This window comes from Azospirillum brasilense (assembly GCF_001315015.1).
GTDB lineage: Bacteria > Pseudomonadota > Alphaproteobacteria > Azospirillales > Azospirillaceae > Azospirillum > Azospirillum brasilense.
The window spans coordinates 57,672-115,161 of record NZ_CP012916.1 but is presented as its reverse complement, the minus strand read 5'-3'; the positions used below and the strand labels follow the sequence as shown (position 1 = coordinate 115,161).

The window sequence follows — 57,490 nt, the reverse complement described above, 5'->3', positions numbered from 1 at the left end:
ATGGATCGGTCTTCGCCATCGAGGCGCCGCGTGCCGCCCCGACCATCCCTCTTCCCGCCCCCGAAGCCGAGACCTCCCCATCCGGCGACGGGCGCTTGGCCGTTCTGGTCGAGGACGACGTCATCGTCCTGATGGGGCTGCGGACCATCTTCCAGGAATGGGGGTACGAGGTGGCCGTCGCCGGCTCCGCCGCGCAGGCTCTGGAGCGGCTGCGCGGACTGGACCGCCACCCGGACCTGATCATCGCCGACTACAGGCTGCGCAATGGCCGGATCGGAACGGAAGCCATCGTGCAAATCCGCGGGCTGGTCGGATCGCCGGTTCCGGCGATCATCCTGACCGGAGAGATCGGCACCGAATGCGACCGCGACGCGGCGGCACTCGGGCTGGCCGTGGTGCGCAAGCCGGTCACCCCGCGGCAGCTTCAAAGCGCCATCCAGAATCTTTTGAACCACAATCCGTTGAGCCGGACCGGGGACTGATCCTCCCTTCCCGACCGGAGAGCGGTGGACAAAAAGCGGACCAGCCTTGACGGGGCAGTGGCACTGCCCCATATTGTGCACTGCAACATAACGATAAACCCTTTCCCGAGGGGGAGACGCCTTCTCAGTCCTTTGAGGAGGTCCCTTATGAACACGCCTTCGCGCTTCGCTTCCGCCCTTCCCTCTGAACGCGACATGCAGCTTATCCGCCGCAAGGCCGCCCGGATGCGTGCCGACCATCTCCGGTCCCTACTGGGCCGGCTGGCCGCGTTTCTGAAAGGACGGACGGCTGACCTCAATCCCCACCGCCTGGATGGCGGCCAAGCCGCCGGTTGACACGGACGGCCCTCATTTTTCCCTGACACAGCAACAGTAACGCCCCGCAGGCGGTCCGTGACAGCGACGCCTCGCGGGATGGTTGGTCTTTGGTTGGAGTTTTTCACATGCAGAAACGAGCGGTCGCCCTGGGCGGCTTCGGTGGGTTCAACCTGCACGGCGCGGGCGTGCTGACGGCGCTCGACCGCCTGGAGCGGATGCCCGACCTGTTCACGGTGACCTCCGGGCAGATCGTCGTGCTTGCCGCCTGGCTGCGCGGCGAAGACGTGCGCCGCCTGCTTCTCGAACACCGGGGGGCGTCCGGTGGGCTGCTCCAGGCCTGGCAGACCGCCCTGTTCGGACACAAGGGCGTGTTCCGCCCGGTGTTGGGCGAGCACGCGCGGCGCTGGCTGGATGTCCCGCTGTCGCCCTCGGCGGTGCTGGAGCGGCTGATCCCGGCCCGCCAATACGCTCCGGTGCGCGACCGCGACACCGTGGCCGAGATCGCCCGCACCCTGAACGAGGCCGAGGTCGGCGTCGTCTTCAACACCTACGATTTCCGCTCCGGCAACGGGCTGTTGCACGGCAACGCCGCCGCCCGCCGCCTGATGGCCGGCGAGGTCGGGCTGGAGGACATCACCGCGGAAGCGGTCGAGAGCGCCCTCTGGCTCTATCTCTACGGCTTCGAGGAGGCCCCCGGCGGGCTGATCGACGGCGCCTATCACCGCAGCATCATCCTGTCGGAACTGCACGGCTTCGACGAGGTGACGGTGGCCGCGCCCTTCCCCGTTTCGTGGATCGGGCCGGTGCCGCGCAACCAGCTGGAGGTGGAGAACTGGAAGATCCGCCAGTGGTTCGCCAACTCCTACAAGGCGGAGGTGGCGCGGCTGCGCCGGGTGATCGAGCTGATGGAGCGCGGCACTCTGAACGACCCGGCCTACCGCATCCGCTCCCTGACCGAGCTGCCGCTGCGCCGCCATTACGGCTACTTCGACTATTTCACCGAGAAGGCGGAGGTGTTCGACGACGCGCTCGCCCAGGCGCTCGACCATTTCGGCGGCGGCCCGGCCCACGAGCAGCGGCGCGCCGGCTGACCGGCTGACCGGCTGACCGGCTGACAGAACGGCCCGGCGGCTCAGGCCGCGCGGGCCTCCACCAGCTTGACGCAATCGCCCATCACGAAGCGGCTGTCGACCGCCCCCATGCCGGCCTGCGGCAGATGGGCCTCGTAGCCGGCGGTGTAGCGGGCAGCGAAGGCGAAGCTCAGCCAGGGCGACACCACGCGCATCCACAGCCGGGCCGCCGAACGCTCCGACTGGGTATAGTCGAGAATGCGCAGCGTCCCCTCCGGCTTCAGGATGCGCCGCATCTCGCACAGCACCGGCACCTGAAGCTCCTCCGGCAGGACGCAGAAAACGAAGGTCGCCACCACATGGTCGAAATGGCCGTCGGGGAAGCCGGTGGCGGCCAGATCCAGCACCTGGAACTCAACCGCCCGCCCCTGCTTGTCCGCCCGCTTGGCGGCGCGGGCCAGCATGGCCGGGCTGGCGTCCACCGCGGTCACGCGGGCGCCGGCGGGGTAGAAGGGGATGTTGCGGCCGGTGCCCGCCCCGGCGTCGAGGATGCGCCCGGACAGGCCGCGAAAGGTGCCCCGCCGCAGGCGCCGCTTCCACATCATCTCGTAACCGAGGTCCAGCGCGTCGTAGAGCGGGGCGATACGTTCGTAGGTGCGCACATAACCGGTCTGCATGGGTTGAGACTCCCCCGAAGCGGCCCATTCACACCGTGAGCGCCAAGGGCCGGAAGCGCGTTTCGCCTGTTCTTCCTTTCATAGCAGGCGAATGTGACGGATCATCGCGCCTGGGGTTCGAAGCCCGATAAACGGCCCGACAAACGGAATGGAGATGGCATGGATGCGCTGAACCCGGCGGCGGAGGCCCGCCGTCAGGCCGGACTGGAAATCCAGGCGCTGGCCGAGGATTTCGAACAGAGCGACGAAGCCGCCTTCCTGCGGATGCGAATCATCGGCGGTGTGGTGGCGGGGGTGGTGACGCTGGTCCTGCTGGTGCTGCTGACCGCCGGGGCGGACTGGCGCTATCTGTTCGGCTTCTGGGTGGTGATTGTCGGCTTCATCGGGATCGGCTACGCGGTGTCCGTCTACCGCCAGCGGCAGCAGACCGCGCGGCTGCGCGCCCTGGCGACCCGCTGGCTGACCGGCGGGACGGTTCCGCCGGTCTGAGGAAAGGGCCGGTCCGAGCGGGGAGACGGGGTCAGGAGGCGCGCGAGCCTCGGCGCTTGCGTCGGCGCTGGAAACTCTGGATGCGCTCGATCACTTCGCCCATGTCGGCCGCCTCCTCGACCTCGCCAAGATGCAGGAGGACGCGGATGTAGGTGTCGATCAGGCCGAGGACGGCCTCTTCGTCGGTCACACCGTAGGCCGCCTGGCCCAGGGCATCGACGATCAGGGTCCCGCTGTCGGCCAGCGCCTCGGCCACCTCGTTGATGGCACGGTCGAGGGCGGTGTCATCCCCGTCCGGCGCTTCCAGCACCGGGTCGAGGATGTCGGGAAAGGAAAGCCGGTCGGCGGGATAGCCAGCCATGGGCAACTCTCCAAGATAAAAAAGGGCCGTGAGCCGGCCCCTGGTGCGCGCGAACGGAGGGTGGTGTCCCCTTCTGGTGATTCGTGGCCCGTTGAAAGATGGCGGTGAGGGAGGATGGCCGCGTCAGGCGGCCATCGATTCCATGGCTTCAGCCAGGGCGTCCGCGTCCTCCGCGACGGGCAGGCCCGTCCAGGGGATCAGTTCCCGCCCGGTGTTGGCGAGGCGCTTGGCCTCCATATGGCCGATCACCGCGGTGCCTTCCCGGGCGATCCGCAGGATGTCGCCATCCTCCGGAACCAGCGCCCGTTCCACGCCGCAGGCGCGGGCGAGGCGGGCGTGGGCCTCCAGATGCTCGATGGTGCCGTGCACCGGCACGGAGAAGCGCGGACGGATCAGGTCGTACATGCGGATCAGGTCGTCCCGCTTCGGGTGGCCCGACACATGGACCGGCGCGTCGGCGGGGGTCACCACCGTCACACCCTTGGCCTTCAGATGGTCCTGCACGTCGGCCAGCACCACCTCGTTGCCGGGGATGGCGCGGGCGGAGAAGATCACCGTGTCGCCACTCTCCAGCCACAGCTCGCGGTGGCCGTCGCGGGCCAGACGGCTGAGCGCCGCCCGCTCCTCGCCCTGGCTGCCGGTGCACAGGAAGACGAGGTTCCGGCGCGGCGTCCAGGAGGCTTCCATGATGGAGATGAACTCCGGAGCCTTCTCCAGATAGCCGCTGGCGCGGGCCGCCTTCTCCATGCGCAGCATCGACCGGCCGACCAGCACCACCTTGCGGTCGTGTGCCGCCGCGGCTTCCGCCACCGCCTGCATGCGGGCGACGTTGGACGCGAAGCCGGTCACAGCGATGGCGCCCTTGCGCCCGGCGAAGGCCTCGATCAGGCCGGCGCGGGCGTCCGCCTCCGACCCCGTTGTGCCGTCGACGTTGGCGTTGGTGCTGTCGCACATCATCGCCAGCACGCCGCGGTCGCCCAGCCGCTTCAGCGCGTCCAGGTCCATGGTCGGGCCGACCAGCGGGTGCGGGTCGAACTTCCAGTCGCCGGTGTGCAGGACCGTGCCGGCCTTGGTGTGGATCGCCACCGACACCGGCTCGGGGATCGAGTGGGTGACGGTGATGGTCTCGATGCCGAAGGGACCGATCTCGAAGGAGGCGCCCGGCTCGAACACCCGGATGCGGGCGTGGCGCAGGCCTCCAGACTCCTTCAGCCGTTCACGGATGACGTGAGCGGCGAAGGGGGTTGCGTAGATCGGGCATTCCAGCCCCGGCCACAGGTGGTGGATGGCGCCGATGTGGTCTTCGTGGGCGTGGGTGACGACCAGCCCGACCACCTCGTCCATCCGCTCCTCGATGAAGGAGGGATCGGCCATCAGGCTGTCGACGCCCGGCGCCTCGTCGCCCATGAAGGCGACGCCGGCGTCGACGATCAGCCACTTCCCGGCATGGCCGTAGAGCGCCATGTTCATGCCGATGCGCGAGCAGCCGCCGAGCGGGATGAACAGGATCTCGTCGTGGCCCGGCACCGGGCCGGGAACCGGCGCGCCGGGCGGACGGGTCGCCTTGGGGCGCTCGTAGGGCTTGGGGTTCTGGTTCTTCTGGAAACGCGGGCCGCCGGACTTGCCGCTGCGCACATCGCCAACAATCGTGTTCGGGCGGTTGCCGCCAAAATTCGAGTTCGGGCGGTTGCCGCCCTTGGGCGCCGCGCGGCGGCGCTTGTTATCAAACGTCATACGTCCTTCTTGCTTCACAACATATCAGCCGGCATTCAACGCTGCCGGACGGGCGTGCATCGCGTGTCGATGCGGATCTCGGGGTCTCCCCGGCCATCGGCGGCGCCAGGACCGTGGGGATGGGTCGAGGCAGCCGGCCGGAGCGGCCAGGGAGAGCGGTGTTCGAGCCAGTAATCCAGATGGCGACGCCGGTCAACCGCTGAATCACGACCCGGAAGGGGGTTCGCCGGTCGGTCACCCGAAGGTTACGGCCATCCGCCGGCGGTGTTGCACATATGTTTCCTTCGCCGCGGTGTTCAAGGGGGCGCCCTCGCCTGATTCCCTGCGGCTTCCCCGCGACGCGCCAACGGATGGCGCGGATGCTGGGATTGCGGGCGTTTACGGACCCCCGAGGGCGACCCGGTTGGCTGGCCTGTGCGGGGCGCATGGCAAAAGACACGGCCAAAGACATGGCAAAGCCACCGCCGGTCCGCGATCCTTCGCCGCCTTCCCTGTTGTTTGCGGACGCCCGGCGAACGGGCACTGTCCAAATGGGGAGCATCCCATGTCCGACTATGAATCCAGGTGGAGGAACGACCAGGGCGCCCGCCGCGACGACGACCGGTGGGAGCGCGACCGCCAACGCGGCGAAAGCCGCGAGTGGAGCGCCGGTTCGTATCAGAACCGTGGCCAGAACCGTGACCGTGACGAGTTCGGTCAATCGAATTGGGGCCAGTCCGGATCGGGCCAATTCGGATCCGGTCAGGCCGGCCGGTCCGGCATGATGGGCGGTGGTGGCCGCCAACCCGGCTATGGCTATGAGGGCCAGGGCCGCGAAGGTTTCGACTATGGCCGCGACTACTGGCGCCAGCAGGAAGGCAGGGGCGATTACGGCCAAGGGGCCTATGGTCAGGGCTCCGGCAGCCGTGATTACGGCCGCTCCGATTACGGCCGCGACTACGGGTCCCGCGGTTCCTTCGGCCAGGGCCAGCGCGACTGGCGCTCCCGCGATGATCGCCAGAATTATGAGGACCGTGGCGACTACGGCCAGGACTTCGGCTACCGCGGCGGCTTCGGCCGCTCCGATTACGGCAGCGGAGCTTACGGCGGCCGGGACTACGGCAGCCGCGACTATGGCGGCATGGAGTACGGGTCCGGTTCCCGCGGCTATGGAAACCGGGACTACAGCAGCCGTGACTACGGCAACCGCGACTACGGCCGGATGGGCTATGGCGGCGGCGGCTCCGGCCGCAACGAGGAGCGCGGCTTCTTCGAACGGGCGGGCGACGAGATGGCCTCCTGGTTCGGCGACGAGGACGCGGAACGCCGCCGCCGCATGGACGCCCGCAACGACGACCCCGGCGCCCAGCACCATCGGGGCCGCGGGCCGCGCGGCTACACCCGCTCCGACGACCGCATCCGCGAGGATGTGAATGACCGGCTGACCGACGATCCCTACATCGACGCGTCGGAGATCGACGTGACCGTCAGCAATTGCGAGGTCACACTGAGCGGCAGCGTGGACGACCGCCGGACCAAGCGCCGCGCCGAGGACATGGCCGAAACCATCTCCGGCGTCCGCCACGTGCAGAACAACCTGCGCGTCCGTGAGCGGACCTTCGGCGGCACCGGCACCACCGCAGGGGCGTCGGCGATGGCCGGGCTCGGCGGCACCGGGTCTTCCGGTTCCGGCATGAGCGGCTCGGGGATGGGCAGCACCGGCATGAGCGGGTCCACGACGGGCACGTCCGGAACCTCCAGCACCTCCGGGACCGGCATGAGCGGGACGTCTGGAACCACGGACAGCACCAGCCGCACCGGCACCACCACGGGCAGCACCACCCGCTGACCATGACCAACCCGCCCCTCCCGCCATCACCGGCGGGAGGGGTTTTTTCTTTGTTCCGTCAGTCCCCGTCCCGCCGTTGCTCGGCCGGCTTCTCCGCGCGGGTCAGGTTGAAGGCGGTGTTGATCAGAGCGATATGCGAGAAGGCCTGCGGGAAGTTGCCGACCAGCCGCCTCGCCGTCGTGTCGTACTCCTCCGACAGCAGGCCCAGATCGTTGCGCAGGGCGAGCAGCCTGTTGAACAGCGCCTCGGCCTCCGCCTGACGCCCTTGCAACACATAGACGTCGGCCAGCCAGAAGGAGCAGGCGAGGAACACTCCCTCCCCGTTGGGCAGCCCGTCGTCGGTCCTCTCCGTCCGGTAGCGCATGACGAGGCCATCCTGCATCAGTTCCCGCTCGATGGCGGCGACGGTGCCTTGGATGCGGGGATCGTCCACCGGAAGGAAGCCGAGCATCGGCAACATCAGCAGCGCCGCGTCGACGTGACTGGCGCCATAATGCTGGACGAAGCTGTTCCGTTCCTTCGAATAGCCCTTGGCGCAGACATCGTCGAAAATCGCTTGGCGCAACGCTTTCCAGCGGTCCAAGGGCGCGTCCAGACCGAACTTCTCCGCGCTCTTCACCATGCGGTCCACGGCAACCCAGGCCATCACTTTGGAATGGGTGAAATGCTTTGCGCCGCCGCGCACTTCCCAGATGCCTTCGTCGGGCTGGTCCCACACCGACTCCATGTGATCGAGCAAGGCGCACTGGACCTGCCAGCCTTCCGGCCTGATCTCGATGCCGCGCATCCGCGCCTGATGCGCCGCGTCCATCATCTCGCCATAGACGTCGAGCTGAAGTTGGGGGGCCGCGGCGTTGCCGACCCGGACCGGGCTTGCCCCCTCGTAGCCCGGCAGCCAGGGCACCTCCCATTCCAGCATACGGCGCTCTCCGGCGATGCCGTACATGATCTGGATCTGTTGGGGGCTGCCGGCGATGGTGCGCAGGCCCCAGTCGCGCCAGTCCCGCGCCTCCTGCAGATAGCCGGCGTTCATCAGCGCCAGCAGGGTCAGGGTGGCGTCGCGCAGCCAGCAGTAGCGGTAGTCCCAGTTCCGCACCCCGCCGAGCTGTTCGGGAAGCGAGGTGGTCGGCGCCGCGACGATGCCGCCGGTCGGACGGTAGGTCAGCGCCTTCAGCGTGACCAGCGAGCGCACCACCGCGTCCCGCCAGGGGCCGCCGTAGGCGCAGCGCCCGCTCCACTCCTCCCAGAACCGCTCGGTCTCGTCCAGCGCCTGCTCGGCGTCGACCGGCTCCGGCAGCGGCAGGTGAGAGGGGGAATAGGTCATTACGAAGCTGAGGCTCTCGCCCTCCTCCACGGTGAAATCGGCGACAGTGCTCAGGTCCTCGCCGTGGATCGGGGCGCTGGTGTGCAGGACGACCATGTCGGGTCCGGCGATGGCGCGCAGGGTGTGCGGGCCGATCCGCGTCACCCACGGCACGACGTGCCCGTAGCCGAAGCGGAGCGTCAGGTCCATCCGCATGGCGACACGGCCGCGCCGCCCGCGCAGGATGCGCACGATGTCCGACGCCTCGCCGCGCGGGGGCATGAAGTCAATCATGGTGACGGCACCCTCCGCCGTCTCGAATTCCGTCTCCAGGATCAAGCTGTCGCCGCGGTAGCGGCGGCTCGTGCGGGCGTCGGGATCGCTCGGGCGCAGCAGCCAGCGCCCGTTCTCCGGCGTGCCCAGGAGTGCCGCGAAGCAGGCGTCGGAATCGAAGCGCGGCCAGCACAGCCAGTCGATGGAACCTTCGGCGGACAACAGGGCTGCGGTCTCGCAGTCTCCCAGAAGGGCGTAATCCTCGATGCGGGAGGCCATGGCACGCTCTCGAACGATTGGGGGTGCCCTTGGGCAACGGCCTGTGCCCGATCCGGTTCCCTGTGGTCAAGTCCCGGCGCCGACGAAGGTCGATCATCCGGTTTGACGATTCTAGGGGCCGGACCCGCATGTTAGCGTTTTCGTCCATCGCCGCAGGACGACGCATCGAGGCCACCATGGACACAGGACGCGCCCCGCACCCCCGGCGGCATGCACCCCGCCCTGCCCGCCTCGCGGCGGCGGTCCTCCTTGCCGGCCTCCCGCTGACGGCGGCGGGAGCGGAACCTCCCACCGTCTCCCTGCGGCCCGGCGCCGACATCCAGGCGGCGGTGGACCGTCATCCCCCCGGCGCGCGCTTCCGGCTGGAGGCCGGTGTCCACCGCCTGCACTCCATCGTGCCGAAGGACCGCAACCTGTTCGAAGGCGCCCCCGGCGCCGTGCTGAGCGGAGCGCGGCGGCTCACCGCCTTCGTCCACCGAGGCCCCGTCTGGATCGCCCGCGGGCAGACCCAGAAGGGCCGGGTCAACGCCGTGGAGTTCTGCCGCGCCGGCTTTCCCCGTTGCGCCCATCCGGAGGATCTGTTCATCGACGACGCGCCGATGCTGCATGTGGGCAGCCGGTCCGCCGTCGGGCCGGGGCGCTGGTTCTTCGACTACGACGCCGACGAGATCGTGATCGGCGACGATCCCACCGGGCGCATCGTCGAGACCAGCGTCATCCCCCGCGCCTTCGGCGGCACGGCGTCCGGCGTCGTCATCCAGGCGCTGACCATCGAGAAATACGCCGCCCCCATCCAGGCCGCCGCCGTGGACGCGGAGTTCGGCCCCGGCTGGACCATCCGCAACAGCGTCCTGCGCCTGAACCACGGCGTCGGAGTCAACGCCGGCAACGGCAGCCGCATCCTCGACAACCGCATCCTCGACAACGGACACGCCGGCTTTTCCGGATCGGGGACCGATTTCCTGATCGCCGGCAATGAGATCGCCCGCAACGGCTATGCCGGCGTCGACTTCCATTGGGAGGGGGGCGGCGGCAAGATCACCGAATCCGGCGGCGGCGGACTGATCCGCGGGAACTGCGTCCACGACAATGTGGGCGCCGGGATCTGGGCCGACATCGACGTGCACCGGCTGGTGATCGAGAACAATCTTGTGTTCGGCAACGCCGACAATGGCATCACCTATGAGATCAGCTACGACGGGGTGATCCGCAACAACCGGGTCGCCGACAACGGGCAGCGCGGCCAGGGTTGGTTCTGGGGGGCGCAGATCCTGATCTCCAGCGCGCAGAGAGTGAAGGTCTACGGCAACGACATCGACGTGCCGGGCGGCTACGGCAACGCGGTGACGGTGGTGTCCCAGGACCGTGTGCCCTACACCCCTGCCGTCGGCAACGAGATCTTCGACAACCGCATCGTCATCCGCAACGTCAACGCGCGCATCGGCGCAGTCACCGACGTCGACGCCGACAACGCGGTGGTCGCCGCCGGCAACCGGCTCTACGGCAACCGCTACCATCTGGCGGATCCGGGGGAGCGCATCTGGTTCTGGAATGACGCGGAGGCCGACTGGGACGCCATTCGCGCCCAAGGGCAGGAAATGGGCAGTGTCGTCCATGCCGGCATTCCACAAAAGACGCCGCTGAGCTGCCCTTCCATGGCCCCTACGGACAATGTGCGATGATCTTTCCTTTCTTTGACTCTTCCAGAAAGAGAAAGAGTCGATAAGGCCATCACGCACAGGTTTTTTACCACTGTTACAGTTTTGAAAAAGTTACTAATTTGGAGGTACTTTGCGGATATCCGCGCACAGTATTATGATCTTGTTTGCGATTGACGGTCAAAATTGGTTGCTATGTTATAGGCCCCAAGCGGTCGCACAGACCTCTTGCAGCATCGCCTCCGCGCCTGATCCGTTTCAATTGATCGAATAAGGCCAAAGTCTTCGCGCCGGTGACGTAGGCGGCGACGTTGGCGACGATCCTGGGCGGTTCCATGCGGCGGCGTGTCCATGGCGTGTGGCTGAGGGAGATTTTGTATGTTGCCGTGCAAAGACGGAACGTGCCTGCCCAACGCCTTCCGCCGCGCCCCATCGGTCACATCCTACACCTCCAATCACCTTCTGGCCGCCAATCACTTGACCGCTGCCCCCATGAACGACCCAGGCTCGTTCGGGTCCTATTACCGAATGTCCGGCGGCGCGCGGCCCCTGGGGGAGGATCAGATCGTCACCGCCATCCTGCACGACGAAACGCCGCTGACGCGGGAAAGCCTGTCCACCAGCCTGAACCTGTGTGGACGCGGGGTGCGGGTGCTGACGGCGGCGTCCGTGGCCGACCTGGAAAGCGTGGTACGGCGGGATGGGGCACCGGACGTGGCGTTGGCCAATTTCAATGGGCGGTTCGCCTCCGATCCGGAATTCCAGCCGAGGCTGGCCGAACTTCTGGAGGTGCTGGACGGCGTCCCGCTGATCATGCTGTCAGACTCTGACGAGACGGCGACCGCGCTGGAGGCCATCCGCCAGGGCGCGCACGGCTACATCTCCACCACCGTCAGCCTGACCATGGCGCTGGAGGCGATCCGTCTGGTCGCGGCGGGCGGCATCTTCGTTCCGGCCCCCATCCTGCATCGGTTGATCATTGAACAGGCTGGAGCGCCGGCCTCGGTGCTTCAAGCCGCCTTATCCGTTCCGGCGCCCGCGGTCAACGGCAAGGCCCATCTGACGCAACTGACCCCGCGCCAGATCGCCGTCCTGGAATGCCTTCAGGAAGGCAAGCCGAACAAGGTCATCGCCCACGAACTGGGAATGCGGGAAAGCACCGTCAAAGTGCATGTCCGGAACATCCTGCGGCGGCTCGGCGCCACCAACCGGACGGAAGCGGTCTGCCGTGTCATGCGCGAAGAAAATTGAACGCAACACGAAGAAACGGCACGGGAGAGTCCCGCACCGCTCCATCAATAGCCGATCAGGGTTGATTCGATTCCAAGGCTGCGCCACGGGACAGATAGGCGTGCGCCATGAAGGCGGCCTCCGTCCGGTTGGTGGCGCCCAGTTTTTTCAGCACGTTGCGCACATGGGCCTTGGCGGTGTTCTCGCACATGCCCAGCATGTAGGCGATGAGCTTGTTCGATTTGCCCTCGCGCATGCAGGTCAGCACGGCCATTTCCCGCGGCGTCAGCCCGCCGATGCGGTCCGTCGCCGGCCCGGAGACGCTTGGCGGCGGAGTCTGCGGAACGGCGATCCCGCCCGGCACCGGCGCGAACAGCGATTGCAGGGATGTGGCGGGCACGAAGGTGCCCCCGGCGGCGACCAGACGGATCGCCTCCAGCATGACCCCCAACCCAAGGCTGGGCACGATGTAGCCGCGCACGCCGAGGCGCAGGCTCTCCACGATCATCCCGCCGTCGTCGCGGTCCGAAATGATCACCAGCGGCACCGGCAGGCAGCTCGACACGGCGTCGCGGACGGCCGCGCACAGGGCGTCGTTCAGTCCCATCTGTGCACCGATGTTGCACAACACGACCTCGGTCCGCCCGTCCCGCGCCAAGGCACCGGCGGCGTCCTTCAGCGATGCCACCGATCGCACGGTCATGTCCTGGCACAGCGTGCCGAGGCCAAGCGAAAAGCAATCCCGAGTGAGGCTGTTCGGGTCTACCAGGACCACCGCAATCCCTGGGGCGATCGCTGCGGCCATTCCTGGTTGCTGCTTGATTTCCGTCATCATCCGCTTCCCCTTCCTGTGAAACATCAAGTCTTCTGACCTCATCAAACCAGGGTTGCGAACCCTCGTTCACCACCACCAGCAAAAGAGGATTCAATTTTTGGGTGAGCGCGTCCGCTTGCGGATACTCGGAAAGATTTCACTTTTTTCATTTTCTGCGCCTTTCCCTGCCGACCACATGGATTGTTTCTGTTGGAAGATCATCAGGAATGCTTGCGCGGTTTGCATTTGATGTTTTCAACGTTACCAGAACAGCGCGCCCGGTAAATACGCACTTCGATGCAAGGTTGTGACGACCCACCGTTTTATTCCCTACTCATTCCGGCGCTCATCGGACCGTGTTTCACCGGCTCCGTACGCCTTTGTGAGGATGAGAGCGGCGTAGCAAGCCTGCCCCACCTCACCCCCCCGGCTGGGTTTAAGAGAAGCCATCGGCCACCGCCGTCTGTTCTGCGACCGAAAGAACAGACCCGAACGGCACAAGTCAGAGAACAACACGCTCTGACCAATGGAAAGTTCAAAAGGACAAAACACTGCGCTTCCGTATGGCGAACATCAAAACCTCTCCCAAATACATGATATTCCAACGAAAACACTTCAAATAGGTGGTAAAGGAAAAGACCGACATAGTTATTTCTGCGCGGGATTGACGTTGACGAGCGCTTGGGTGCAGCGCAGCATAAGGCCGGGAGAACGGGCCGGGAGACATTCTTACATGGCATCGAGCGGAAAGGCGGCTCCATCGCCCTGCGCCGCCGCACGCGGTTTGGGAGCGGCGAACGGGCGCCGGGACATCGCAGCCCTTCTTGTGGATGAAGCACCGCTGACCCGCGAAAGCCTGTCCATCGGCCTCAGCCTGCGCGACACGTCCTTGCACATGCGGACCGCGGCATCGCTGGGCGAGGCGAAGGCGATGCTCGCTGCTGGAGCGCCCCCCGCCGTCGTGCTGTGCAACGTTGTCAGTCTGACACCACCGAACAGCAACGTCCTGGCGACGCTGCGCGACGCTGCCGGCACCTTCGGCAGCACGCCCATGGTCGTTCTGGTCGACGGGGAGGAGGCGGATCTGCCCCTTGAGGCCAGCCGGCTGGGCGTGCGGGGGTGTCTGCCGACCAGCGTCGGCCTTGCCGTCGCCCAGGAAGCGCTGCGTCTGGTGGCGGGCGGAGGCACCTTCTTCCCCTCCCCCTTCCTCCACCGCCTGGCGCAGCATCGAGAGGCCGCGGAAGATGATCCGCCCGCACCGTCCGGCGGAGCGGCGCTGACCGCGCGTCAGCGCGGCGTGCTGCAACGGCTGCGCGAGGGAAAATCAAACCGCGTCATCGCGCAGGAGCTGGGAATCAGCGAGAACACCGCGAAGGTCCATGTCCGCGGTATCCTGCGGGCGCTGGGCGCTTCCAACCGCGCCGAGGCTGTGCGCAAGGCATGGCAATCGGCCGGGCCGGCCGATCCGCAAACGCTCAGCCGCGGTTGGGGCCGGGATCGGGACTGACCGTACCGCCTCCATGGATCAGCCGCAGGGCGGCGATCACCTCGGCCAGCGGCATCCGTCCGCTCAGCACCCCGCGCAATCCGAGGCGCACAGCGGCGGCGGTCACCGCCGCGCCGGGCCGGTCGGCCAGAACGGCGATGGGAGGATGGGGGCCGCTGCCCGCCAGTGCGTCCAGAAGCTGGCCAATGCCGCCCTTGGCCGGGTCGGCGCGCCCGATGCTCACCAGAACCACGTCGGTGCCGCGCAGGGCGGCTGGAAGATCGGCCAAAGCCGCTGTGCTGCGCTGGTGGCTGACCGCCACATCCGGCGCAAAGGCGTTGATGGCGGCGGTGAGGCTTTCGCCGAACAGCGAGCGGTCGTCGATCAGCAGCACGGCGATCGGCGCCCGCCCACCGGTGCGACCGCCCTGGCGCGGAGGAACGGCGCCGCCCCGCGCGCCGGGGGGCACACGGGGCATGAAGTCTCGTCGGTTGCCGGCCAGCGCGTCCAAGCCAATCATGGCTGTGTCTTTCGGAATCGGGAGATCCCAGCCGGCGCCCCGCGCCGGGCCATCGCCGCCGGGGCGGGGACGGTCCGTTCGGGGCACCGGTGCGTGGCCGGAGTCGGCGGGCGTCGGGCCCGCGTCAATCCGCCAGATCTGAGGCGGCCGCCGCAAGCTGACCGGAGAAGGGAAGGACGCAGGAGTCCGCCGCGAAGCCGTTGCTGAGGAGCATGGCCTCCGCCGCCTTGCGCCGCTTCGCCGCATCGGGCCGCGCGTCGCGCCGCCCGACGGAGCAATAATGGAATCCCGCCGCCGCCATGACCGCCGGAGCGTAGACGTTGCGCAGATCGACCATCACCGGGCGGCGCATCAGGCTGCGGACGCGGCCCAAATCCAGCGCGCGGAACTCGTTCCATTCCGTCAGGATGGCGACACAGTCGGCCTCCGCCAGCGGGGCATAGGCGTCGTCATGCCAGACCACGCCGGGCAAAAGGTGGCGCCCTTCTTCCATGCCGGCAGGGTCGTAGACGTGAACCGTCGCCCCGGCCTCCTGAAGCAGCGGGATGATCTCCAAGCTCGCCGCCTCGCGCATGTCGTTGGTGTCGGGCTTGAAGGTGATGCCCAACACGGCGATGCGCTTGCCCGCCGCGTCGGATCCGCAAGCCTGGAGGATCCGCCCGGCCATCAGCCGCTTGCGCGCACGGTTCACGTCCACCACCGTTTCGATCAGCCGGACCGGCGCGCCATGCTGCCGCCCGGTGCGCACCAGCGCCTCGGTGTCCTTGGGGAAGCAGGAGCCGCCGAAGCCCGGCCCGGCGTTCAGGAACGGACGCCCGATGCGCCCGTCCAATCCCATGCCTGCAGCCACGTCCTGCACGTCGGCCCCCACCCGCTCGCACAGGTCGGCCACCTCGTTGATGAAGGTGATCTTGAAGGCCAGGAAGGCGTTGGCCGAGTATTTCGTCAGCTCCGCCGTCTCGATGCCGGTGCGCACGAAGGGCGTCCCGGCGCGGATCAGCGGCTGGTAGAGCGCGTCCATCACCGCCCGCGCCCGCTCGGAGTCGGCGCCGATCACCACGCGGTCGGGCTGCATGAAGTCGCCGATGGCCGAACCTTCGCGCAGGAATTCCGGGTTGGACACCACGTCGAACTCGGCGCGCGGGTTGATGTCGCGGACCAGCGCGGCAATCTGGCGCCCGGTGCCGACCGGCACCGTCGACTTGGTCACGATGACGGTGTAGCGGGACATGGTCCGCGCGATCTCCGCCGCCGCCGCGTGGACGTAGGTCAGATCCGCCCCGCCGTCGCCGGGACGGGAGGGCGTGCCGACCGCGATCAGCACCACGTCCGCCCCCTCCATGGCGACCGCAAGGTCCGACGTGAAGGACAGACGGTCCGCCGCCATGTTGCGCGCCACAAGGACGTCGAGGCCGGGCTCGTAGATGGGAATTTCGCCGCCCCTCAGGCGCCGGATTTTCGTTTCGTCCTTGTCCACACAGCACACGTCGATGCCGAATTCGGCAAAGCAGGCGCCGGACACGAGACCGACATAGCCGGTCCCCACAACAGCGATCCGCATCATTCCACTCCTGTTGCTTGATGGCGTTGCCGAAGCCATCCCTGGCCGGCTCGAAAATTGGCCGTCAGGCCACGGCGCGCTCCGCCATGCCATTTCCCGGACCGCTTTCCAGCCCGTTCTCACGGCCGTTCTCGCGCAAAGCCCAGCGCACGGTTTCCGCCAGCCCCTGCTCCAGCCGCGTGCGCGGCGTCCAGCCGAGCACCGATCCGGCGTAGGCCACATCTGCCTGAACGCTGCGCTGCTCGCCCGGACGTTCGGGGTGGTAGAGCACGGGATGGTCGGCCCGCGTCCGGCCGAGCGCTCCCAGCGCGAGGTCGGCCAGTTCGCTGATGCTGGTCTGCCGCCCGCTGCCGAGGTTGAAGATCTTCCCGTGGCTGGCCGGGTTGTCGAGCGCGCCGACCCAGGCGTCCACCACGTCGTCGATGAAGACGAAGTCGCGGGTCTGCTTGCCGTCGCCGTAGATGCGGATCGGCTCGCCGCGGATGATGTTGCCCAGGAAGATGCCCAGCACCCCTTGGTAGGGGTTGTCCACCGCCTGCCGCGGTCCGTAGACGTTGTACATGCGGAAAGAGGTGACGGCCAAAGCGCCCGGCAGGTCGGGCCGCGCCGCCGTCAGATGCACGTAGCGCTCGCCCGCGTATTTCGTCACCCCGTAGTAGGACACCGGGGAGCAGGGCGTGTCCTCCGGAGTCGGCACCACCTCGGCGTTGCCGTAGGCGCTCATCGAGCTGGCGTAGAGCAGGCGCTTCACCCCGCGCTCCACGCACTGCTGAAGGACGTTCACCGTCCCCTCCACGTTGGTGCGCAGGTCGCCGACCGGGTTGCTGAAGGCGCGGATGATCGACACCTGCCCGGCGATGTGAATCACCGCGTCGGGCACCTCCTCGAACGCCCGGTCAAGGTCGGCGGGGTTGGTGACGTCGCCGCGGATGTAGCGCACCTCCGCCGGCACGTTGGAGCGCAGCCCGGTGGACTCGTTGTCGATCACCGTCACCCGGTGGCCGAGCGACACGAGGCGGTGCGTGATGTGGGAGCCGATAAAGCCGGCCCCGCCCGTTACAAGCACGTCCATAGATTCCTCCACCGCACGGGAAAGGGATTACGCGCTGAGGGCGATGCGGCCCGGTTCCAACTGGGTCTGGTCCGTGGGCAGGCCGTTCTGCGCGAGGTAGCGCTCCGCCCAGTCCCACAGGCGGCGGATGCCGGTGTCGCGGTCCACCTGCGGGCGCCAACCGAGAATCTGCTCGGCCTTGCGGATGTCGCTGACGTAGCAGGGCTGGTCGCCCGGCCGCCAATCGGAGAAGTCGGCCTCCACCGGCGCGCCGCGCAGGGTGGACAGCATCTCCCCGAACTCGCGCCAGACCGAGATGGTGTTCTCCGGCCCGCCGCCGATGTTGAAGACCTGCCCGCGGCTGACCTCGATCTTTTCGGTGGCGAGGCGGAACGCGCGCACCAGATCCTCAACGAACAGCACGTCGCGCACCTGCATGCCGTCGCCGTAGATATGGATGGGCCGCCCGCTCAGCGCCGAGATGATGAAATGCGCGACCCAGCCCTGGTCCTCGTTGCCGAACTGGCGCGGGCCGTAGATGCAGCTCATCCGGAAGACGACGGTCGGCAGGTCGTAGATGCGGGCGTAGTCGCGCACATACTGGTCCGCCGCCCCCTTGGAGCAGCCGTAGGGCGAATGGAAGTCCAGCGGCTCCGCCTCCGAGACGCCGAGCGGGCGATCGACGAAGCGGTAGCGGCTGCCGGTCCGCTCCACCGCCACATGCTCCAACCCGCCATAGACCTTGTTGGTCGAGGTGAAGACCACCTTCGGGGGAGTCTTCATGCGGCGGGCCGCCTCCAGCACGTTGAAGGTGCCGAGCGCGTTGATGTCGAAGTCGGTGCGCGGATCGTCCAGCGACGAGGTCACCGCGACCTGCCCGGCGAGGTGGTAGACCTCCTCCGCCCCGGCCATGCAGGATTTGACGGCGGCGAAGTCGCGCACGTCGGCCTTCATGAAGGTCAGGCGGGAGCCGGCGTTGAGGGTCTGCAGCCACGCCGCGTTGCGCTCGCTGCCCGGCCGCAGCAGGGCGTCCAGGACGACGACGTCGCGCCCATCCTCCAGAAGGTTCTTGACCAGATTGCAGCCGACGAAGCCGGCCCCGCCGGTCACGAGCGTCTTGCCTTCCATAGGTGTCTTCTCCATTGCTGCGGCTTTTACCGGTTGGGCAGGGGGTGTGGGTCAGGCGGCCCTGAGGACGGCGGCGCCCGCCGGGCGGCGGATCACCGCCTCGTAGAGCCGGTGGGTGTCGGCGGCGGCGGCGGCCCAGTCGAAGCGCTGGGTGGCGCGCAGGCGGCCGTGGCGGCCCATCCGCGCCCGCCGCTCCGGGTCTGCGGCCAGTTGCTCGACGGCGGTGCGCAGGGCCTGCGGGTCGCCCGGCTCGACGATCACCGCGCAGCCGTCGTCGACCTGATGGGGGATGCCGCCGACCCGGCTCGCCACCACCGGAACGCCGAAGGCCATCGCTTCCAGGATCACGTTGGGGAAGGTGTCGGCCAGGGTCGGGAAGACGAACAGGTCGGAGCGGCGGAACATGGCGGCGACCTCCGCCTCGACCAGATTGCCGGTGAGGTGGATGGTCTGGCCCGGCCCGCAGCGGCGCTGGTAGGCTTCGCAATCGACGAAGTCACGCTTCTCGCCGCCGACGATCAGGCGGAACGGCATCGACAGCCCCACGAAGGCGTCGAGCAGCACGCCCAGCCCCTTGTTGGCCGTGTGGTTGGCCAGGAAGAAGGCGGTTACGGGGCCGCCGTCCTCCTCCCGCTCCGGGATGCCGAATTTGCGGTGGATGTCCTGGTCCGCCGAGGTCGGCGCGCCCCAGTCGGTCGGGCGGTCCACGCCGTAGGGAATGACGGCGATGTCGTCCCCGGTGAAGCCGAAGCCGCGGACGATGGGGAGATCGACCGGCGAGATCGCGCAGATCGCTGCGGCGTTGCGGACGACGTAGCGGACCGGGCGGTCGATCAGCAGGTCCCAGGCCAGCCGCCGCGCCGCGTCCATGCGCCGGAAGGCCGCCGGGTTGCCGATCTCCACGAAGCCGTGAGTGGACACCACGTAGGGCACGCCTTTCGCCACGCAGGCGCGGGCCACCCGCATCATCTCCAACGCCGGGATCGGGTTGTGGATGTGCACCAGATCATAGGAGCCGTGGCGGATCAGCGCCGGTATGCTCGACTGGTAGAACAGGGTCTTCGCGCGGTTGGGCAGGACGGAATCGAGTCCGGCGAAGGGGCTCGAGGTCCGCACCTCAATCCGTTCGCCCGGCTTGCTCAGGTCCATCGGGACCCGGCTCGCCATGCCCATGTTCGCGATGTCGATGCGGTCGTGCGCCTGCAGCGCGACGCTCAGCTTCTCCGCCGCCTTGCTGGCGCCGCTGACCGCCAGATGCGGCGGCACGACGATCGCCGACAGGATCTTCAGGCTCATCGCAGGAATCCTCGACTGTCATGGAAGCGCTGGCCGCAGCGGTCGCGGCTCGGGACGCTGTTCCGAGGTCGTTCAGGAAAATCCGCCGATGCAAGGCCGTTTCATTTTAAAAACGGCGCATGGAAGCGCAGCATCGGAGGCGTTTTCATTTTAAATAACGGCACTACTCTTTGACAACCACCAAACAACCGTCACCGCCTAGCCAAATCGAAGCTCTCCTTTCGGACGGCGCGCCTGGCCGCTGCGGACCAGCGGCACCCGCACCGCCTGGCAGGCGAGCAGGAACAGGAAGGCCGGATTCAGCATGACGTAGCGCCGCCACAGCCGCCGCGGTTCGGTGGACAGCCGGAACAGCCATTCCAGGCCGTTGTTCTGCATCCACATCGGCGCCTGCGGCTGTTTCCCGGCGATGAAGTCGAAGGCGGCACCGACCGCGATCAGCGGCATCGACAGCGCCGCCTTGTGCTCGTAGACCCAGGTCTCCTGGCGCGGGCAGCCCAGCCCGACGAAGACGATGCGGGCACCGGAGTCGATGATCTCGCGGTCCACCGCCGCGCGCTCCTCGGCGCTCAGGGTGCGGAAGGCGGACGGGCGGGCGCCGGCGATGACCAGACCGGGGAAGCGCTCCTTAAGCGCCGTGATCAGCGTGTCGAGCAGCCCCGCCGTGGCGCCGTAGAGGTAAATCGGCAGCCCCCTCGCCGCCGCCGCCGCGCAGGTGCGCAGCATCAGGTTCGGGCCGTAGACGCGGTCCGGCAAGGCGGCGCCGTGCAGCCGGTTCAGCGCCCAGCGCACCGGCTGGCCGTCCGGCGTCACGAGGTCGATGGCGTTCAGGCGGTAGCGGTGCTCGGGGTCGAGAGCCCCGGTCATCACCCCATGAACGGCAAGCGCGCTGACCGCGAAGGGCTTCTGCTGCTCCGCCGCGTCGACGATGGCGTGCACGCCGGCCTCGTAATCGACGGCGTTGACGTAGACGCCGAGGACTTCCTTCTTCCCATGGTCGATCATGCCACGGCCTCCACGCGCCAGCGGCGCCGATTGCTGTCGTGAATGTCGGTGAGGATGTTCCGCACGTCGTGCCGGATGTCCCAGGACGGGTAATGGGAGCGGAACCGGTCGAGCGAGCTGACCCACCAGATGTGGTCGCCGATGCGGTTGGCCTCCTTGAACGCCAGATCCATCGGACGCCCGGTGATCTCCTCGCACAGCGCCACCGCCTCCAGGATGGAGCAGTTGCTCGCCCGCCCGCCGCCGATGTTGTAGACCTCGGCGCTGCGCGGCGCGTCGTAGACGGCGTGGAAGGCGGCGATCAGGTCGTTGCTGTGGATGTTGTCGCGGACCTGCTTGCCCTTGTAGCCGATCACGTCGTAGCGGGTGCCGGTGACGGCGCAGCGCATCAGGTAGGCCAGGAAGCCGTGAAGCTGCGTCGGCGAATGGTTCGGCCCGGTCAGGCAGCCGCCGCGGAAGCACACCGTCCTCATGCCGAAATAGCGGCCGTATTCCTGGACCAGCACGTCGGCGGCCACCTTGGAGGCACCGAACAGGCTGTGCAGGGTGGCGTCGATCGACATGTCCTCGGCGATGCCGCCGGCGTAGCGGTGCGCCGGGTCGATCTCGTAGCGCGTTTCCGTCTCGATCAGCGGGAGGCGGTTCGGCGTGTCGCCGTAGACCTTGTTGGTCGAGGTGAAGATGAACACCGCGTCCGGGCAATGCCGCCGCGCCGCCTCCAGCAGGTTCAGCGTGCCGTTGGCGTTCACCGAGAAATCCATCTGCGGGTCGCGCGCCGCCCAATCGTGCGACGGTTGCGCCGCCGTATGGATGATCAGGGAGATGCTGGAGCCGTGCCGCTCGAACAGCGCGTCGATGGCCGCGGCGTCGCGGATGTCGATGGCGTGGTGGCGGTAGCGCTGGCGCAGCGTCTGCTCCAGGGTCTGGCGCTGCCACGCGGTCGAGGCCTCGTCGCCGAAGAAGGTCCGCCGCATGTCGTTGTCGATGCCGACGACGTCCATTCCCAGCGCACCGAAATGCAGGCAACTCTCCGACCCGATCAATCCGCAGGAACCGGTGACAAGGGCGACGGACATGGCGTCAAACTCCTTTGCGGTCTGTTTGTTGGTTCAGCCGGGGTTTTTTGGTCAGTAGGCGTTGCGGTCCCAGAAAAGGAGGAGGGCGGTGCGCACCATGATCTCGGCGTCCAGCCCCAGGGACCAGTTGTCGACGTAATAGAGGTCGTGTTCGACGCGGCGGGCGGCGGTGTGGAGGTTGTCGATCTCGCCGCGCAGCCCGTTGACCTGCGCCCAGCCGGTGATTCCGGGGCGGACGCGGTGGCGGCAGGCGTAGTTCTCCACCGCCTCGTGGTACAGCACGTCTCCGGCCTTCATGGCGACGGGATGGGGCCGCGGCCCGACGATGGACATGTCGCCGCGCAGGACGTTGAAGAGCTGCGGAAGCTCGTCGATGCTGGTGCGGCGCAGGAAGCGTCCGACGCGCGTCACCCGCGGATCGTTGCGCACCGTCCGCTGCGCGCCCGACTGGTCGCCGCGGTCGGTGTGCATCGTGCGGAACTTCCAGATCTCGAATTCCTCGTTGTTGAAGCCGAAGCGCTTCTGGCGGAACAGCACCGGGCCGCGGCTTTCCAGCTTGATGGCAGCGGCGGCCAGCAACAGCACCGGCGCCAGAACCGCCAGTGCCGCGCCGCCGATCAGCAGGTCCTCCGACCGCTTCAGCACACCGCGCCAGCCGGCCAGCGGGTGATGGATGACGCCCAGCAGCGGAACGCCCGCCGTCGCGTCGACCGACAGGCCGGCGGTGCGGGCGATCAGCCGGTGCGGCAGCAGGCGGACGTCCACCGCGAGGACGCGCAGCCGCTCCAGGATATCGGTGATCTCGGCCTCGGCGCTCCAGGGCAGCGCCACCACAACAAGGTCGATGCGGTTCTTGCGCACCTGTTCGACCAGCCCGGTCACGCCTCCAAGCACCGGCACCCCGGCCAACCGGGCGGTGGCCAGGAGTGGAGCGTTCACGGATGACGGCCGGTCCGCCGCGGTGGACACCGCGCCGACCACTTGGTAACCCGCCCCCTCCGTCCGCTGGAGCCGGTCAAGCCATTCGAGCGCCAGATCGTTGGTGCCGACCAGCAGGGTCCGCTGCCGCAATCCGCCGGCCAAGTTCCAGTCGCGCGCCAGCCGGAGGAACAGGCTGCGCAGCGCGGTCAGCCCGAACAGGCCGAGCCCGTACCACAGCCACAGCGTCCCCGCCGCCGCCGTGTCCAGCCGCCTCAGGTCCCCCGTCACGCCGAGCATGAGGACAAGCACCAGGAAGGCCGCCGTCCAGGCCCCGAACAGCGGCCCGGCGTGCGACCCGATGGTCCGCCGCACCGCCTTGGGACGCAGGTTGCGATAGCAGCCCGCGCTGTAGAAACATATCAGCGACAGCACCGCCAGCGGACCGACCGCAGCGTTGAAGACGCCCGCGAACAGGGCTGGATCGGCGGGGGCGGCCCGCAGCACGCGGGCGGCGATGCCCTCCGCCGCCAGCCCCGTCCCGACGACCATCAGCGCGTCCGCAGCCACCAGCCCGCACAGCAGGGCGGGGGCGGAGGCCGCCGCGGCGACCGGCGAGACGGAGTCCGGGCGCGGGCCTTGGAAGGCCATCCCCACGCGCGCGCCGTAGTCCGGCTTCGCCGAGCTGTCTCGTGAAGGGAGTTCGAACATCCGCCGTTCCCTGTTGGCCCATTCCCTGCCGCCGCACCCCAGCGATGCGGCGGCGCTGCCGGCTGCGTCGCCGCGCTCAGAAATAGGTCTTGGCGAAATAGGCGATGGTGCGCTCCAGCCCCTCTTCGAGCGGCACGTGCGGCATCCATTTCAGGTAGGCGTGGGCCTTGGTGATGTCCGGCTTGCGCTGCCGCGGATCGTCCTGGGGCAGCGGATGCCGCTCGACCCGGGAGCGCGATCCGGTCATCCGGATGACGGTCTCCGCCAGCTCCAGAATCGTGAACTCGCCGGGATTGCCGAGGTTGATCGGGCCGGTCACCGTCCCGTCCGTCTCCATCAACCGGTGCAGCCCCTCGACCAGGTCGTCAACGTAGCAGAAGGACCGCGTCTGCGAGCCGTCGCCGTAGATGGTGATCGGATCGCCCTTGAGCGCCTGGACGATGAAATTCGACACCACGCGCCCGTCGTTCGGATTCATGCGCGGCCCATAGGTGTTGAAGATGCGCGCGACTTTGATCGGGACCTTGTGCTGCCGGTTGTAGTCGAAGAACAGCGTCTCGGCGCAGCGCTTGCCCTCGTCGTAGCAGGCGCGCGGACCGATGGGATTCACGTTGCCCCAATAATCCTCCCGCTGCGGGTGGACGAAGGGGTCGCCGTAGACCTCGCTGGTCGATGCCTGGAGGATGGTCGCCTTCACCCGCTTGGCCAGCCCCAACATGTTGATGGCACCGTGCACGCTGGTCTTGGTCGTCTGCACCGGGTCGAACTGGTAGTGCACCGGCGAGGCCGGGCAAGCGAGGTTGTAGATCTCGTCCACCTCGACATAGAGGGGGAAGGTGATGTCGTGGCGCACCGCCTCGAACTTCGGGTTGTCGAGAAGATGCGCAATATTCGAACGCGCTCCCGTAAAATAGTTGTCAACGCACAGGACCTCTTTTCCGGCGGCCAGAAGACGCTCGCACAGGTGCGATCCGATGAACCCGGCGCCGCCTGTCACAAGAACGCGCTCAGTCGTGGACGTCATTGAGCCTCTCCATGGAGTTGACCGGGGAAATCCGACCGGAATGCGGCAGATCGCGGAGATGTTGCGCCAAGCCGCTTCCGCGATTGTTTTAAAATCCAGCGCCGATGCGCAGCACTCCGCCACGAAACGCGGGCTATTACTCAGCCCTTTAGGCGGGAATGCATGGTCATGTCTGGAATTTTGCGGCGTTCCGAAGCCTGAACCGGCTCCGCTGCACTCGGCAAACTGTGACCGGCACGGAGTTGACCGTCAAACACGCGGATGGGGTATCGGGTATGATTATTTATGACGGTCGCCGTCGTAAGCACAGCGACGGATGGGCCTTCTTTTTTTCAATTGTTGCGCAGCGCCATTCACGATAATCGAAGTCTGTCCGGCAACGGTTTCAGCAGCGGAACACCACTGTCCATTTGGCTCGTCCATTCGGACCTGGTCTTTAAAAGACACTCGAATTCTCGGTTATCTCCAAAGAAAACAAAAGGCCGCCGCGCGTCCTTTGCACCCATCCGCCACGCCTATCCCGGGCCGGACCGCCAGCCAGCAAGACGAAAGGGGCGACGACGTGAATTCTTCGATCGGCAAAGGCGGAACGCTTCCAGGCCACGAAGCGCACGCCAGCGTCCTTCCGGACAGTCTTCTGCAATCGGGCGCCGGGGAGTCCTCCGACGTCCGCAGCCGCCAGGAGGCGACCGTCTTCGCCACGCTGGCCGTGCTGTGGCGGCGCAAGCTGCTGCTGCTCACCGTCATCCTCCTGGGAACGGCGACCATCACCTACGTCATGCAGTCGCTGAAGCCGATGTACCGCGCCACCGCGATGGTGCAGCTCGATTCCCGGCGGGTCGAGCTGGCGGAGTTCAAGTCGGTGGTGTCCAATCTGACGCCCGAGGCGCCGGCGGTGCGCAGCGAGGTGTCCATCGTCGGCTCGCGCGCGCTCGCGGAGCGGGTCGTGGAAAAGCTGGGCCTGCTCAACGACCCCGAGTTCAACCCGACGCTCAAGGCGCCGGACGGCGCGGACGATCACTGGCTGAAACGGGTCACGAAGGCTGGCGTCGGCGCGCTGCCGCCGGAAGGCAATGACGTGCTGCGCCGGATCGTGCAGCAGGCAACCGCCCTGTTCCGCGCGGACGACGGGCCGGTTGCCCGCGACCCGGATCAGGCCCGCCTGCTGACCATCGACACGCTGCTGCGGCGGATCGAGGCGCGCAACGACGACCGCTCCTTCACCATCATCATCGAGGCGTCGTCGGTCGATCCCGCAAAAGCCGCCGCCATCGCCAACGCCTTCGGCCAGGCCTATCTGGACTACCGGACGGAGATGAACCGCGACCTCACCGAGCGGGTCAACCAGTGGCTCGGCGGGCGGCTCATCGAGGCGCGCGAGGCGGTGCGCGGCGCCGAGGAGGCCATCCGCAACTTCCGCAAGGAGAACAGCCTGCTGGAGTTGCCGCCGGACGGGCGCAACATGGTCCAGCAGCAGATGAACGAAATCGCCACCCAGCTGACCGCCGCGCAGGCGCAGAAGGCGGCGGCCGAGGCCCGCGTGCGCCAGGCCCGCGACCAGACCGCCACCAACAACGCCGCGGCGATCCCGGAGGTGCTGGCCTCCCCGCTGATCCAGAAGCTGCGCGAGGCCGAGGCGATGCTGGAGCGCCGGCTGGCCGAACTCCAGCAGGTCTATGGCGACAAGCATCAGGAGATCGTAAATCTCCGCCGCGGCATCGGCGAACTGAAGGCGCGCATCCGCGATGAGGTCGGCAAGATCCAGAAGGGTCTGGACGCCGATCTGGAGGTCGCGCGCATCCGCGAGGCCACCCTGCTGAAGAGCATCGCCGACCTGCAGGAGCAGCAGAAGGGCATCGAGGCGACCGGCATCCAGCTCCGCGATCTGGAACGCGCCGCCGACGCGCACCGCACGCTCTACCGCAGCCTCGCCGAACGCTACGAGCAGACGATGGCGCTGAAGAACACCGGCGCTCTCGACGCGCATCTCAGTGCTCCGGCCCTGCCGCCGATCCGCCCGGCCTTTCCACAGCTGCGCATGTCGCTGGGCGTCGGGCTGGTCGGCTCCACGGCGCTGGCGGTGGCGCTGGTGCTGCTGCTGGAGCGGCTCAGCTCCGGCCTTCGCACGCCCAGCCAAGTGGAGCGGGCGACCGGCGTACCCTGCCTCGGCATGGTCCCGTCGCTTCCCCGCAACGAAGCGACCTGGAACCTACCGCTGCACCCCGACAGCCGCCGCGCCCGCGAGATCGGCGCCTTCCGCGAGGCGATCCAGACGGTGCGCACCATGGCCTGCATGCCACGCAAGCGGGGAACGCCGCCCAAGGTGCTGCTCGTCACCTCTTCCATTCCCAAGGAAGGCAAGTCAGTGCTGGCGGCCAATCTGGCGCGGTCGCTGGCCGGGCTGGGGCTGAACACGCTGCTGATCGACGCGGACTTCCGCCGCCCCTCCATCGCGAAACTGCTGGGCTACCAGCCGCAGGGCAGCGTCGCCGACCTGCTGGACGGCCGCGTCGGAATCGACGACCTGATCCATCAGGAGACCACCAACCTCGGCGTCCTGGGCAACGCCGTCGGCACCCCCGACGCGCACGACCGCATCAGCTCCCAAGCGATGAGCGACCTGATCCAATGGGCGCGCCACAACTACGACGTGGTGGTGATCGACTCTGCCCCGGTGATGCTGTTCTCCGACGCGCTGGCCCTCTCCTTCCTGGCCGACAGCGTGATCTATGTCGTCCGCTGGCAGCACACCCCGCTCGACACCGTGACGGCCGGTTTCAACAAGCTGAAGTCGGTCGACAGCGCGGTCGGCGGCGTCGTGCTGTCACGGGTCGTCGCGTCCAAGCACGTCAAGTACGGCCACAAGGACGACGCCTACTACTACGCCCTGCACGCGCCCGCGCGGCATTGACGGCGCCGACGGACGGCGCCCACGCGACGGCAATCCCAAAAGCGAGGATTCCATGACCAACGCCGAGTTCCCGCGGCTCGCCATCATCGGCTGCGGCAGCATCGTGAGCCATCACCTGTTGCCGGCGCTGCTCCGCCTGGGCTGGCGGCCGAGCGTGCTCGTCGATCCCTCGCCGGAGCGGCTGGAGGCGGTGCAGGCCATGCTCGGCCGCAACCGCGCCCCCGTCGCCGTGGCCGACTGGCGGGAGGCGGCTGACCGCTTCGACGCGGCGCTGGTGGCGGCCCCGCCGATGTTCCATGCGCCGGTCGGCCAGAGCCTGCTGGAGGCCGGGAAGCACGTCTTCATGGAAAAGCCGCTGGCCGTCACGCTGGCCGACGCCGAGCGCATGGTGCAAACCGCGGAGGAGCGTCAACGGGTGCTCGCGGTCGGGCTGATGCGCCGCTACGTCAACGGCGTCCGCTGGCTGAAGGCGCTGATCGACTCCGGCCAGCTCGGCCGGGTCCTGCGCTTCGAGGCGCGGGAGGGCTTCGTCTACAACTGGGGCATCAGCTCGCCGGCCATGCTGCGCCGCGACGGGGCGGGCGGCGGCGTGCTGCTGGACACCGGGTCGCACACGCTGGACCTGCTGCTGTGGTGGTTCGGGGAGGCGGCGGAGGTCGATTACAGCGACGACAGCCACGGCGGGCTGGAATCCGACTGCCGGCTGTCCCTGACCATGGCGTCCGGCGCCACCGGAACGCTGGAGCTGAGCCGCACCCGCGCCCTGCGCAACACCATCCGTGTCTACGGCACCAAGGGCAGCGTCGAGGTCCATCTCTACGAGAACCAGATCGCGTCGGACGTGCCGCAGATCCTCGATTTCGTCCATGACGGCTTCTCGGCCAACCACATCCCGCCGCAGATCTTCGGCGACCTGTTCCAGGCGGAGCTGAAGGATTTCGCCGATGCCATCCGCGACGGGCGCCCGGCCGCCGTCGGCGGGCGCGACGCCCTGCCCTCCACCGCCTTGATCGAGCGTTGCTACGCCACCCGCAAGCCGCTGGCCCTGCCCTGGGTGGACGGGACGGCACCCGCCGCCGCTTCCCGCACCGACGGCCCGATTGTGGTGGTGACGGGCGCCGCCGGCTTCATCGGCGGGCGGCTGGTCGAGCGGCTGTGCCTGGAGCATGGCGCCCGGGTCCGCTGCATCGTCCGCGACATCGCGCAGGCGGTGCGTCTGGCCCGCTTCCCGGTGGAGATCATCCGCGCCGACCTGCTGGACCGCGAGGCCATCGGCACGGCGGTGGCCGGTGCCGACTGGGTCTTCCACTGCGCCTACGACGTGCGGTCGCGCCGCCAGAACATCGACGGGATGAACGCGCTGATCGACGCCAGCCTCGCCAACGGGGTGAAGAGCTTCGTCCATCTCAGCACCTTCTCGGTCTACGAGCCGCTGCCCGACGGCCCGCTGTCGGAGGAGACGCGCGACGGCGACCGGACCTGGAGCTACGTCCAGAACAAGCTCGACCTGGAGACGATGGTGCTCGACGCGGCGCGCACGCGCGGCCTGCCAGGGGTGGTGCTTCAACCCTCCATCGTCTACGGCCCCTTCTGCAAGCCCTGGACGAACGCCCCCGCCGAGATGCTGCTGAGCGGCACGGTGGTGCTGCCGCAGGAAAGCGGGCTGTGCAACGCCGTCTACATCGACGATCTGGTGGATGCGATGATCGCGGCGACCCGCAGCCCGCAAGCCATCGGGGAGCGCTTCGTGATTTCCGGCCCCGACGCCCCGCCCTGGGCCGCCGTCTTCGGGCGCTTTCAGGAGGCGCTGGGCGTGGACAGCCTGCGCTTCCAGCCCGCCGAGGCCATCCGCAAGGAGATGAAGAGCCTGCGGCGCGACATCGCCATGGTGGTTCAGGACCCCAAGAAGATCATCCAGATCATCGTGCGCTGGCGCCCGGCCCGCCGGCTGCTCCAAGGCGGGTTCGACAGCCTGCCGCCACGGCTGCGCCACCTCGTGATGGTCCATTACTTCCTCAAGAAGAAGGCCAGCCGCAACCAGCTCTGGCTGCCCGATGCGCAGAAGCTGGCGCTCTACCAAGCCAGGGCGCTCATCGACCTGACCAAGGCGCGGCGCCTGCTCGGCTACGAGCCGCGCTTCACCTTCGAGGACGGGATGGCGCTGACCGCGGACTATCTGCGCTGGGCCTACCGCGACGTGCCGCGCACCGCCCCTGCCGCCGCACGACCTGCCAATGAGGACCGGCATCCCCTGCCCGCCTCCACCGAGACGACGCGGGTCGGCAGCGCATGAGAATGATCCCGGCGTCGCTTCCAGCCTCGTTGGTGCGCAGCTTCTGGACCCTCGCCGACCAGGGCGTGGTCAGCCTGGGCATGTTCGCCATCAACATCCAGCTCGCCCGGACCTTTTCGTCGGAGGAATACGGGACCTTCGTCTTCTTCCTGTCGGTGCTGCTCGCCCTTCAGGTCGTCAATGTCAGCCTGATCCAGTACCCGCTGTCGGTGGAAGGCGCGGTGCTGGACCGCGCCGAACGCCGGACGCTGGCCGGCCGCGCCGTCCTCATGACCGCCGGAACGATCATGCCGCTGTCCGGCATCGTGGCGCTGGTCGGCTATGGGCTCGGCATGCCGGAGCTGGTCGGCCCCGCCGTGCTCTACTTCATCGTCTGGCAGGTGCAGGAGATCGGACGGCGCGGGCTGATGTCCGGGCTGAAGCACGACAAGGCGCTGTGGGGCGACAGCGTTACCTATCTGGGCCAGATCGCCGTGCTGAACCTGATGGCTCTCGGCGGCCATCTGACGCTGGAGCGGGTGTTCATCGCCATGACCGGTCCGGCGCTGGCCGGGGCGGTGGTCCATTTCGCGATCCTGCGCCCGCGCTTCGGCGGCCTGTCGGACCTGCCGGCGGTCGTCCGCCGCTTCTGGTCGATCGGGCATTGGGCGCTCGCCAACAACCTGTTCCTGATGCTGCGGGTGCAGAGCCTCGTCTGGCTGATGGCGGCGATGGACGGCATGGCCTCCACCGCGGCGTTCCAGGCGGTGGTCAATCTGGTGAACATCGCCAACCCGATCATCATCGGCATGGGCAATCTCGTTCCCCAGATCGCTGCACGCGGCCGCAGCACCCTGTCGTCCAACACGGGCGGGCTTCATCCCGACGAGCAGGCGTGGCTGGCGATCCGCGGCTACGTCGTCATCGGGGCGGCGCCGCTGCTGGTCTATTACAGCCTCGGCCTGCTGTTCCCCGACCAGATGCTGAACGTCGTCTATGGCGCCATGTCGCCTTACGCCGACCAGGAATGGCCGCTGCGCCTGCTCTCCATCGGGGCGCTGGCCGGCTATCTGGCGGAGATGGTCTGCAGCTACTTCTACGGCGTGCAGCGCAGCCAGTTCGCGCTGGTGGTGAACGTCACCGGGACGCTGGCGGTCTTCGCGGTGGTCGGTCCGCTGGCGGCGATGTACGGCGTCGCCGGGGTGTGCATGGCCCTGCTGTTCTCCAGCCTGCTGCGCGTCGGCGCCGCCCACTATTACCTCTCCAAGACGAGGACCGCCCATGTCGCCCGCTGACGGCAGCGCCGCATTCCCCATGGAAGAGTCCCGGCTGCGCCCGCTCGACATCCGGCACGTCGTGATCCAGCCGGCCATCGCCCATCCCTCCTCGGCGAACGGGCTGCACAACGTGGTGCGCAGCTTGATCGCAGAGCAGCGGGCCATGGGCGACGACGCGCGGCTGTGCCTGTTCTCCGATGATCCGGGCGCCCTGACCGGCATCCCGGCGGACTGCCCGGCGCAGCGCTTCCCCCTCGGCGGGCCGCGGCTGTCCGGACGGTCTCTGACCATCGCGGAGGCGACGCTGGACCGCCTGCTGGAGGGCGCGGGACCGGACACAGTGGTGCACATCCATGGCGCGGTGAAGCCGCTGTTCGCGGCGCTCGCCCGCGGGCTGCACCGGCGCGGCGTCGCCTATGGCGTGACGCTGCACGGCCAATGCTCCCACATCTACGACATCGCGGGCCGGGTGCGCCGCCGCCTTCCCGCCGCGTGGCTGCGCGTATTCGACGGTCCGGCCTTCGCCCGCGCCCGCTTCGTCCACGCCATCACCGAGGAGGAAGCCGCCATTGTCCGCCGGGCGGCCCCCACCACCGCCGTCCGCCTGCTGCCCAACACCGCCTGGTCGGCGCGGCACGGCGCCCTTCCCGCCCCGATCCCAAGAGCCGCACCGTACAACGGCCGGCCGACCTTCGGCTATTGCGCGCGCTACGAGATCGAACACAAGGGCGTAGACCTGCTGATTGACGGTTTCGCCGCCTACCGCCGGGCCGGCGGGCGCGGGGTGCTGGAACTGGCCGGGTCCGGCCCCGCCCGCACCGAGCTGGAACGGCGTGCGAACGCCCACGGCCTCGGCACCCACATCCGCATCCACGGCCCGATCTTCGGGGCGGAGAAAACGGCGATGATGGCGGGCTGGCATTACTTTGCCCTGACCTCCCGCTTCGACGTGATGCCCACCGGCTGCCTGGAGGCCGCCCTGTCCGGCCTGCCGCTGATCGTGACGCGGGAGACCGGCCTCGTCCCCTATGTGGAGGGCCACGGCGCCGGTTTCGGCGTGTCCGCCCTGACGGCGGAGGCGGTGGCCGACGCGCTGATGCGGGCCGAGCGCACCGGCCCCGGCGCTTGGCAGAGCATGGCGGCCAACGCCCACCGCATGGTGGTGGCGATCGGCGATTGGGGACGGATCGCCGGGCGGCTGCGCGCCGCCGCCTACGGACGCCCGTCATGAGCGCCGTCCTCGCCACGCCGAAGCGCAGCCGGACCCGCGCCGCGGACCACTACCTGACCTTCCTGATGCTCGTCCTGCTGGGCTATTCCCTGGCCGGGCGCGGCTTCGCCTACATCGGGGCGCCGCCGCTGTTCATCGGCGAGGTGCTGCTGCTCTCCGGCCTGCTGGTCATGCTGCGCACCGGCGGGGTCTTCGCCACAGTGTCCAGCCTGCCGGGAACGCTTCTGGCGATCCTGATCGTCTGGGTGATGGCACGCACGCTGCCCTTCTTCGGCACCTACAGCTTCGATGCGCTGCGCGACAGCGTGATCGTGATGTACGGGCTGCTCGCCTTCGTCGTCATCGCCCTGCTCTACGACGAGCCGGAACGGCTGCGCCGCCTCGTCCTGGCCTATGGCGGCTTCGCGGTGTTCTTCGTCACGGTGATGCCGATCATCTACCCGCTGTTCCAGCTTCTGAACGCTCAGATCCCCACTTGGCCGCGCTACGGCGTCCCCTTCATCAGCCTGCGCCCCGGCGAGGTCGGCGTGCATTTCGCGGGCGTCGCCCTGTTCGTTCTGCTGGGTTTCCGCCGCCTCAACCCGCTGCAACTGGCGATGCTGGTGTTCGGCATGGCGCTGGTCGCCGCGCACAGCCGCGGCGGGATGCTCGCCATTGTCGTGCCGCTGGCCATCGCGCTGGCCCTGGTGCCGCGCAGCCGGCAACTCGCCCCGCTGCTCGGCATCGCCGGGGTGACCGTCATCGTGGCGCTGGTCCTGAACCTGGAGATCGAGGTGTCCTCACGGAAGCTGTCGGTCGACCAGCTCGTCACCAACGCGATGAGCATCCTGGGCACCACCGACACCGCCACGCTCGACGGCACCAAGCAGTGGCGCATCATGTGGTGGGACAAAATCATCGGCTACACCGTGCAAGGCGACCATTTCTGGGACGGCAAGGGCTTCGGCATCAATCTGGCCGACGACGACGGGTTCCAGGTGGTCGATGCCGAGGACGGGCAGGTGCTGCGCAGCCCGCACAACGCCCACATGACGATTCTCGCCCGCGCCGGGGTGCCCGGCTTCGTCCTGTGGGCGGCGCTGCTGGGAAGCTGGTCGGTCTTCATGATGCGGGCCTTCCTGCTGGCCCGCCGCAACGGCGACCGCGCCTGGGCGCGGCTGTTCGTCTTCCTCTTCTGCTACTGGCTGTCCATCGTCATCAACGCCTCCTTCGACGTGACGCTGGAGGGGCCGATGCTGGGCATCTGGTTCTGGGTCCTGTTCGGCGTCGGCATCGCCGCCGGGCTGATCTACCGCAACGAACTCGAAAACCGGTCCCCGCTGCCGCATTGATTGAGGGAGGATGAACGATGAGCGAGCCGTTCACCGGCGAATCCGCCAATTCCGGGAAGTCCGTTCTTCTGGTGGCCTTCGCCTGCGAGCCGGACAGCGGGTCGGAATCCGCCAATGGCTGGAACTGGAGCGAGGGGTTGAAGCGCTCGGGCTGCCGCGTGACGGTGGTGACCCAGGGGCGCCTGCGCCCGAAGATCCTGGGCAAGATCGAGCGCGGCGAAACCGCCTTGGAACCGGACGACTTCGTGTTCATCGACCGCCCCGACACCATGGCGCACCACGACAGCAAGACGCGGTTCCAACTGTCCTACATCGCGTGGCAATGGCGCTGCCGGGCGGTGGTGAAGGAGCTGGTGCGCCGGCGGCCCTTCGACGTCATCCACAACGTGACCATCGGCGGCATCCGCTTTCCCGCCTTCTGCGGCGGGCTGGCGCCCCTGTCGGTGATCGGTCCGGTCGGCGGCGGCGAGCGGGCACCCTGGCCGCTGATCCGCCCGCTGGGCTGGAAGGCCGTCGCAACAGAGCTGGTCCGCGACGCCGCCATCGCCATGACGCGCATCGACCCCTTCCTGCGCCTGACCTACCGGCGCTACAATCTGATTTATGTGAAGACCCATGAGAGCCGCCACGTCCTGCCCGCCGGGGACCGCCACAAGGCGCGCCAGCATTTCGGCTGCTCCCTGCCGCCCGACCGCTTCGTGCCGATGAAGGCTGAAACCGGCGGCGATGCCGGAGCGCCGCTGAAGCTGCGCTTCTCGGGCCGCTTCCTCTACTGGAAGGGTGGCCACTACGCGCTGGCGGCGCTGGCCAGGGCGCTGGAGAAGGGGGCGCGGGCACGGCTTCAGATGATCGGCAGCGGTCCGCAGTCGGAGGAGTGGAAGACTCTCGCCGACCGGCTGGGCATCGCCGACCAAGTCGACTTCGTCGAATGGCTGTCGCAGCCCGACTATATGGAGGTGCTGCGAAGCTCCGACGCGCTTCTGTTCCCCAGCCTGCACGACTCCGCCGCCAACGTCATCATGGAGGCGCTGGCCAACGCGCAGCCGGTGATCTGCCTCGATCTCGGCGGGTCGGGAATCATGATCGATTCCTCCTGCGGCTTCGCCGTTCCCTGCCGCGGGCGGGCGGCGGCGGAGGTGATCGACGGACTGGCCGATGCCATCGTGACCCTGGACCGCGACCGCCCGCGCCTGCGCGCCATGAGCCGCGCCGCCCACGCGCGCGCCCAGGATTTCGCGAGCTGCCGCATCACCCCCGACCTCTACACGCCGGCGTCGGCGTCGGCGTCGGCGTCGGCGTGAGAGCCGTTTGGAAACGCTCCTCTCCAATCAACGCGTTCGCGTTGACTGGAGAGGGTCAGGCCGGTGGCGCCCCATGTGGCGTTGCGGGCGGCGTTGCGGGCGGCGCTGGCAATACCTCGCCGGACGCGCTTCGCACCCAAGCCCGATGACGCGCCAACGCCTTTGAGGCCACATGGCCCGCCGTTGCCGCCGCCCTCGCATGGGCCGTGCGGAAAAAGTCCTGTACTGCTTCGACCACCTGCCCGGCTCCGGCACCCAGCCCGTACCACATCGGGAGACGCAGCAGCCTGGCGGAGAGATCGGTCGTGACGGACAATTCCCCGGCAGCGCGGGAATAACGCCGGCCGGCCGGCGCGCTGTGCAGCGGCACGTAATGGAACGGCGCCTGAATGCCGCTGGTTCGAAGGTGGGCGATCAACCCATTGCGCTCACCGGCCGTGCGCGCCAGGACGTAATACAGATGGGCGTTGTGCCGACACTCGGCCGGAATCTGCGGACGGCGCAACAGGCCGCGTTCCTCCAACGGTGCCAGAGCCTCGTGGTAGACGTTCCACAAGGCATGGCGCTCCTCGTCCAGCCGCTCGGCATTCTCGAACTGAGCGAGAAGAAACGCCGCCAGCATGTCGGAGGGAAGATAGGACGATCCGACGTCCACCCAGGTGTATTTGTTGACCTCTCCACGGAGGAAGCGCGCGCGGTTCGTGCCCTTCTCCCGGATGATTTCGGCGCGCGTGATCAGAGCCGGATCGTTGACGATCAGGGCCCCTCCCTCGCCGGAGATCAGGTTCTTGGTTTCGTGGAAGGAGAAGGCCGACAAGGCGCCGAAGGTGCCGAGCGGACGGCCGCGGTATGCGGACATCAGCGCCTGGGCGGCATCCTCGATCACCGCCAGACCATGCCGGGCGGCGATGGCGCCGATCGCGTCCATGTCGCAGGCGACGCCGGCGTAATGCACCACGCAGATGGCGCGGGTGCGGGGCGTGATCGCCGCCTCGATCAGGCGCTCGTCGATGTTCAGCGTGTCCGGCCGAATGTCCACGAAGACCGGCGTCGCTCCGCGCAGCACGAAGGCGTTCGCGGTGGACACGAAGGTGAAGGAGGGCATGATGACCTCATCCCCCGGACCGACGTCGGTCAGAAGGGCGGCCATTTCCAAAGCAGCCGTGCAGGAATGGGTCATCAAGGCCTGCGGTGCGCCGAGCCGCCGCTCCAGCCACGCATGACAGCGTTTGGTGAACACTCCGTCTCCGGAGAGGTGCGCCCGCTCCAGGGATTGGCGGATGTATTCCAGTTCGTTGCCGGCCAACGTGGGGCGGTTGAAGTCAATCGTCATGTCGCTCATCAGCATCACCTCGCGCTCGAAACCGCCGGTGCACGCACAGAATCGGGGAACGAGCGCGGTGAAGGGCGCGGCTGATCGCCCTCCACCGCTCGCCCGCGCAGGACCCGGCGATTCGTGTTTCCTGGATGGCCTGTTGATAGCGTCCCTAGGTGTCGGTCGGGATTGTCCGCCATTGCACGCCCTGCGCCGTCTTAACGCGGTTGCGCCAGCCGCACCGGGCAAATGACACACAATCGAACCGGGAAAATCCGTCTATCGAACCGATGATATCAAAGCGGCCTTTCCAAGACACGTAACCAGTTTGAATGATGGTGATGCACCTACCCATGAGAGACCCATCGGCGCGATGCGCAACACAAACGGCACATGAATGACCCCAATGAGGCGCGGCCACCCCCATGTTCGCAGGCATGGGGAGCAAGGTTCAATCGGTCCGCCGTCTCGATGAGGAGAAACGATATCCCGGCATGCTCGGGCGCCGGTGAGCCGCGGCTGAACCACCCGCGCCGGATCGGCGTCACCCCGCCGGGACCGTGGTAAAGCCCGCAACGGTCTTCCGGTTTCGACAGCCGCCAGGGGGCGGTCCAGCGTCGGTTGGACCGCCCCTCGCCGTTCCGGTCGCGTCAGGCCGCGTGGCTCAGCAGCGACGGGTCGATGTGGTCAAACAGCGGATCATAGCCGGCTTCGACCGGCATGGCCCCGTACAGGCTGTTCGCCGCGACCGTCGCGTCGGCCACGGCAACCGGAGCGGCCGCCGCCTGCTGGGTGGCGACGTGGCTCCACACGCTGTCCGTCCCGGCGTCGAGCGCCAGCGCCGTAGCCTCGCCGACCGGGGTGGCCGAAGGGAAGAAGCCCTTGTCGGCGTCCACCACCAGCGTGCCGTTCCACCACAGGCCGGCCTGGCCCTTGACCACGTCCTTGCCGTCCAGAGCGCCCTTGTCATAGGTGACGATGCCGTCGGTGGGCAGGACGGACTTGCCGTTGATCGTGACCTTGTTGACGAACAGGCTGCGGTCCTGGCCGTTCACCACGGCATCGTTGTCGTACTGGATCTGCACCTTGTGCGCCTGATCGGCGCTCAGGCTGGTGGTGAAGCTGTAGTCCTTGGCCGAGGTTCCGGCCACGCCCTCACCGACCTTCTGGCCGTCGACCAGCAGGTTAAAGTGGGCGTTCACCCCGCCGGCCGCGGCGCCGGAGGCGTTGACGGTGATCGTCGTCGTGCTGGGACCGCTCTGCGGCAGCGAGCCGCCCGCAGGGAACTCCTTGGCCGGGGCGTCGACCACCAGCGTGCCGCCCCACCACATCGACGACTGGCCCTTGACCACGTCCTTGCCGTCCAGCGCGCCCTTGTCGTAGGTGACGACGCTGTCGGTCGGGTTGTGGGCGGTGCCGTTGATGGTGATCTTGTTGACGAACAGGTTGCGGTCCTGCCCGTTCACAAAGCCGTCGTTGTCATACTGGATCTGCACCTTGTGCGGTTGCCCGGCGGTCAGGCTGGTGGTGAAGCTGTAGTCCTTGGCCGCCGTGCCGACCGTGGCGTCGCCGATGGCCTTGCCGTCCACCAGCACCTTGAAATGCGCATTCACCCCGCCAGCGGCGGCGCCGGAGGCGTTGACCTTGATCGTCGTGACGCTGGCCGTGGGGGTCGTCGGAACGGTGGTCGTGGTGTCCACCGCGAAGCCGGTGGAGGCCCCCGCCTTACCCGCGTTGCCGGCAAGGTCGGTGTAGCTGCCGGCTTTCACCGCGACGTTGGCGTCGGTGATCTTCGTGTTGGTCGAGGGCGTGAAGACGGCGGTGTAGGTGGAGGCGTCCACCGTCTTGAAGCCGCTGAGCGTGCCGCCCTTCACCGTGGTGTCGGCCAGCGCGAAGTCCTTCACCGCCTCGCTGAAGGCGAAGGTGACGAGCGGCGCCTCACCCTTGGTCACGCTGCTGTCGGCGATGCTCACCTTGACCGTGGGCGGCGTGGTGTCGGTCGGGGTCGGGGCCGGCGGGTTGGTCGGTGCGGTGGGCGTGACCGTCATCCAGCCGGCGGTCGAGGGGTAGGCCTGGGACAGGGTCGAATGCTCGTCCTGCGTGGTCGCGTTCATGTAGGCGGACCAGCTGTCGCCTTCCGGGAAGTCGCCCCACCGCCAGCGGTCGCCGTCCGGCATGTAGTAGGTGTTGTTGTCCCACACGTTGCCGCCGTTCAGCATGCCGGCCTCGTCGTAATCGGCGACGCCGCCCGACTGGCCGTTGCCGTCCTTCGAGACGATGATGTTGTCGTGGATCTTGTTGTTGGTCGTTTTCCAGGTCCCGAACTCGCCGGCGCCGCGGTCCTGCTGGATCATCACGATGCTGTTGGCGCCCTTGACCCCGGTGATGTCGATCTTGTTGCCGTAGGCCTCGACGTTCTGCGAATTCTGGATCTGGATCGACCCGCCCCACAGCCAGCCCTCGGCCTGCGGCTTGGCGCCGTTGCCGACCATCACGTTGTTGCGGATGACGGCGTCGTAGCTGATCTCGTGGGTGATGCCGCCGCCGCTGTTGTTCACGAGCACGTTGTTCTCGTACACCGTCCTGACATTGTCGATGTCGGTCCACAGGCCGAAACCGGTGTTGTCGTGGGAATAGTTGCCGCGGACCACCAGATCGGTGGTGTAGGCGAACTTGGTGCCGCCGCCCTCCCAGAACACGTCGATGCCCGACCAGGCGCCGTTGCGCGCGATCTCGTTGCCTTCGACCAGAATCTTGGCCCCGGCGCCGCCCAAGCCCATCTCGCCGTTGTCGTGGACGTAATTGCCGATGAACTTGCTGCCGTCCTGGGCCGTGGCGCCGACCGCGTAGTTCAGCCGCAGCTCGTTGTCCTGGATGGTCCAGTTGGCGTCGCCCTGGATGGCGCCTTCCTGCGCCGGCGGGGTGTATTTCTCGATGACGAGGTTCTTCACCGTCACGCCCTTAGCGGCGCCGCCGAAGGCGTGGGCGGTCGTCCCTGCCTCCACCTTGTGCCCCGCCGGGTTGTCGCCCAGATAGATCTTGTCGGCGTTGTAGTCGAAGTAGAAGGTTCCCGCCTTCAGCTTCGACAGCGCGTCAACGGGCGTCAGCGGCTTGTCGTCGACATAGACGGTCTCCGGATAGCCGGCGCGCATCGCGCCGGGCGTCGCCTCGTCCGTCGCGCGGCGCTCGCCCTGCTGGGTCTGCCCGCCGATCACCCAGCGTCCTGCGCTCTCCTGTGTGAAGCCGGTCAGCAGCTTCGACCCGTTCAGCACGGCGCCCTCGGCCCCGATGAAGGTCTGGTTGTCCTTGGGAGTGATCGACTGGAGACGGTACTCGCCCGGCTGCAACCAGAAGGTCGCGCCAGTGGGAGCGCCATTGACGATGGACTGGATGTTGGCGCCGGGTGCTATGACGATCGCACCAGCAGGGGCGGTCAGCGTCTTCGGTCCGTACAGGTTAGCCATTTGTCAATGCTCTCTTAAGATGTTGTCTTCTGGTATGAGTTCTTCGGCGTTTTCGCCCTTTGGCATATGTCACCACTACCAATTTGGAGGACTCGTCCGGCGGGGCATTTTTGTGAGATTCCCGGTATCTTTCGCAAAGACTCTTGGAAGTCTTTGTTTTTCAAAAAGGAATCTTTTGTCTATCAAAGACCGGGGAAGAGAATGGGAATTTTTGCTTGCGGCCTCTTGCAGGCGCGCAGGCGCCGCGCCGCGTCATCCGCTGGATGACGGCACGAGCCCCTTAGGGACATCAGAAACGGGGCATCGAAAACGCGGAAGGATCAGTCGCCGCCGAACTGGCGGTCGATCCACTCGCTGACCGCCGCCGGATCGAACCGCAGGTCGAGCGGAATCCCGGCGATGGCGGCGCGGCAATGCTCGATGAAGGCGCGTTCCGCCCGGTTCATCTTGGCGGCGGGGTTCCACAGCAGATGGATGTCCACCGGCGCCACCCCTTCCTCCGGCGGCAGCGGCCAGAGCAGCCCATCGCGCACGTCGCGCTCCGCCACATGGCGCGGCAGCGGCCCGATGCCCAGCCCGACGGAGATCATCCGCCGCACCTCGTCCAGATTGACCGAGGCGCCGACGATCCGGCTCTCGATCCCCTCCTGCGCGCGGAAGACGGCCAGCGGCGACAGCACCCCGCCGATCTGGTCGGAGGTGAAGGAGACGAACCCCTCGCTGCGCAGATCGCTGAGCGTCAGGCCGGTGCGTCCGAACAGATGGTGCCGCGGCCCGCAATACAGGCGGTAGATCTGCCGGGCGAACAGCGCGTGCTCGACCAGCGGCGGCGGCTCCCGCATCAGGCAGAGGCCGAGCGAGCCGGTCTTCTGCTGGATCGCCATGTGGACGTCGGCGCTCGCCATCACGTCCAGCCGGAAGGTCACCTGTGGGTGGGTGGCGTGGAAGCGTTCCAGCAGGGCGTCGAACAGCAGCGACTGGATCCGGCTGGCCAGCAGGATTCGGATGTGGCCGGAAATCTCCTCGCGGATGTCGCGCATCAGAACGGCGAAGCGGGAGATGTTGCCGTAGATCTCCAGCACCTCGGCGTAGATGATCTCGCCTGCCTCGGTCACCCGGAAGCGGCCCTGTCCGCGCTCGATCAGGCTGCGGCCCATCTGGTCCTCCAGCCGCTTCAGGGCCTGGGACACCGCCGGCTGGGTCAGCCCCAGGCGCTGCGCCGCGCGGGTCAGCCCCTGCTCCTGCACGATCACCATGAAGGTGCGCAACAGGTTCCAGTCCAGCTGGTGGCCCAGCCGTTCCAGATCGCGCGCCGTCATCGGGGGAAAACCCATCGCCATAAATCCTGCTTATGTCGGCAATGAGGATTATCGATTTGGCGGAGGATGAGAAGCTGAATTGTAATACGCCTGTCGTCAGCGGTCGATCCCCGGCTTCGCCCAATCGGGCAAATCCGGTGGTCCTAGTCCGAAAGTCGAAATCGCCACAGTTTCTTTCCGGAGATTTGCCGACCCATAAGGACGACTGCGCGGCGGAGTGGTAAGAACGGAGTCGTCATGCCCGCATCCGACGAGGGTGGGCGGAGCATTGCAGCCGTGGACCGGGATGCGATCCTGGGCGCGGTCGCGACGCTGCGCGAGGATGGAGTGCACCTGCTGTCCGATCTGGTCCGGAGCCCCAGCCTGCTGGGGCAGGAAGGCCCGGCGCAGGATCTGATGGAACGGATCTTCCGGGACATGGGCCTGGAGGTGGACCGCTTCGCCATCGACGAAGAGGCGCTGAAGGCCCAGCCCGGCTGGTCCCCCTCCCTGATCTCCTACGAAGGCCGCGAGAACGTCGTCGGCGTCCACACGCCGCGGCGCGCGACCGGCAAGTCGCTGATCCTGAACGGCCACATCGACGTGGTGCCGACCGGTCCGGAGGAGCTGTGGTCCGCCCCGCCCTTCGAGCCGGTGGTCCGCGACGGCCGCCTCTACGGGCGCGGCGCCGGCGACATGAAGGCCGGCATCGTCGCCTACGTCATGGCCTTCAAGGCGCTGCAAAGCCTGGGCGTCCAGCCCGCCGCCCCGGTCTACCTCCAGTCGGTGGTCGAGGAGGAGTGCACCGGCAACGGCGCGCTCGCCTGCGTCGCCCGCGGCTACAAGGCCGACGCCGCGGTGATCCCGGAGCCCTTCAACCACACCCTCCAGATCGCCCAGATCGGCGTGATCCGCTGCGAGCTGGAGGTGACCGGCCGCCCCGCCCATGTGCTGGACACCGGCGCCGGGCTGAACGCCATCGAGGCGGCCTTCCGCGTGCTGAAGCATCTGAAGGCGCTGGAATCGGCCTGGAACCACCCGGACGGGCGGCATCCCGCCTACGGGCACCACCACCACCCCTACAACCTGAACGTCGGGCACATCGACGGCGGCGAATGGGCGTCCTCCGTCCCCACCCGCTGCCGGATGGAGCTGCGCTTCGGCTTCCCGCCCGGCCGCGCCGCGGCCGAGGTCAGCGCCGAGATCGAGCGCGCGGTGGCCGAGGCCTGCCGCGGCGACTCCGACCTCAAGGGGATCGACGCCCGCGTCGTCTTCCGCGGCTTCCAGGCCGAGGGCTGCACGCTGGACCCCGATCACCCGATGCTGGAGGCGCTGGACGCCGCGCACCGGTCGATCTTCGGGACCCCGGCGCCGAAGCTGGCCCAGACCTGCACCACCGACGTCCGCAACTTCGTGCTTTACGGCGACACGCCGGCCACCTGCTACGGCCCGGAGGCGGAGCGCATCCACGGCATCGACGAGTCCGTCTCGCTCGACAGCGTGGCGAAGGTGACCGCCGTGCTCGCCCTGTTCATGGCCGACTGGTGCGGCCTCGAATCCATCGATCCATAACGGTCGCGTGAAGAGAACCAAACAATAAGGGGGCTTCAGACATGAGCAATCGTTTGCGTCACTTTCGTCAAACCCTGACCGCCGCGGCGCTGGCCGCCGCCCTGGCGGCGCCGCTGGCGCTGACCATGCCCGGCGTCGCCGCGGCGCAGGAGCGCGGCGGTACGATGAACATCATCGTCCAGCCGGAACCGCCGATCCTGGTGCTGGGCCTCAACCAGCAGGGTCCGACGCAGACGGTCGCCGGCAAGATCTACCAGGGCCTGTTGACCTTCAGCTTCGACCTGAAGCCGCAGCCGGAACTGGCGGAAAGCTGGGAAGTCTCCCCCGACGGCAAGGTCTACACCTTCAAGCTGGTGAAGAACGCCAAGTGGCACGACGGCAAGCCCTTCACCGCCCACGACGTGGTCTTCTCCACCTCCAAGTTCCTGATGGAGACCCACCCGCGCGCCCGCGCCACCTTCTCCAAGTGCGAGAAGATCGAGGCGCTGGACGACTACACCGTCCAGTTCACGCTGAAGGAGCCGTTCGGCCCGTTCCTTCAGGCCTTCGAGGTGTCATCGGCTCCGATGATGCCGAAGCACATCTATGAAGGCACCGACTTCAAGGCCAACCCGGCCAACGCCACCCCGATCGGCACCGGCCCCTTCAAGTTCAAGGAGTGGAACAAGGGCTCCTACATCCACCTCGTCCGCAACGACGAGTACTGGAAGGCCGGCAAGCCCTATCTGGACGACATCTATTTCCGCGTGATCCCCGACGCCGCCTCGCGCGCCGTCGCCGTGGAGCAGGGCACCGTCCAGCAGACCCAGTTCAACGACATCGAGACCTTCGACGTCCCGCGCCTGAAGGGCCTGCCCAACGTCGAGATGACGACCAAGGGCTACGAGTTCTTCGCGCCGCTGTCCTGGATCGAAATCAACACGCGCAACAAGCCGCTGGACGACAAGCGCTTCCGGCAGGCGATGATGCACGCCATCGACCGCAAGTTCATCCGCGACAAGATCTGGTTCGGCCTCGGCCGCCCGGCCACCGGCCCGGTGAACTCGGTCACCCGCTTCCACGAGCCCAACGTCCGGAAGTACGACTACGACCCGAAGAGGGCCGAGGCGCTGCTTGAGGAGGCCGGCTACAAGAAGGGCGCCGACGGCACGCGCGCCAAGGTGCGCCTGCTCGTCATGCCCTATGGCGAGACCTGGACGCGTCTGGGCGAGTATGTGAAGCAGGCGATGAAGCGCGTCGGCGTCGACGTGACGCTGGAGACCACCGACGCCGCCGGCTGGGTCAACCGCGTGTCCAACTGGGACTACGACCTGAGCTTCAACTTCGTCTACCAGTACGGCGACCCGGCGCTCGGCGTCACGCGCACCTACGTCTCGGACAACATCCGCAAGGGCGTGATGTTCTCCAACACCATGGGCTACTCCAACCCCGAGGTGGACCAGCTGTTCGCCCAGGCCGCCCAGACCAACAAGGACGAGGAGCGTCAGCAGCTCTACTCCGCCGCCCAGAAGATCCTGGTCGAGGACGTGCCGGTCGCCTGGCTGCTGGAGATGGAGTTCCCGACCTTCGTGGACAAGCGCTTCAAGAACGCCGTCACGACCGCCATCGGCGTGAACGAGAGCTACGACAGCGTCTACATGGTCAAGAAGTAACGTCCCTCAGTCCCCTCTCCCCTCTGGGGAGAGGGTTAGGGTGAGGGGGTCGTGGGGACAAAGGAGAGTTCGGCAATTGCCGACCCCCCTCACCCCGACCCTCTCCCCGGAGGGGAGAGGGAGATTTAGAGTATGCCCCGCATCGCCCTATTCATCTCACAGAGGCTGGTGAAGGCGGTCTTCGTCATTCTGGCGATCGCCGTGTTCAACTTCTTCCTGGTCCACGCAGCACCCGGCGACCCCGCCGCGGTGATGGCGGGCGAGGCCGGGGCCGCCGATGCCAAGTTCGTCGAACAGCTCCGCCAGCAGTTCGGCCTCGACCGCCCCCTGTACGAGCAGCTCGGCACCTACATGTCCAAGGTGGTGCAGGCCGACCTCGGCTATTCCTACCGCCAGCAGCGCCCCGTCTTCGACCTGCTGATGGACCGCCTGCCCGTCACCCTGTCGCTGACGCTGACCGCCTTCGTGCTGGCCCTGCTGGGCGGCATCGCGCTCGGCACGCTGGCGGCGATGCGCGCCGGAACCTGGTCGGACACCGCCATCACCGTGGTCGGACTGACCGCCTACGCGACGCCGATCTTCTGGATCGGCCTGATGCTGATCCTTCTCTTCTCGGTCAATCTCGGCTGGCTGCCCGCCTTCGGCACGGAGAGCATCGGCGCCGGCTACACCGGCTGGGAGGCCTTCCTCGACAAGGCGAAGCACCTCGTGCTGCCGGTGACCACGCTCGGCCTCTTCTACATGGCCGTCTACACCCGGCTGACCCGCGCCTCGATCCTGGAAGTGCGCGACATGGACTTCGTCAAGACGGCGCGGGCCAAGGGCCTGCCGGAATGGCGCATCGTGTCGGTGCACATCCTGCGCAACGCCATCCTGCCCGTCATCACGGTGGCGGGGTTCCAGGCGGGCCACCTGATCGGCGGCTCCATCCTGATCGAGACCGTCTTCGCGCTCCCCGGCATCGGGCGCCTCGCCTTCGAGGCCGTGTTGCAGCGCGACTATCAGGTCCTGCTCGGCATCTTCCTTCTGACCTCGGTGGTGGTGGTGGTGTTCAACCTGCTGACCGACCTGATCTATTCCCTCGTCGATCCGCGCATCGAGGTGGCGCCATGACCGCCGCGGCCATCACGCCGTCCCGCAAGGGGTCCGGCTTCTGGGGCGCCTTCGCCCGCAACAAGGGCGCGGTGATCGGGCTGGCCTTCCTGACGCTGATCGTCCTGATGGCGGCCTTCGCCGACGTGCTGTACCCGGACAGCCCGTGGGACATGACCGCGATGCCCTTCCAGCCGCCGCTGTCGGACGACGCGCTGCTCGGCTCCGACACGCTGGGCCGCGACATCGCGGCGGGCATCGCCCACGGGGCGCGGGTGTCGCTGCTGATCGGGCTGACCTCGACCGCCGTCGCCGTGCTGATCGGCGTGTTCCTGGGGGCCGTCTCCGGCTTCTACGGCGGGCGCGTCGACGATCTGGTGATGCGCTTCACCGAGCTGTTCCAGACCATCCCGAACTTCGTCCTGGCCGTGGTGCTGGTGGCGATCTTCACGCCGTCGCTGACCTCCATCGTGCTGGCCATCGCCATCGTCTCCTGGCCGCCGCTGGCGCGGCTGGCGCGCGGCGAGTTCATGAGCCTGCGGAGCCGCGAGTTCGTGCACGCCGCGGTGACCACCGGCCAGTCGAACATGACGATCATCTGGCGCCAGATCCTGCCCAACAGCCTGTCCCCGATCATCGTGTCGGCCTCGCTGATGGTGGCGACGGCGATCCTGCTGGAAAGCTCCCTCTCCTTCCTCGGGCTCGGCGATCCGAACCTGATGAGCTGGGGCTACATGGTGGGCGCTGCCCGCACGGTGATCCGTCAGGCCTGGTGGATGAGCTTCTTCCCCGGCATCGCGATCCTCCTGACCGTGCTCGCCCTCAACCTCGTGGGTGAAGGGCTGAACGACGCGCTGAATCCCAAGCTGGCGCGAAAGGGCCGTTCCTGATGACCGAGACGCCTCTCCTCGACGTCCGCAACCTGACCATCGACCTGCCGCGCGGCGCCGACCGCCCGCACGCGGTCCAGGACCTGACCTTCACGCTGGAACCCGGCGAAATCCTCTGCGTGGTCGGCGAGTCCGGGTCGGGCAAGTCGATGACCGCGCACGCCGTGCTGGGCCTGCTGCCCAAGGCGGTGACGGTGTCCGCCGGCGAGATCCGCCACCAGGGCACCAACGTGTTCAGCCTGCCGGAGCGCGACCAGCGCGCGCTTCGCGGCGGCCGCATCGCCATGATCTTCCAGGAGCCGATGACGGCGCTGAACCCGCTGATGCGGGTCGGCGACCAGATCGACGAGGTCCTGCGCTACCACACCACGCTCGACCGCGCCGCCCGCCGGGCGCGCGTGGTCGAGCTTCTCGCCTCGGTCGGCCTGCCGGAGCCGGACCATCTGCGCCGCAGCTACCCGTTCCGCCTGTCGGGCGGCCAGCGCCAGCGCGTGATGATCGCCATGGCTCTGGCGGTCGAGCCGGACATCCTGATCGCCGACGAGCCGACGACCGCGCTCGACGTCACCACCCAGAAGCAGATCCTGGAGCTGATCCAGGACATCCAGGCCAAGCGCCGCATGGGCGTGATGTTCATCACCCACGACTTCGGCGTGGTGGCGGAGATCGCCCACCGCGTGGCGGTGATGCAGCGCGGCCAGATCGTCGAGCTCGGCACCGCCGAGGAGGTCCTGAACCACCCGCGGCACCCCTACACCCGCCAGCTCATCGCCGCCGTCCCGCACCTGATCGAGCACCGCGAGGACTTCACCCATGCGCGCCAGCCCGTGCTGACGGCGGAAAAGGTGTGCAAGACCTTCCACCTCGGCGGCGGCTTCTTCACGCCGGGGCGCAAGGTGGTGGCGGGCGACGACCTGTCGCTGACCATCCACCAGGGCGAGACGGTCGGTCTGGTCGGCGAGTCCGGCTCCGGCAAGTCGACGCTGGGCCGCTCCATCGTCGGCCTGATCAAGCCGGATTCGGGCAGGATCCTGTTCGAGGGCGTCGATCTGCTGTCGCTGTCGCGCCCGGCCTTCCGGCCCTACCGGCGGCACGTGCAGATGGTCTTCCAGGACCCCTACGCCTCGCTGAATCCGCGCCACACCGTGGGCGACATCATCACCCAGGGGCCGGTGGCCTTCGGCGAGGACCGCCGCAAGGCGCTGGACAAGGCGAAGGCGCTGCTGACCCTCGTCGGGCTCGACGCCTCGGCGGCGGAGCGCTTCCCGCACGAGTTCTCGGGCGGGCAGCGCCAGCGCATCTCCATCGCCCGCGCCCTGGCGCTGGAGCCGAAGCTGCTGATCGCCGACGAGCCGGTATCGGCGCTCGACGTGTCGGTGCAGGCGCAGGTGCTCGACCTGCTGGAGGACCTGCGGCACCGGCTGAACCTGTCGATGCTGTTCATCACCCACGACCTGCGCATCGCCGCCCAGATCTGCGACACCATCGCGGTCATGCAGAAGGGCCGCATCGTCGAGATCGGTCCGGCGAAGGAGGTGTTCGGCAACCCGCAGCACAGCTACACCCGCACCCTGCTGGACGCCATCCCCGGCAAGGGCTGGACCATCCCGGAGGACGTGGTTCCGGTGACGCGGCGGTCGGCCGCCCTGCGCAGCAGCGCCTGACGGAGCCGGCATGAAGGTCGCCGTCATCGGGGCCGGGGCGGTCGGCGGTCTGATCGCCGCGCGGCTGACCGCCGCCGGGCTGCCGGTCTCGCTGGTCGCCCGGCGGCGGACGCTCGACACGCTGCGGCGGGACGGGCTGACGGTCGAAGGCCCCTCGGGCCGTCCGGTGACGGTGCGGCCCGAGGTAACCGACGACACGCTGGCCCTCGGCCCGCAGGACGTGGTGGTGCTGGCGGTGCCCTCCCCCCTGCTGACCGACGTGCTGGACCTGCTGCTTCCCCTGCTGGGGCCGAAGACGCGGCTGGTGCCGGTGGTTGGCGGCATCCCCTGGTGGTACCCGGCGGACGGGTCTCTCGGAGGCCCCCTGAAGGCGGTCGATCCGAAGGGGCTGCTGTCGGACGCCATCCCGGCGGACCGCATCGTCGGCGCCGTCGCCCGCGTGGCGGTGGAGCGGCGGACCCCCGGCTACTTGCGCCATCTCGGCGGGCTGCGTCTCGCCCTCGGCCCGGTGGCCGTGAACGAGAGCGCAAAGGATCTGGCGGCCCTGTTCGGGGCGGGCGGCTTCAACGCGCTGGCCGTGCCGGACATCCGGGCGGAGGTGTGGACGGCGCTGCTGGCGCCCTTCGCCTTCGGCCTGCTCGGTCTCGCCACCGGCAAGCCGGCACAGGAGATCGCCCACGACGACGCGCTGCAACCGACCTTCGCCGCGGTGGTGGAGGAGGTGCTGGCCCTGTCGGTGGCGCTCGGCCACCCGGCGACGGCGAAAGTCGAAGATGTGTGGACCATGGCCCAGCATCCGGGCCGCATCCGCCCGGCGCTGCGCGCCGACGTGGCGGCGGGCCGGCGGGCGGAGATCGAGGCGGTGCTGGACGCGCCGCTGGAATTGGCAAAACGGGCGGGGCTGAGCCTGCCCACGGCGACCGGGCTGCTGACCGCGGTTCGCGCCGACACTCAACACTAATTCGGAATTGGGATCGGGATAGGGACCATGGCTGACCTGCGCATCGACGGCGACCGCCTGTGGCGGACCCTGATGGACCTCGCGACGATCGGCGCGACGCCGAAGGGCGGCCTGTGCCGGCTGGCGCTGACCGACCTCGACAAGGAAGGGCGCGACCTCTTCGTGCGCTGGTGCGAAGAGGCCGGCTGCACCGTGACGGTGGACGAGGTGGGCAACATCTTCGCCCGCCGTCCGGGGCGCAACCCCGACCGCCCCGCCGTCTGCATGGGCAGCCATCTGGACACCCAGCCGACCGGCGGCCGCTTCGACGGCATCTACGGCGTGCTGGCCGGGCTGGAGGTCATCCGCAGCTTCAACGACCAGGGCATCGAGACGGACGCCCCCATCGACCTGATCGTCTGGACCAACGAGGAGGGCGCGCGCTTCTCCCCGCCGATGCTCGGCTCCGGCGTGGCGATGGGCGTCTTCACGCTCGACCATGTGCTGGACATCCGCGACACCGACGGCGTCCGCCTGGGCGACGAGCTGGCGCGCATCGGCTACAAGGGCGAGGTCCCGGTCACCGGCCACGCCATGGGCGCCTATTTCGAGGCGCACATCGAGCAGGGCCCGGTGCTGGAGGCCGAGGACGTCGAGATCGGCGTGGTGACCGGCGCGCAGGGCCAACGCTGGTACGAGGCGACGGTGACCGGCCGCGAATCCCACGCCGGGCCGACGCCGATGCGCCTGCGCCGCGACGCGCTGGCGGGTGCGGCCGTGATGATGGAGGCGGTGGAGGCCATTGCGCTGGAGGTCGGCGGCGACGCCTGCTCGACCATCGGGCGCGTCCAGGTCCATCCGGACTCCCGCAACGTCATTCCGGGCCGCGTCTGGTTCACCATCGACCTGCGCAACCCGGACCCCGACGCGCTGGCCCGCATGGACGCGCTGCTGCGCGAGCGGCTGGCCGCCATCGCGGACAAGCGCGGCCTGACTTTGGAGCTGACCGACTTCTGGGCCTTCCCGACCACACCCTTCGCGCCGGAGCTGGTCGGCCACGTCCGCCGCTCGGTGGAGCGGCGCGGCCTCAGCCACCGCGACATCGTGTCCGGGGCCGGCCATGACGCGGTCTATGTCGCGCGCAAGGTGCCGACGGCGATGATCTTCATCCCCTGCGAGAACGGCCTCAGCCACAACGAGGCGGAGAACATCAAGCCCGAACACGCCGCGTCCGGCTGCGCGGTCCTGGCCGACGCGGTTCTGGCGACGGCTGGGTAACGTTCATTTTTCCCCCTCTCCCCTGAGGGGAGAGGGAATCCATTCATTCCGGGAGCCTGTCCATGCGCTACGTCTTTGCCGAGGCCCAGTTGCGCCACCGTCCGCCAACCTTCCTGGTGCGCGGCCAGCCGAAGCCCTCGCCGGAGAAGGCGGAACGGGCGGAGGCGCTCGTCGGCTCCCTGCGGGCGCGCGGCGCGACGGTGGAGGAACCGCCGTCCTACGGCGCCGGCCCGCGCGCGGCGGTCCATTCCGCCGATTACCTGCGCTTCCTGGAAACCGCCCACGCCCGCTGGTCGGCCCTGCCCGACGCGTCGGAGGTCATCGTCCCCAACGTCCACCGCAACACCGACATGGCCGAATATCCCACCGGCATCGTCGGTCAGGCGGGCTGGCACATGGCGGACACCGCCTGCCCGATCGGCGCCGGCACCTGGGAGGCCGTCTGCGGCGGCGCCGACACGGCGGTCCACGCGGCGCTGATGGTGGCGAGCGGTCGGGAGCGCGCGGCCTACGCCCTGTGCCGCCCGCCGGGGCACCACGCGTCCCGCGACATGGCCGGGGGCTTCTGCTACATCAACAACGCCGCCGTCGCCGCCCAGGCGATGCTGCCGGTGCTGGCCCAGCGGGGCCGCGCGCCGCGCGTCGCCGTCTTCGACGTGGACGTCCATCACGGCAACGGCACGCAGGCGATCTTCTACGAGCGCGACGATGTGCTGGTCGTGTCGATCCACGGCGACCCCAACAACTTCTACCCCTGGTTCGCCGGCTACGCGCACGAGCGCGGCAAGGGCCGCGGTCTGGGGAGCAATCTCAACATCCCCCTGCCCATGGGCACCGAGGAGTCCACCTTCCTCGACGCGGTGGACGGGGCGCTGACCCACATCGCCGCCTTCGGGCCGGAGGCCCTGGTCCTGTCGCTGGGCTTCGACACCTACGTCGGCGACCCGCTGGCCTTCTTCAAAGTGACGACGCCGGGCTTCGCCACGCTCGGCCGCAAGATCGCTGGCGCCGGCCTGCCGACTGTGGTCGTGCAGGAGGGCGGTTACGATTGCGACGCGCTGGCGGTGAATCTCGCCAGCTTCCTGGATGGTTTCGAGGGCGGGCTTGCGGAGGCGGCACGATGATCGGCGCGGAAATTCTGGTCCGGACGCTGGTGGCGAACGGCGTCGACACCTGCTTCGCCAACCCCGGCACGTCGGAGCTGCACGCGCTGGCCGCCTTCGACAGCATGCCCGGCGCGCGTTGCGTCCCGACCCTGTTCGAAGGGGTGGCGACGGGGGCCGCGGACGGCTACGCCCGCATGACCGACCGCCCGGCGGCGACGCTGCTGCATCTGGGGCCGGGGCTGGCGAACGGTCTCGCCAACCTGCACAACGCCCGGCGCGCCTGCGTGCCGATGGTCAACATCGTCGGCGACCACGCGACGTGGCACCGCGGCGTCGACGCGCCGCTGACCTCGGACGTGGAGGGCTTGGCAACGCCGATGTCGGCCTGGGTGCGCACGGTGCCGGACGCCGCCTCGGTCGCCGCCGACACGGCGGAGGCCATCCGCGTCGCGCTGACCCCGCCCTGCGGCGTGTCCACCCTGATCCTGCCGTCGGACTCCTCCTGGGACGACACGGCGGCGGTGGAACCGATCATCGTCGAGCCGCCCGCTCCCGCCGCCCCGGACGCCGACGCCCTGCGCGCCGCTGCCGACGCCCTGCGGAGCGGCGAACGGGTGGTCGTCCTGCTGAACGGCCGCGCCACGCGGGCGGAGGGGCTGGCCCTGGCCGGGCGGATCGCCGCCGCGACCGGCGCCAAACTCTACGCCCATACCGGGGCCACCCGCATCGAGCGCGGGGCGGGCCGCGTGACGGTGGAGCGCTTCCCCTACCCCATCGACCTCGGCATCGCCGCGCTGGCCGGGGCGAAGCACATCCTTCTGATCGGCTCGGGCGAGCCGGTCGGCTTCTTCGGCTACCCCGACAAGCCCAGCCGTCTGGCCACGGAGGATTGCCGCATCCACAGCGTCGCCCCGCCGGGTGCGAACGCCCTCGCCGCCCTGCGCTGGCTGGTCGAGGCGGTGGGCGCCGCCGGGACGCCCGTTCCGGCGCAGCCGCTCGCCCCGCCCGCTCCGGCGACCGGCGCGTTGACCGCCGACAGCGTTGGCCAATCCCTGGCCGCCCTGCTGCCGGAGGGCGCCATCGTGGTGGACGAGGGGATTTCCTCCAGCCCGATGGTCTACACGGCCTGCGCCGGGGCGCGCCCGCACGATTGGCTGACCATCACCGGCGGGGCCATCGGCATCGGCATGCCGCTGGCGCTGGGTGCCGCCATTGCCTGCCCCGACCGCAAGGTGGTGACCGTCCAGGCGGACGGCAGCGGCATGTACACGCTCCAGGCCCTGTGGAGCCAGGCGCGCGAGCGGGCCGACGTGGTGACCATCATCTTCGCCAACCGCCGCTACGGCATCCTGCAATGGGAGCTGGGCAACCTCGGCTTCCGGGACATGGGGCCGAACGCCCGCAACTGCACGGAGCTGGGCCGTCCGGACCTCGACTGGGTGGCGCTCGCCCGCGGCATGGGGGTTGAGGGCGGACAGGCCACCGACGCGGAAAGCTTCAATCGCCTGCTGTCGGCCGCCTTTTCCCGCAAGGGCCCTTTCCTGATCGAAGCGGTGATCTGATAAACAACAACATCCCCGCCCCCCTCAAGGGGCGCGGGGGATGAGGGAGGACAGCATGACGACGCCCAAGAAGAGCGCACGCAAAGTCATCATCACCTGCGCGGTCACCGGCTCCATCCACACGCCCAGCATGTCGCCGCACCTGCCGGTGACTCCGGACCAGATCGCGGCGGAGGCCATCGCCGCGGTGGAGGCCGGGGCGGCCATCGTCCACCTGCACGCCCGCGACCCGCAGACCGGCCGCCCGACCCAGGACCCGGAGCTGTTCCAGCGCTTCCTGCCGCGCATCAAGCAGGCGACGAAGGCCGTGGTGAACATCACCACCGGCGGCAGCGCCGCCATGACGGTGGAGGACCGGCTGCGCCCCGCCGCGCAGTTCCAGCCGGAAGTCGCGTCGCTCAACATGGGCTCGATGAATTTCGGTCTGTTCCCCATGCTGAACCGCTTCAGCGAATTCCAGCACGATTGGGAGCGCACCTATCTGGAGAACAGCCGCGACCTCGTCTTCAAGAACACCTTCAAGGACATCGAGCACATCCTGAAGACCTGCTCCGGCAACGGGACGCGCTTCGAGTTCGAGTGCTACGACATCTCCCACCTCTACACTCTGGCCCATTTCCTGGACCGCAAGCTGGTGACGCCCCCGCTGTTCGTGCAGTCGGTTTTCGGCATCCTGGGCGGCATCGGCCCGCATCCGGAGGACGTGATGCACATGAAGCGCACCGCCGACCGGCTGTTCGGCGACCAGTATGTGTGGTCGGTGCTGGGCGCCGGGCGCAACCAGATGCCCATCGCCACGCAGTCGCTGGCCCTGGGCGGCAACGTGCGCGTCGGACTGGAGGACAATCTGTGGGCCGGTCCGGGCCGGCTCGCCACCTCCAACGCCGAGCAGGTCGCCATGGTCCGCACCCTGATCGAGGGGCTGGCGCTTGAGGTCGCGACGCCGGACGAGGCCCGCGCCATGCTGTCCCTGAAGGGCGGCGACGCGGTGAAGTTCTGACCAGGGTTTCCGCTCGATTGAACCCTCTCCCCTCTGGGGAGAGGGTGGCCCGCAGGGCCGGTGAGGGGGGTGCGCTTTTGCCGGACGTCCCGCCACGCGCAACCCCCTCACCCTAACCCTCTCCCCAGAGGGGAGAGGGGATTTCAAGACACGACCACCCCACACCCGGAATCCCATGCCATGATAAGCCGCGCTCGGGCGCTGGATCTGTCGCTGGTCGGCCTCATCAGCGTCTGCTGGGGTCTGAACTGGCCCGCCGTCAAGATCATCCTCACCCAGATCCAGCCCTGGACGCTGCGCAGCCTGGGCTTCGCCGTCGGGGCGGCAGTGCTGTTCGCCTACGCGCGGTCGCGCGGGGAATCGCTCGCGGTGCCGCGCGGGCAGCGCCTGCCGCTGGCGGCCGTCGCCCTGCTCAGCATGGCCGGCTTCAACATCTGCTCCGCCTTCGGGCAGATGAACATGGCGACCTCGGGCGCCGCCATCATTGCCTACACCATGCCGGCCTGGGCGATGCTGCTGGCCATCCCCATCCTGGGCGAGCGTCCGGGGCCGCGCCAATGGATGGGACTGGCCTGCGGGCTGTCCGGTCTGGCCGTGCTGCTCGGCCCCGACCTGCTGCGGCTGGGTGCGCTGCCGCTCGGCCCGGCCTTCATGCTGACCGGTGCGATGAGCTGGGCGCTGGGCAACGTCCTCATCAAGCGGACGGCCTGGACCATGGGGCCGAACGCCATCACCGGCTGGCAGTTCGCCATCTCCCTGCCGGTGGTTCTGCCCTTCGCGCTGGCGATGGACCCCGCGCCGACGCTGGCGCTGGAGCCGCGGGTGGCGGTGGCGCTGGTCTTCCATCTGCTGGTGGCGATGGTCGGCGGCTATCTGCTGTGGTTCGCCATCGTGCGGCGGCTGAGCGTCGCGCAGGCATCGATCAGCTCCCTGATCGTGCCGGTGATCGGCGTCACCGGCGCCATTATCGTGCTGGGCGAGACCCCGCCACTGCGCACCTACGCCGCGCTGGCGCTGATCGTCTGCGCCGTCCTGCTGGTCGTGGTGGTCCGTGACCGCCGTCCGGCGCCCCTGACCAAGGCGGAGGCCGAAGCCGAGCCGGTCACGGCGGAGCCGCGGGGGGCAGGTTCTCCCTGAAGATGACCTCGATGCGCGGTGGCTCCACGCCGTGCATCGCCTCCCGACCGGCGCGCAGGTTGGCAAAGACGGCGGCACAGCTCATCAGGGCGCTGCGCGGGTCCTGGGTGATCACCGCCTCCATCGTGCCGTCGATCAGCAGCGAACGGGTTTCCGGCGTGAAGCCGTGGCCGATGAAGACGACCTCGCGCTCCCGCCGCGCCTCCTTCAGCGCACGAGCCACGCCCTCCGCCCCGCCGCCGATGGTGTAGATGCCGGCGAGATCGGGGTGGTGGCTGAGCAGCGTCCGCGTCTGCCGGTAGCTCTTGGCCTCGTCGTCGTGGGCCTCGCGCAGCCCCACCACCTCGATGGCCGGGGCCATCTCCTTCAGGACGTTCAGGAATCCCAGCTCGCGGTCCTCGTGCGCGCGGTAGCTGAGGCTGCCGGCAATCATCGCGACCTTGCCCGCCCGCCCGCCGAGGAAGCGCGCGAACAGATAGCCCGCGGTGCGCCCCGCCGCCCGGTTGTCGAGTCCGACATAGGCGGCCCTTCGACAATTCTGCACGTCGGAGATCAGCGTCACCGTCGGCACGTTGCGCGCCGCCAGCTCGTTCACCGCTTCGCGCACCGCCGGATGCTCCAGCGCCATGAAGGCGACCCCGTCGACCTTGCGCCAGTGTTGGAGCAGGCTGCGCGCCAGCAGGTCGGGGTTGAAGCTCTTGATGAACTCCACCTGCGCGCGGATGCCCAGCGGGGCCAGCGCCGCCTCCGACTGGCGGATGAGCTGGCCGAGCCGCGTCAGGTAGCGGTTCGTCCCGTCGGGCAGCAGGAAGGCCAGCCTCACCGGCTTCGGCCCCAGCGCCGCGCCGAGGTCCGATTCCGGGATGTAGTCCAGCTCGGCGGCGGCCTTCATCACGCGCTGCACGGTCGCCGGGCGCACGCCGGGGCGGTGGTTCAGCACGCGGTCCACGGTGGCCGTGGAAACCCCGGACAGCCGCGCGATGTCGGCGATCCGCGGCAGCCCGCGGGAATGTTCGGGGGGCGCGGCGACGGCGTCCGCATCATCCTGCATCACGGCTCAAAACCCTCCGATCCCATCAAATCACATCATCATTCGCGTTTGACACCGGCCACTCGCGCACATACCGTCCAACCAACAATCACCGTCGAACATCAAACTACATCAACGTTTCCTGGGAGGAAAGCATGAACCCGCTCTCGCGCCGCAAGATGCTCAAGGCGTTGGCCGCCACTCCGGCCGCCGGAATGGTTGCCGGGTTGGCCGCGGGGGCCGGCACCGCCACCCTGATCGGCGCGCCGCGCATCGCCCGCGCCGCCGAGTTCGACTTCAAGTACGGCAACAACCTGCCGCTGACCCACCCGCTGAACGTCCGCTCGCACGAGGCGGCGGAGCGCATCCGCCGCGAGACGAACGGCCGCGTCGACATCCAGATCTTCCCGAACAACCAGCTCGGCGGCGACACCGACATGCTGTCGCAGGTGCGCAGCGGCGGCATCACCTTCTTCACGCCGTCGGCGCTGGTCATCGCCACGCTTGTCCCGGTGGCCGCCATCAACGCCGTCGGCTTCGCCTTCGCCGATTACGGTCAGGTCTGGTCCGCCATGGACGGCAAGCTGGGCGAGCATGTGCGCGGCGCCATCTCCAAGGTCGGCCTGCACGCCTTCGAAAAGATGTGGGACAACGGCTTCCGCCAGATGACCAGCGGGGCCAAGCCGATCCAGACCGCCGCCGACATGGACGGGCTGAAGATCCGCGTCCCGGTCAGCCCGCTCAGCATCGCCATGTTCAAGTCGCTGTCCGCCGCCCCGGCCAGCCTCCAGTTCTCGGAGGTCTATTCCTCGCTCCAGACGCGCATCGTCGACGCGCAGGAGAATCCGCTGCCGATCATCCAGGTCGCCAAGCTGTACGAGGTGCAGAAATACTGCGCCCTGTCCAACCACATCTGGGACGGCTTCTGGTTCATCGCCAACGGGCGCGCGTGGCGCGGCCTGCCCCCCGACCTGCAGAAGATCGTCTCCACCGCGATCAACGACGCCGGCGTGCAGCAGCGCGAGGACATCAAGGCGCTGAACCAGTCGGTGCAGGCCGACCTCCAGTCCAAGGGCCTGACCTTCAACCAGCCCTCCCCCGACAGCTTCCGCGCCAAGCTCCGCGACAGCGGCTTCTACGGCGAATGGAAGGGCCGCTTCGGCGACGAGGCCTGGGCGCTGCTGGAAGGCGCCGTCGGCAAGCTCGCCTAAGGGACGGCTGTGGACAACACGGGAAGGGAGGGTGCGGCTTTGTCTCACCACGCGACGGCGCTCGACGAGGGCGGCGCCATGCCAGGGGCCGCGTCCGGCGGTTCCTGGACCGATCGGCTGGACCGCGGCCTCGCCGCGACGGTGGAGGGTGCCGCCGCCCTCATCGTTCTGGCCGAGATCGTCATCCTGCTGGCCGGGGTGACGGCGCGCTACGTCTTCCACGCGCCGTTGGTGTGGTCGGACGAGCTGGCCTCGATCCTCTTCCTGTGGCTGTCCATGCTGGGCGCCGTGGTGGCGCTGCGCCGCGGCGAGCACATGCGGATGACCGGTCTGGTCAGCCGCGTCGGCCCGACGCCGCGCGCCTTGCTGGAGACGCTGGCGATCACGGCGCCCATTGCCTTCCTGGCGATGATCCTGCACCCCGCCCTGGACTACGCCATGGAGGAGCAGTTCATCGTCACCCCGGCGCTGGAGATCAGCAACGCCTGGCGCGCGGCGGCCCTGCCGACCGGGCTGGGGCTGATGGCCGTGGTGGCGCTGATCCGGCTGATGCGGCTGCGCAACCTCCGGCTGACCCTGGCGGCGGTCGCGCTGACCGCGGCGGTGACCGTGGCCTTCTGGCTGGCCGGGCCGGTGCTGAAGCCGCTGGGGCAGGCCAACCTCG

General features: G+C 68.3%; 46 protein-coding genes (2 of these 46 only partly in view). 27 read left to right on the top strand and 19 right to left on the bottom strand.

Features of this window, described 5'->3' with window-relative positions; all coding sequences use genetic code 11:
• From AMK58_RS29910 to AMK58_RS22110, 3 genes are all read left to right on the top strand, one after another.
• On the top strand, nt 1-482 hold the 3' end of the coding sequence (locus tag AMK58_RS29910) for a PAS domain-containing protein (RefSeq protein WP_257722161.1). Its footprint begins 2,500 nt before the window's first position; 482 of the gene's 2,982 nt are visible here — the last part of the coding sequence; its start codon lies beyond the left edge, outside the window; the stop codon is at nt 480-482.
• Between the two features lie 147 nt (nt 483-629).
• On the top strand, nt 630-818 hold the full coding sequence (locus tag AMK58_RS30645) for a hypothetical protein (protein ID WP_035679683.1): 189 nt from the start codon (nt 630-632) through the stop codon (nt 816-818).
• 107 nt (nt 819-925) lie between these two features.
• Entirely contained in the window at nt 926-1,891 is a 966-nt protein-coding gene (locus tag AMK58_RS22110) for a hypothetical protein (protein WP_051140695.1), read from the top strand.
• A gap of 41 nt (nt 1,892-1,932) precedes the next feature.
• On the opposite strand, the gene AMK58_RS22105 is transcribed toward AMK58_RS22110, so the two are convergent.
• Entirely contained in the window at nt 1,933-2,547 is a 615-nt protein-coding gene (locus AMK58_RS22105) for a class I SAM-dependent methyltransferase (RefSeq protein ID WP_035679686.1), read from the bottom strand.
• 159 nt (nt 2,548-2,706) lie between these two features.
• On the opposite strand from AMK58_RS22105, the gene AMK58_RS22100 reads away from it, so the two are divergent.
• Nucleotides 2,707-3,036, top strand: a complete 330-nt coding sequence (locus AMK58_RS22100) for a hypothetical protein (protein WP_035679689.1) — start codon at nt 2,707-2,709, stop codon at nt 3,034-3,036.
• Between the two features lie 31 nt (nt 3,037-3,067).
• Here the strand turns inward: AMK58_RS22100 and AMK58_RS22095 are convergent, their stop codons facing one another.
• Nucleotides 3,068-3,397 (bottom strand): hypothetical protein, encoded by a 330-nt coding sequence (locus AMK58_RS22095; protein WP_014241828.1) that lies wholly within the window; start codon nt 3,395-3,397, stop codon nt 3,068-3,070.
• Nucleotides 3,398-3,520: 123 nt separating this feature from the next.
• Nucleotides 3,521-5,131, bottom strand: coding sequence for a ribonuclease J (locus AMK58_RS22090; protein ID WP_236778329.1), 1,611 nt, complete (start codon nt 5,129-5,131; stop codon nt 3,521-3,523).
• A 544-nt stretch (nt 5,132-5,675) separates the two neighbouring features.
• Here AMK58_RS22090 and AMK58_RS22085 point away from each other — a divergent pair.
• A complete protein-coding gene (locus AMK58_RS22085) occupies nt 5,676-6,959 on the top strand; it encodes a BON domain-containing protein (RefSeq protein ID WP_059399465.1) in 1,284 nt (427 codons plus the stop codon).
• Nucleotides 6,960-7,017: 58 nt separating this feature from the next.
• On the opposite strand, the gene AMK58_RS22080 is transcribed toward AMK58_RS22085, so the two are convergent.
• Complete coding sequence (locus AMK58_RS22080) at nt 7,018-8,814, bottom strand: glycoside hydrolase family 15 protein (RefSeq protein ID WP_035679694.1); 1,797 nt, start codon at nt 8,812-8,814, stop codon at nt 7,018-7,020.
• 176 nt (nt 8,815-8,990) lie between these two features.
• Between AMK58_RS22080 and AMK58_RS22075 the strand changes: the two genes are divergently transcribed.
• Nucleotides 8,991-10,496 (top strand): right-handed parallel beta-helix repeat-containing protein, encoded by a 1,506-nt coding sequence (locus AMK58_RS22075; protein WP_051140696.1) that lies wholly within the window; start codon nt 8,991-8,993, stop codon nt 10,494-10,496.
• A gap of 468 nt (nt 10,497-10,964) precedes the next feature.
• Entirely contained in the window at nt 10,965-11,723 is a 759-nt protein-coding gene (locus AMK58_RS22070) for a response regulator transcription factor (protein ID WP_236778327.1), read from the top strand.
• Nucleotides 11,724-11,778: 55 nt separating this feature from the next.
• Here the strand turns inward: AMK58_RS22070 and AMK58_RS22065 are convergent, their stop codons facing one another.
• The gene (locus AMK58_RS22065; protein WP_051140698.1) at nt 11,779-12,405 is read right to left on the bottom strand and encodes a response regulator transcription factor; all 627 of its coding nucleotides are present in this window, start codon (nt 12,403-12,405) and stop codon (nt 11,779-11,781) included.
• 844 nt (nt 12,406-13,249) lie between these two features.
• Between AMK58_RS22065 and AMK58_RS22060 the strand changes: the two genes are divergently transcribed.
• The gene (locus AMK58_RS22060) at nt 13,250-14,023 is read left to right on the top strand and encodes a response regulator transcription factor (protein ID WP_079284994.1); all 774 of its coding nucleotides are present in this window, start codon (nt 13,250-13,252) and stop codon (nt 14,021-14,023) included.
• On the opposite strand, the gene AMK58_RS22055 is transcribed toward AMK58_RS22060, so the two are convergent.
• The 9 genes from AMK58_RS22055 to AMK58_RS22015 form a co-directional block, all read right to left on the bottom strand.
• A complete protein-coding gene (locus AMK58_RS22055) occupies nt 13,992-14,480 on the bottom strand; it encodes a response regulator (RefSeq protein WP_236778326.1) in 489 nt (162 codons plus the stop codon). The genes AMK58_RS22060 and AMK58_RS22055 overlap by 32 nt on opposite strands.
• A gap of 166 nt (nt 14,481-14,646) precedes the next feature.
• The gene (locus AMK58_RS22050; RefSeq protein WP_079284999.1) at nt 14,647-16,083 is read right to left on the bottom strand and encodes a UDP-glucose dehydrogenase family protein; all 1,437 of its coding nucleotides are present in this window, start codon (nt 16,081-16,083) and stop codon (nt 14,647-14,649) included.
• A 64-nt stretch (nt 16,084-16,147) separates the two neighbouring features.
• The gene (locus tag AMK58_RS22045; RefSeq protein ID WP_051140699.1) at nt 16,148-17,155 is read right to left on the bottom strand and encodes an SDR family NAD(P)-dependent oxidoreductase; all 1,008 of its coding nucleotides are present in this window, start codon (nt 17,153-17,155) and stop codon (nt 16,148-16,150) included.
• A gap of 27 nt (nt 17,156-17,182) precedes the next feature.
• On the bottom strand, nt 17,183-18,262 hold the full coding sequence (locus AMK58_RS22040; RefSeq protein ID WP_035679701.1) for a GDP-mannose 4,6-dehydratase: 1,080 nt from the start codon (nt 18,260-18,262) through the stop codon (nt 17,183-17,185).
• Between the two features lie 51 nt (nt 18,263-18,313).
• The gene (locus AMK58_RS22035) at nt 18,314-19,558 is read right to left on the bottom strand and encodes a glycosyltransferase family 4 protein (RefSeq protein ID WP_079284993.1); all 1,245 of its coding nucleotides are present in this window, start codon (nt 19,556-19,558) and stop codon (nt 18,314-18,316) included.
• A gap of 198 nt (nt 19,559-19,756) precedes the next feature.
• A complete protein-coding gene (locus AMK58_RS22030; RefSeq protein ID WP_035679704.1) occupies nt 19,757-20,563 on the bottom strand; it encodes a WecB/TagA/CpsF family glycosyltransferase in 807 nt (268 codons plus the stop codon).
• On the bottom strand, nt 20,560-21,639 hold the full coding sequence (locus AMK58_RS22025; RefSeq protein WP_035679707.1) for an NAD-dependent epimerase/dehydratase family protein: 1,080 nt from the start codon (nt 21,637-21,639) through the stop codon (nt 20,560-20,562). Before AMK58_RS22025 ends, AMK58_RS22030 begins: the two co-directional genes overlap by 4 nt.
• A 51-nt stretch (nt 21,640-21,690) precedes the next feature.
• Nucleotides 21,691-23,268 (bottom strand): undecaprenyl-phosphate glucose phosphotransferase, encoded by a 1,578-nt coding sequence (locus AMK58_RS22020; protein ID WP_059399462.1) that lies wholly within the window; start codon nt 23,266-23,268, stop codon nt 21,691-21,693.
• Between the two features lie 76 nt (nt 23,269-23,344).
• Nucleotides 23,345-24,292, bottom strand: coding sequence for a UDP-glucuronic acid decarboxylase family protein (locus AMK58_RS22015; protein ID WP_035679710.1), 948 nt, complete (start codon nt 24,290-24,292; stop codon nt 23,345-23,347).
• A gap of 562 nt (nt 24,293-24,854) precedes the next feature.
• On the opposite strand from AMK58_RS22015, the gene AMK58_RS22010 reads away from it, so the two are divergent.
• Genes AMK58_RS22010 through AMK58_RS21985 form a run of 6 tightly spaced genes read left to right on the top strand, consistent with a single transcriptional unit; the run spans nt 24,855 to nt 34,615 of the window.
• Nucleotides 24,855-27,203 (top strand): GumC family protein, encoded by a 2,349-nt coding sequence (locus AMK58_RS22010; protein ID WP_035679712.1) that lies wholly within the window; start codon nt 24,855-24,857, stop codon nt 27,201-27,203.
• A gap of 52 nt (nt 27,204-27,255) precedes the next feature.
• Nucleotides 27,256-29,496, top strand: coding sequence for an NAD-dependent epimerase/dehydratase family protein (locus tag AMK58_RS22005; protein WP_059399461.1), 2,241 nt, complete (start codon nt 27,256-27,258; stop codon nt 29,494-29,496).
• Nucleotides 29,493-30,770 carry a lipopolysaccharide biosynthesis protein gene (locus AMK58_RS22000; protein WP_236778325.1) on the top strand — a complete coding sequence of 426 codons (1,278 nt, stop codon included), beginning with the start codon at nt 29,493-29,495 and terminating at the stop codon, nt 30,768-30,770. The genes AMK58_RS22005 and AMK58_RS22000 overlap by 4 nt, the downstream gene beginning before the upstream one ends.
• Nucleotides 30,757-31,983: a glycosyltransferase family 4 protein gene (locus AMK58_RS21995; RefSeq protein ID WP_051140703.1), complete on the top strand. Its 1,227-nt coding sequence runs from the start codon at nt 30,757-30,759 to the stop codon at nt 31,981-31,983. Before AMK58_RS22000 ends, AMK58_RS21995 begins: the two co-directional genes overlap by 14 nt.
• The gene (locus AMK58_RS21990) at nt 31,980-33,314 is read left to right on the top strand and encodes an O-antigen ligase family protein (RefSeq protein WP_051140704.1); all 1,335 of its coding nucleotides are present in this window, start codon (nt 31,980-31,982) and stop codon (nt 33,312-33,314) included. The genes AMK58_RS21995 and AMK58_RS21990 overlap by 4 nt, the downstream gene beginning before the upstream one ends.
• Nucleotides 33,315-33,331: 17 nt before the next feature.
• Nucleotides 33,332-34,615 (top strand): glycosyltransferase family 4 protein, encoded by a 1,284-nt coding sequence (locus tag AMK58_RS21985; RefSeq protein ID WP_059399460.1) that lies wholly within the window; start codon nt 33,332-33,334, stop codon nt 34,613-34,615.
• 55 nt (nt 34,616-34,670) lie between these two features.
• Here the strand turns inward: AMK58_RS21985 and rffA are convergent, their stop codons facing one another.
• The 4 genes from rffA to AMK58_RS21970 all read right to left on the bottom strand — a co-directional run bounded on the left by rffA (nt 34,671) and on the right by AMK58_RS21970 (nt 40,713).
• Nucleotides 34,671-35,957, bottom strand: coding sequence for a dTDP-4-amino-4,6-dideoxygalactose transaminase (rffA, locus tag AMK58_RS21980; protein ID WP_236778355.1), 1,287 nt, complete (start codon nt 35,955-35,957; stop codon nt 34,671-34,673).
• A 145-nt stretch (nt 35,958-36,102) separates the two neighbouring features.
• Nucleotides 36,103-36,285, bottom strand: coding sequence for a WbqC family protein (locus AMK58_RS31980; RefSeq protein WP_158283126.1), 183 nt, complete (start codon nt 36,283-36,285; stop codon nt 36,103-36,105).
• Between the two features lie 295 nt (nt 36,286-36,580).
• Nucleotides 36,581-39,394, bottom strand: coding sequence for a carbohydrate-binding domain-containing protein (locus tag AMK58_RS21975; RefSeq protein ID WP_059399459.1), 2,814 nt, complete (start codon nt 39,392-39,394; stop codon nt 36,581-36,583).
• A 320-nt stretch (nt 39,395-39,714) separates the two neighbouring features.
• Nucleotides 39,715-40,713: a LysR family transcriptional regulator gene (locus AMK58_RS21970; protein WP_035679766.1), complete on the bottom strand. Its 999-nt coding sequence runs from the start codon at nt 40,711-40,713 to the stop codon at nt 39,715-39,717.
• A gap of 237 nt (nt 40,714-40,950) precedes the next feature.
• On the opposite strand from AMK58_RS21970, the gene AMK58_RS21965 reads away from it, so the two are divergent.
• The 11 genes from AMK58_RS21965 (at nt 40,951) to AMK58_RS21915 (ending at nt 54,585) form a co-directional block, all read left to right on the top strand.
• Complete coding sequence (locus AMK58_RS21965) at nt 40,951-42,264, top strand: M20 family metallopeptidase (RefSeq protein WP_051140706.1); 1,314 nt, start codon at nt 40,951-40,953, stop codon at nt 42,262-42,264.
• 41 nt (nt 42,265-42,305) lie between these two features.
• Nucleotides 42,306-43,916 carry an ABC transporter substrate-binding protein gene (locus AMK58_RS21960; protein WP_035679722.1) on the top strand — a complete coding sequence of 537 codons (1,611 nt, stop codon included), beginning with the start codon at nt 42,306-42,308 and terminating at the stop codon, nt 43,914-43,916.
• A 132-nt stretch (nt 43,917-44,048) separates the two neighbouring features.
• Nucleotides 44,049-45,029: an ABC transporter permease gene (locus AMK58_RS21955; protein ID WP_035679724.1), complete on the top strand. Its 981-nt coding sequence runs from the start codon at nt 44,049-44,051 to the stop codon at nt 45,027-45,029.
• A complete protein-coding gene (locus AMK58_RS21950; RefSeq protein ID WP_051140707.1) occupies nt 45,026-45,898 on the top strand; it encodes an ABC transporter permease in 873 nt (290 codons plus the stop codon). Before AMK58_RS21955 ends, AMK58_RS21950 begins: the two co-directional genes overlap by 4 nt.
• Nucleotides 45,898-47,562 (top strand): ABC transporter ATP-binding protein, encoded by a 1,665-nt coding sequence (locus tag AMK58_RS21945; RefSeq protein WP_059399458.1) that lies wholly within the window; start codon nt 45,898-45,900, stop codon nt 47,560-47,562. The genes AMK58_RS21950 and AMK58_RS21945 overlap by 1 nt, the downstream gene beginning before the upstream one ends.
• Before the next feature lie 10 nt (nt 47,563-47,572).
• On the top strand, nt 47,573-48,523 hold the full coding sequence (locus AMK58_RS21940) for a ketopantoate reductase family protein (RefSeq protein WP_051140708.1): 951 nt from the start codon (nt 47,573-47,575) through the stop codon (nt 48,521-48,523).
• A 27-nt stretch (nt 48,524-48,550) separates the two neighbouring features.
• The gene (locus AMK58_RS21935) at nt 48,551-49,780 is read left to right on the top strand and encodes a Zn-dependent hydrolase (protein ID WP_035679728.1); all 1,230 of its coding nucleotides are present in this window, start codon (nt 48,551-48,553) and stop codon (nt 49,778-49,780) included.
• A 62-nt stretch (nt 49,781-49,842) separates the two neighbouring features.
• Nucleotides 49,843-50,904 carry a histone deacetylase family protein gene (locus AMK58_RS21930; RefSeq protein ID WP_035679730.1) on the top strand — a complete coding sequence of 354 codons (1,062 nt, stop codon included), beginning with the start codon at nt 49,843-49,845 and terminating at the stop codon, nt 50,902-50,904.
• Nucleotides 50,901-52,448: an acetolactate synthase large subunit gene (locus tag AMK58_RS21925; protein ID WP_059399457.1), complete on the top strand. Its 1,548-nt coding sequence runs from the start codon at nt 50,901-50,903 to the stop codon at nt 52,446-52,448. Before AMK58_RS21930 ends, AMK58_RS21925 begins: the two co-directional genes overlap by 4 nt.
• Nucleotides 52,449-52,503: 55 nt before the next feature.
• Nucleotides 52,504-53,448, top strand: coding sequence for a 3,5-dioxohexanoate:acetyl-CoA acetone transferase (gene kce / locus AMK58_RS21920; protein WP_035679780.1), 945 nt, complete (start codon nt 52,504-52,506; stop codon nt 53,446-53,448).
• Nucleotides 53,449-53,628: 180 nt separating this feature from the next.
• Nucleotides 53,629-54,585, top strand: a complete 957-nt coding sequence (locus tag AMK58_RS21915; protein ID WP_051140710.1) for a DMT family transporter — start codon at nt 53,629-53,631, stop codon at nt 54,583-54,585.
• On the opposite strand, the gene AMK58_RS21910 is transcribed toward AMK58_RS21915, so the two are convergent.
• Nucleotides 54,551-55,636, bottom strand: coding sequence for a LacI family DNA-binding transcriptional regulator (locus tag AMK58_RS21910; RefSeq protein WP_035679783.1), 1,086 nt, complete (start codon nt 55,634-55,636; stop codon nt 54,551-54,553). The genes AMK58_RS21915 and AMK58_RS21910 overlap by 35 nt on opposite strands.
• A gap of 134 nt (nt 55,637-55,770) precedes the next feature.
• On the opposite strand from AMK58_RS21910, the gene AMK58_RS21905 reads away from it, so the two are divergent.
• Together AMK58_RS21905 and AMK58_RS21900 are read left to right on the top strand one after the other, a co-directional pair.
• Nucleotides 55,771-56,826, top strand: coding sequence for a TRAP transporter substrate-binding protein (locus tag AMK58_RS21905; protein ID WP_035679786.1), 1,056 nt, complete (start codon nt 55,771-55,773; stop codon nt 56,824-56,826).
• Nucleotides 56,827-56,904: 78 nt separating this feature from the next.
• Nucleotides 56,905-57,490, top strand: the beginning of a protein-coding gene (locus AMK58_RS21900) for a TRAP transporter large permease (RefSeq protein ID WP_051140714.1). 1,265 nt of this gene lie beyond the right edge of the window; the window shows 586 of its 1,851 coding nt (coding positions 1-586); the start codon lies at nt 56,905-56,907; its stop codon lies beyond the right edge, outside the window.

What these genes read in the sequence shown, in the direction of transcription:
- AMK58_RS30645 (WP_035679683.1), top strand. Translation starts at nt 630, where the DNA reads ATGAACACGCCTTCGCGCTTCGCTTCCGCCCTTCCCTCTGAACGCGAC.
- AMK58_RS22110 (WP_051140695.1), top strand. Translation starts at nt 926, where the DNA reads ATGCAGAAACGAGCGGTCGCCCTGGGCGGCTTCGGTGGGTTCAACCTG.
- AMK58_RS22105 (WP_035679686.1), bottom strand. Translation starts at nt 2,547, where the DNA reads ATGCAGACCGGTTATGTGCGCACCTACGAACGTATCGCCCCGCTCTAC.
- AMK58_RS22100 (WP_035679689.1), top strand. Translation starts at nt 2,707, where the DNA reads ATGGATGCGCTGAACCCGGCGGCGGAGGCCCGCCGTCAGGCCGGACTG.
- AMK58_RS22095 (WP_014241828.1), bottom strand. Translation starts at nt 3,397, where the DNA reads ATGGCTGGCTATCCCGCCGACCGGCTTTCCTTTCCCGACATCCTCGAC.
- AMK58_RS22090 (WP_236778329.1), bottom strand. Translation starts at nt 5,131, where the DNA reads ATGACGTTTGATAACAAGCGCCGCCGCGCGGCGCCCAAGGGCGGCAAC.
- AMK58_RS22085 (WP_059399465.1), top strand. Translation starts at nt 5,676, where the DNA reads ATGTCCGACTATGAATCCAGGTGGAGGAACGACCAGGGCGCCCGCCGC.
- AMK58_RS22080 (WP_035679694.1), bottom strand. Translation starts at nt 8,814, where the DNA reads ATGGCCTCCCGCATCGAGGATTACGCCCTTCTGGGAGACTGCGAGACC.
- AMK58_RS22075 (WP_051140696.1), top strand. Translation starts at nt 8,991, where the DNA reads ATGGACACAGGACGCGCCCCGCACCCCCGGCGGCATGCACCCCGCCCT.
- AMK58_RS22070 (WP_236778327.1), top strand. Translation starts at nt 10,965, where the DNA reads ATGAACGACCCAGGCTCGTTCGGGTCCTATTACCGAATGTCCGGCGGC.
- AMK58_RS22065 (WP_051140698.1), bottom strand. Translation starts at nt 12,405, where the DNA reads ATGACCGTGCGATCGGTGGCATCGCTGAAGGACGCCGCCGGTGCCTTG.
- AMK58_RS22060 (WP_079284994.1), top strand. Translation starts at nt 13,250, where the DNA reads ATGGCATCGAGCGGAAAGGCGGCTCCATCGCCCTGCGCCGCCGCACGC.
- AMK58_RS22055 (WP_236778326.1), bottom strand. Translation starts at nt 14,480, where the DNA reads ATGCCCCGTGTGCCCCCCGGCGCGCGGGGCGGCGCCGTTCCTCCGCGC.
- AMK58_RS22050 (WP_079284999.1), bottom strand. Translation starts at nt 16,083, where the DNA reads ATGCGGATCGCTGTTGTGGGGACCGGCTATGTCGGTCTCGTGTCCGGC.
- AMK58_RS22045 (WP_051140699.1), bottom strand. Translation starts at nt 17,155, where the DNA reads ATGGACGTGCTTGTAACGGGCGGGGCCGGCTTTATCGGCTCCCACATC.
- AMK58_RS22040 (WP_035679701.1), bottom strand. Translation starts at nt 18,262, where the DNA reads ATGGAAGGCAAGACGCTCGTGACCGGCGGGGCCGGCTTCGTCGGCTGC.
- AMK58_RS22035 (WP_079284993.1), bottom strand. Translation starts at nt 19,558, where the DNA reads ATGAGCCTGAAGATCCTGTCGGCGATCGTCGTGCCGCCGCATCTGGCG.
- AMK58_RS22030 (WP_035679704.1), bottom strand. Translation starts at nt 20,563, where the DNA reads ATGATCGACCATGGGAAGAAGGAAGTCCTCGGCGTCTACGTCAACGCC.
- AMK58_RS22025 (WP_035679707.1), bottom strand. Translation starts at nt 21,639, where the DNA reads ATGTCCGTCGCCCTTGTCACCGGTTCCTGCGGATTGATCGGGTCGGAG.
- AMK58_RS22020 (WP_059399462.1), bottom strand. Translation starts at nt 23,268, where the DNA reads ATGTTCGAACTCCCTTCACGAGACAGCTCGGCGAAGCCGGACTACGGC.
- AMK58_RS22015 (WP_035679710.1), bottom strand. Translation starts at nt 24,292, where the DNA reads ATGACGTCCACGACTGAGCGCGTTCTTGTGACAGGCGGCGCCGGGTTC.
- AMK58_RS22005 (WP_059399461.1), top strand. Translation starts at nt 27,256, where the DNA reads ATGACCAACGCCGAGTTCCCGCGGCTCGCCATCATCGGCTGCGGCAGC.
- AMK58_RS22000 (WP_236778325.1), top strand. Translation starts at nt 29,493, where the DNA reads ATGAGAATGATCCCGGCGTCGCTTCCAGCCTCGTTGGTGCGCAGCTTC.
- AMK58_RS21995 (WP_051140703.1), top strand. Translation starts at nt 30,757, where the DNA reads ATGTCGCCCGCTGACGGCAGCGCCGCATTCCCCATGGAAGAGTCCCGG.
- AMK58_RS21990 (WP_051140704.1), top strand. Translation starts at nt 31,980, where the DNA reads ATGAGCGCCGTCCTCGCCACGCCGAAGCGCAGCCGGACCCGCGCCGCG.
- AMK58_RS21985 (WP_059399460.1), top strand. Translation starts at nt 33,332, where the DNA reads ATGAGCGAGCCGTTCACCGGCGAATCCGCCAATTCCGGGAAGTCCGTT.
- rffA (WP_236778355.1), bottom strand. Translation starts at nt 35,957, where the DNA reads ATGAGCGACATGACGATTGACTTCAACCGCCCCACGTTGGCCGGCAAC.
- AMK58_RS31980 (WP_158283126.1), bottom strand. Translation starts at nt 36,285, where the DNA reads ATGGGTAGGTGCATCACCATCATTCAAACTGGTTACGTGTCTTGGAAA.
- AMK58_RS21975 (WP_059399459.1), bottom strand. Translation starts at nt 39,394, where the DNA reads ATGGCTAACCTGTACGGACCGAAGACGCTGACCGCCCCTGCTGGTGCG.
- AMK58_RS21970 (WP_035679766.1), bottom strand. Translation starts at nt 40,713, where the DNA reads ATGACGGCGCGCGATCTGGAACGGCTGGGCCACCAGCTGGACTGGAAC.
- AMK58_RS21965 (WP_051140706.1), top strand. Translation starts at nt 40,951, where the DNA reads ATGCCCGCATCCGACGAGGGTGGGCGGAGCATTGCAGCCGTGGACCGG.
- AMK58_RS21960 (WP_035679722.1), top strand. Translation starts at nt 42,306, where the DNA reads ATGAGCAATCGTTTGCGTCACTTTCGTCAAACCCTGACCGCCGCGGCG.
- AMK58_RS21955 (WP_035679724.1), top strand. Translation starts at nt 44,049, where the DNA reads ATGCCCCGCATCGCCCTATTCATCTCACAGAGGCTGGTGAAGGCGGTC.
- AMK58_RS21950 (WP_051140707.1), top strand. Translation starts at nt 45,026, where the DNA reads ATGACCGCCGCGGCCATCACGCCGTCCCGCAAGGGGTCCGGCTTCTGG.
- AMK58_RS21945 (WP_059399458.1), top strand. Translation starts at nt 45,898, where the DNA reads ATGACCGAGACGCCTCTCCTCGACGTCCGCAACCTGACCATCGACCTG.
- AMK58_RS21940 (WP_051140708.1), top strand. Translation starts at nt 47,573, where the DNA reads ATGAAGGTCGCCGTCATCGGGGCCGGGGCGGTCGGCGGTCTGATCGCC.
- AMK58_RS21935 (WP_035679728.1), top strand. Translation starts at nt 48,551, where the DNA reads ATGGCTGACCTGCGCATCGACGGCGACCGCCTGTGGCGGACCCTGATG.
- AMK58_RS21930 (WP_035679730.1), top strand. Translation starts at nt 49,843, where the DNA reads ATGCGCTACGTCTTTGCCGAGGCCCAGTTGCGCCACCGTCCGCCAACC.
- AMK58_RS21925 (WP_059399457.1), top strand. Translation starts at nt 50,901, where the DNA reads ATGATCGGCGCGGAAATTCTGGTCCGGACGCTGGTGGCGAACGGCGTC.
- kce (WP_035679780.1), top strand. Translation starts at nt 52,504, where the DNA reads ATGACGACGCCCAAGAAGAGCGCACGCAAAGTCATCATCACCTGCGCG.
- AMK58_RS21915 (WP_051140710.1), top strand. Translation starts at nt 53,629, where the DNA reads ATGATAAGCCGCGCTCGGGCGCTGGATCTGTCGCTGGTCGGCCTCATC.
- AMK58_RS21910 (WP_035679783.1), bottom strand. Translation starts at nt 55,636, where the DNA reads ATGCAGGATGATGCGGACGCCGTCGCCGCGCCCCCCGAACATTCCCGC.
- AMK58_RS21905 (WP_035679786.1), top strand. Translation starts at nt 55,771, where the DNA reads ATGAACCCGCTCTCGCGCCGCAAGATGCTCAAGGCGTTGGCCGCCACT.